Source organism: Allokutzneria multivorans, assembly GCF_039537405.1.
Taxonomy (GTDB): domain Bacteria; phylum Actinomycetota; class Actinomycetes; order Mycobacteriales; family Pseudonocardiaceae; genus Allokutzneria; species Allokutzneria multivorans.
This window is the reverse complement of sequence record NZ_BAABAL010000008.1, coordinates 286,812-341,559: the sequence shown is the minus strand read 5'-3', so window position 1 is coordinate 341,559 and position 54,748 is coordinate 286,812. Positions and strand designations below refer to the sequence as shown.

General features: G+C 70.5%; 49 protein-coding genes (1 of these 49 running past the window's edge). 24 read left to right on the top strand and 25 right to left on the bottom strand.

The annotated features are described in order from the left end of the window. Positions 1-109 precede the first annotated feature (109 nt). From ABD798_RS14890 to ABD798_RS14875, 4 genes are read right to left on the bottom strand one after another with little or no spacing between them, the layout of a single operon-like run. Complete coding sequence (locus tag ABD798_RS14890; RefSeq protein ID WP_344874970.1) at positions 110-496, bottom strand: VOC family protein; 387 nt, start codon at positions 494-496, stop codon at positions 110-112. 10 nt (positions 497-506) lie between these two features. After that, entirely contained in the window at positions 507-1,082 is a 576-nt protein-coding gene (locus tag ABD798_RS14885; protein ID WP_344874968.1) for a maleylpyruvate isomerase family mycothiol-dependent enzyme, read from the bottom strand. After that, positions 1,079-2,338 (bottom strand): RNA polymerase sigma factor, encoded by a 1,260-nt coding sequence (locus ABD798_RS14880; RefSeq protein ID WP_344874966.1) that lies wholly within the window; start codon positions 2,336-2,338, stop codon positions 1,079-1,081. Before ABD798_RS14880 ends, ABD798_RS14885 begins: the two co-directional genes overlap by 4 nt. Next, a complete protein-coding gene (locus tag ABD798_RS14875; RefSeq protein ID WP_344874964.1) occupies positions 2,335-2,661 on the bottom strand; it encodes a YciI family protein in 327 nt (108 codons plus the stop codon). The genes ABD798_RS14880 and ABD798_RS14875 overlap by 4 nt, the downstream gene beginning before the upstream one ends. Before the next feature lie 231 nt (positions 2,662-2,892). Between ABD798_RS14875 and ABD798_RS14870 the strand changes: the two genes are divergently transcribed. From ABD798_RS14870 to ABD798_RS14855, 4 genes are all read left to right on the top strand, one after another. Then, the gene (locus ABD798_RS14870; RefSeq protein ID WP_344874962.1) at positions 2,893-3,024 is read left to right on the top strand and encodes a hypothetical protein; all 132 of its coding nucleotides are present in this window, start codon (positions 2,893-2,895) and stop codon (positions 3,022-3,024) included. After that, a complete protein-coding gene (locus ABD798_RS14865) occupies positions 3,021-4,247 on the top strand; it encodes a YcaO-like family protein (protein ID WP_344874960.1) in 1,227 nt (408 codons plus the stop codon). The genes ABD798_RS14870 and ABD798_RS14865 overlap by 4 nt, the downstream gene beginning before the upstream one ends. A 25-nt stretch (positions 4,248-4,272) precedes the next feature. Further along, complete coding sequence (locus tag ABD798_RS14860) at positions 4,273-5,667, top strand: TfuA-like protein (RefSeq protein ID WP_344874958.1); 1,395 nt, start codon at positions 4,273-4,275, stop codon at positions 5,665-5,667. 73 nt (positions 5,668-5,740) lie between these two features. Further along, positions 5,741-8,704 (top strand): BTAD domain-containing putative transcriptional regulator, encoded by a 2,964-nt coding sequence (locus ABD798_RS14855; RefSeq protein WP_344874956.1) that lies wholly within the window; start codon positions 5,741-5,743, stop codon positions 8,702-8,704. On the opposite strand, the gene ABD798_RS14850 is transcribed toward ABD798_RS14855, so the two are convergent. The 3 genes from ABD798_RS14850 to ABD798_RS14840 are packed head-to-tail and all read right to left on the bottom strand — an operon-like array spanning position 8,675 to position 11,862. Beyond that, on the bottom strand, positions 8,675-9,175 hold the full coding sequence (locus ABD798_RS14850; protein WP_344874955.1) for a DUF6314 family protein: 501 nt from the start codon (positions 9,173-9,175) through the stop codon (positions 8,675-8,677). The genes ABD798_RS14855 and ABD798_RS14850 overlap by 30 nt on opposite strands. Beyond that, positions 9,172-10,485, bottom strand: a complete 1,314-nt coding sequence (locus tag ABD798_RS14845) for a flavin-containing monooxygenase (RefSeq protein ID WP_344874954.1) — start codon at positions 10,483-10,485, stop codon at positions 9,172-9,174. Before ABD798_RS14845 ends, ABD798_RS14850 begins: the two co-directional genes overlap by 4 nt. Further along, on the bottom strand, positions 10,486-11,862 hold the full coding sequence (locus ABD798_RS14840) for a serine/threonine-protein kinase (RefSeq protein ID WP_344874953.1): 1,377 nt from the start codon (positions 11,860-11,862) through the stop codon (positions 10,486-10,488). A 10-nt stretch (positions 11,863-11,872) separates the two neighbouring features. Here ABD798_RS14840 and ABD798_RS14835 point away from each other — a divergent pair, with 10 nt between their 5' ends. Then, positions 11,873-12,496, top strand: a complete 624-nt coding sequence (locus ABD798_RS14835) for a hypothetical protein (protein ID WP_344874951.1) — start codon at positions 11,873-11,875, stop codon at positions 12,494-12,496. A 224-nt stretch (positions 12,497-12,720) separates the two neighbouring features. Here ABD798_RS14835 and ABD798_RS14830 read toward each other — a convergent pair whose 3' ends face one another. Both ABD798_RS14830 and ABD798_RS14825 read right to left on the bottom strand, forming a co-directional pair. Beyond that, the gene (locus ABD798_RS14830) at positions 12,721-13,953 is read right to left on the bottom strand and encodes an HNH endonuclease signature motif containing protein (RefSeq protein ID WP_344874948.1); all 1,233 of its coding nucleotides are present in this window, start codon (positions 13,951-13,953) and stop codon (positions 12,721-12,723) included. Positions 13,954-14,444: 491 nt separating this feature from the next. After that, a complete protein-coding gene (locus ABD798_RS14825) occupies positions 14,445-17,465 on the bottom strand; it encodes a S8 family peptidase (protein WP_344874946.1) in 3,021 nt (1,006 codons plus the stop codon). A 63-nt stretch (positions 17,466-17,528) separates the two neighbouring features. Between ABD798_RS14825 and ABD798_RS14820 the strand changes: the two genes are divergently transcribed. The 3 genes from ABD798_RS14820 to ABD798_RS14810 are packed head-to-tail and all read left to right on the top strand — an operon-like array spanning position 17,529 to position 19,356. Next, the gene (locus ABD798_RS14820; RefSeq protein WP_344874944.1) at positions 17,529-18,074 is read left to right on the top strand and encodes a biotin transporter BioY; all 546 of its coding nucleotides are present in this window, start codon (positions 17,529-17,531) and stop codon (positions 18,072-18,074) included. Beyond that, the gene (locus ABD798_RS14815; RefSeq protein ID WP_344874942.1) at positions 18,074-18,754 is read left to right on the top strand and encodes an energy-coupling factor ABC transporter ATP-binding protein; all 681 of its coding nucleotides are present in this window, start codon (positions 18,074-18,076) and stop codon (positions 18,752-18,754) included. Before ABD798_RS14820 ends, ABD798_RS14815 begins: the two co-directional genes overlap by 1 nt. Then, positions 18,748-19,356, top strand: coding sequence for an energy-coupling factor transporter transmembrane component T family protein (locus ABD798_RS14810; protein ID WP_344874940.1), 609 nt, complete (start codon positions 18,748-18,750; stop codon positions 19,354-19,356). Before ABD798_RS14815 ends, ABD798_RS14810 begins: the two co-directional genes overlap by 7 nt. Here the strand turns inward: ABD798_RS14810 and ABD798_RS14805 are convergent. Then, positions 19,343-19,741 carry a hypothetical protein gene (locus ABD798_RS14805; protein ID WP_344874938.1) on the bottom strand — a complete coding sequence of 133 codons (399 nt, stop codon included), beginning with the start codon at positions 19,739-19,741 and terminating at the stop codon, positions 19,343-19,345. The two genes, ABD798_RS14810 and ABD798_RS14805, sit on opposite strands and share 14 nt — an antisense overlap. 100 nt (positions 19,742-19,841) lie before the next feature. Here ABD798_RS14805 and ABD798_RS14800 point away from each other — a divergent pair, with 100 nt between their 5' ends. Further along, on the top strand, positions 19,842-21,437 hold the full coding sequence (locus ABD798_RS14800; RefSeq protein ID WP_344874936.1) for a CocE/NonD family hydrolase: 1,596 nt from the start codon (positions 19,842-19,844) through the stop codon (positions 21,435-21,437). Here ABD798_RS14800 and ABD798_RS14795 read toward each other — a convergent pair. The 5 genes from ABD798_RS14795 to ABD798_RS14775 all read right to left on the bottom strand — a co-directional run bounded on the left by ABD798_RS14795 (position 21,409) and on the right by ABD798_RS14775 (position 25,734). Then, on the bottom strand, positions 21,409-22,008 hold the full coding sequence (locus ABD798_RS14795; RefSeq protein ID WP_344874934.1) for a TetR/AcrR family transcriptional regulator: 600 nt from the start codon (positions 22,006-22,008) through the stop codon (positions 21,409-21,411). The two genes, ABD798_RS14800 and ABD798_RS14795, sit on opposite strands and share 29 nt — an antisense overlap. Before the next feature lie 232 nt (positions 22,009-22,240). Continuing rightward, on the bottom strand, positions 22,241-23,113 hold the full coding sequence (locus ABD798_RS14790; RefSeq protein WP_344874932.1) for an ABC transporter ATP-binding protein: 873 nt from the start codon (positions 23,111-23,113) through the stop codon (positions 22,241-22,243). 1 nt (position 23,114) lies between these two features. After that, positions 23,115-23,924, bottom strand: coding sequence for an ABC transporter permease (locus ABD798_RS14785; RefSeq protein WP_344874931.1), 810 nt, complete (start codon positions 23,922-23,924; stop codon positions 23,115-23,117). Beyond that, entirely contained in the window at positions 23,921-24,688 is a 768-nt protein-coding gene (locus ABD798_RS14780; protein ID WP_344874930.1) for an ABC transporter permease, read from the bottom strand. The genes ABD798_RS14785 and ABD798_RS14780 overlap by 4 nt, the downstream gene beginning before the upstream one ends. Positions 24,689-24,702: 14 nt before the next feature. Beyond that, the gene (locus tag ABD798_RS14775; RefSeq protein ID WP_344874928.1) at positions 24,703-25,734 is read right to left on the bottom strand and encodes an ABC transporter substrate-binding protein; all 1,032 of its coding nucleotides are present in this window, start codon (positions 25,732-25,734) and stop codon (positions 24,703-24,705) included. Between the two features lie 764 nt (positions 25,735-26,498). On the opposite strand from ABD798_RS14775, the gene ABD798_RS14770 reads away from it, so the two are divergent. From ABD798_RS14770 to ABD798_RS14750, 5 genes are all read left to right on the top strand, one after another. Beyond that, positions 26,499-29,822 (top strand): sensor histidine kinase, encoded by a 3,324-nt coding sequence (locus tag ABD798_RS14770; protein WP_344874926.1) that lies wholly within the window; start codon positions 26,499-26,501, stop codon positions 29,820-29,822. Beyond that, entirely contained in the window at positions 29,819-30,244 is a 426-nt protein-coding gene (locus ABD798_RS14765; protein ID WP_344874924.1) for a roadblock/LC7 domain-containing protein, read from the top strand. Before ABD798_RS14770 ends, ABD798_RS14765 begins: the two co-directional genes overlap by 4 nt. A 36-nt stretch (positions 30,245-30,280) precedes the next feature. Further along, positions 30,281-30,799, top strand: a complete 519-nt coding sequence (locus tag ABD798_RS14760) for a DUF742 domain-containing protein (protein WP_425549221.1) — start codon at positions 30,281-30,283, stop codon at positions 30,797-30,799. Continuing rightward, the gene (locus ABD798_RS14755) at positions 30,780-31,385 is read left to right on the top strand and encodes a GTP-binding protein (RefSeq protein WP_344874922.1); all 606 of its coding nucleotides are present in this window, start codon (positions 30,780-30,782) and stop codon (positions 31,383-31,385) included. The genes ABD798_RS14760 and ABD798_RS14755 overlap by 20 nt, the downstream gene beginning before the upstream one ends. A gap of 256 nt (positions 31,386-31,641) precedes the next feature. Next, positions 31,642-32,271 (top strand): nucleoside/nucleotide kinase family protein, encoded by a 630-nt coding sequence (locus tag ABD798_RS14750; RefSeq protein WP_344874920.1) that lies wholly within the window; start codon positions 31,642-31,644, stop codon positions 32,269-32,271. Positions 32,272-32,296: 25 nt separating this feature from the next. On the opposite strand, the gene ABD798_RS14745 is transcribed toward ABD798_RS14750, so the two are convergent. After that, positions 32,297-35,803, bottom strand: a complete 3,507-nt coding sequence (locus ABD798_RS14745) for a S8 family peptidase (RefSeq protein WP_344874918.1) — start codon at positions 35,801-35,803, stop codon at positions 32,297-32,299. A gap of 178 nt (positions 35,804-35,981) precedes the next feature. On the opposite strand from ABD798_RS14745, the gene ABD798_RS14740 reads away from it, so the two are divergent. Beyond that, positions 35,982-36,689: a DddA-like double-stranded DNA deaminase toxin gene (locus ABD798_RS14740; RefSeq protein WP_344874916.1), complete on the top strand. Its 708-nt coding sequence runs from the start codon at positions 35,982-35,984 to the stop codon at positions 36,687-36,689. Then, positions 36,677-37,093 carry an Imm1 family immunity protein gene (locus tag ABD798_RS14735; protein ID WP_344874914.1) on the top strand — a complete coding sequence of 139 codons (417 nt, stop codon included), beginning with the start codon at positions 36,677-36,679 and terminating at the stop codon, positions 37,091-37,093. The genes ABD798_RS14740 and ABD798_RS14735 overlap by 13 nt, the downstream gene beginning before the upstream one ends. Before the next feature lie 9 nt (positions 37,094-37,102). Here ABD798_RS14735 and ABD798_RS14730 read toward each other — a convergent pair whose 3' ends face one another. Both ABD798_RS14730 and ABD798_RS14725 read right to left on the bottom strand, forming a co-directional pair. Further along, the gene (locus ABD798_RS14730; RefSeq protein WP_344874912.1) at positions 37,103-39,271 is read right to left on the bottom strand and encodes a serine/threonine-protein kinase; all 2,169 of its coding nucleotides are present in this window, start codon (positions 39,269-39,271) and stop codon (positions 37,103-37,105) included. A gap of 155 nt (positions 39,272-39,426) precedes the next feature. Then, positions 39,427-40,467, bottom strand: a complete 1,041-nt coding sequence (locus ABD798_RS14725; protein ID WP_344874910.1) for a terpene synthase family protein — start codon at positions 40,465-40,467, stop codon at positions 39,427-39,429. A 281-nt stretch (positions 40,468-40,748) separates the two neighbouring features. Here ABD798_RS14725 and ABD798_RS14720 point away from each other — a divergent pair, with 281 nt between their 5' ends. The 7 genes from ABD798_RS14720 (at position 40,749) to ABD798_RS14690 (ending at position 47,910) form a co-directional block, all read left to right on the top strand. Beyond that, positions 40,749-41,852 carry an ABC transporter substrate-binding protein gene (locus ABD798_RS14720; RefSeq protein WP_344874908.1) on the top strand — a complete coding sequence of 368 codons (1,104 nt, stop codon included), beginning with the start codon at positions 40,749-40,751 and terminating at the stop codon, positions 41,850-41,852. Positions 41,853-41,881: 29 nt separating this feature from the next. After that, the gene (locus ABD798_RS14715; protein ID WP_344874906.1) at positions 41,882-43,426 is read left to right on the top strand and encodes a sugar ABC transporter ATP-binding protein; all 1,545 of its coding nucleotides are present in this window, start codon (positions 41,882-41,884) and stop codon (positions 43,424-43,426) included. Then, positions 43,419-44,387 (top strand): ABC transporter permease, encoded by a 969-nt coding sequence (locus ABD798_RS14710; RefSeq protein WP_344874904.1) that lies wholly within the window; start codon positions 43,419-43,421, stop codon positions 44,385-44,387. The genes ABD798_RS14715 and ABD798_RS14710 overlap by 8 nt, the downstream gene beginning before the upstream one ends. Next, a complete protein-coding gene (locus ABD798_RS14705) occupies positions 44,384-45,352 on the top strand; it encodes an ABC transporter permease (protein ID WP_425549220.1) in 969 nt (322 codons plus the stop codon). The genes ABD798_RS14710 and ABD798_RS14705 overlap by 4 nt, the downstream gene beginning before the upstream one ends. Before the next feature lie 263 nt (positions 45,353-45,615). Next, the gene (locus tag ABD798_RS14700) at positions 45,616-46,269 is read left to right on the top strand and encodes a peptidoglycan recognition protein family protein (protein ID WP_344874902.1); all 654 of its coding nucleotides are present in this window, start codon (positions 45,616-45,618) and stop codon (positions 46,267-46,269) included. A gap of 104 nt (positions 46,270-46,373) precedes the next feature. Beyond that, complete coding sequence (locus ABD798_RS14695) at positions 46,374-46,976, top strand: TetR/AcrR family transcriptional regulator (RefSeq protein WP_344874900.1); 603 nt, start codon at positions 46,374-46,376, stop codon at positions 46,974-46,976. A gap of 58 nt (positions 46,977-47,034) precedes the next feature. Then, the gene (locus tag ABD798_RS14690) at positions 47,035-47,910 is read left to right on the top strand and encodes a TIGR03620 family F420-dependent LLM class oxidoreductase (protein ID WP_344874898.1); all 876 of its coding nucleotides are present in this window, start codon (positions 47,035-47,037) and stop codon (positions 47,908-47,910) included. Here ABD798_RS14690 and ABD798_RS14685 read toward each other — a convergent pair. From ABD798_RS14685 to ABD798_RS14660, 6 genes are all read right to left on the bottom strand, one after another. Continuing rightward, on the bottom strand, positions 47,855-49,123 hold the full coding sequence (locus ABD798_RS14685) for a glycosyltransferase 87 family protein (RefSeq protein WP_344874896.1): 1,269 nt from the start codon (positions 49,121-49,123) through the stop codon (positions 47,855-47,857). The two genes, ABD798_RS14690 and ABD798_RS14685, sit on opposite strands and share 56 nt — an antisense overlap. Positions 49,124-49,219: 96 nt before the next feature. Next, on the bottom strand, positions 49,220-50,038 hold the full coding sequence (locus ABD798_RS14680) for a spermidine synthase (protein ID WP_344875001.1): 819 nt from the start codon (positions 50,036-50,038) through the stop codon (positions 49,220-49,222). A 50-nt stretch (positions 50,039-50,088) separates the two neighbouring features. Next, the gene (gene speD / locus ABD798_RS14675; protein WP_344874999.1) at positions 50,089-50,466 is read right to left on the bottom strand and encodes an adenosylmethionine decarboxylase; all 378 of its coding nucleotides are present in this window, start codon (positions 50,464-50,466) and stop codon (positions 50,089-50,091) included. A 64-nt stretch (positions 50,467-50,530) separates the two neighbouring features. Further along, the gene (locus ABD798_RS14670) at positions 50,531-51,712 is read right to left on the bottom strand and encodes a type III PLP-dependent enzyme (protein WP_344874894.1); all 1,182 of its coding nucleotides are present in this window, start codon (positions 51,710-51,712) and stop codon (positions 50,531-50,533) included. Positions 51,713-51,770: 58 nt separating this feature from the next. Beyond that, entirely contained in the window at positions 51,771-52,598 is an 828-nt protein-coding gene (locus ABD798_RS14665; protein ID WP_344874892.1) for a helix-turn-helix domain-containing protein, read from the bottom strand. Positions 52,599-52,639: 41 nt separating this feature from the next. Further along, positions 52,640-52,984 carry a peptidase inhibitor family I36 protein gene (locus tag ABD798_RS14660; RefSeq protein WP_344874890.1) on the bottom strand — a complete coding sequence of 115 codons (345 nt, stop codon included), beginning with the start codon at positions 52,982-52,984 and terminating at the stop codon, positions 52,640-52,642. Positions 52,985-53,262: 278 nt separating this feature from the next. Between ABD798_RS14660 and ABD798_RS14655 the strand changes: the two genes are divergently transcribed. Next, entirely contained in the window at positions 53,263-54,225 is a 963-nt protein-coding gene (locus ABD798_RS14655) for an aldo/keto reductase (protein WP_344874888.1), read from the top strand. On the opposite strand, the gene ABD798_RS14650 is transcribed toward ABD798_RS14655, so the two are convergent. Beyond that, positions 54,222-54,748: the end of an eCIS core domain-containing protein gene (locus ABD798_RS14650; RefSeq protein ID WP_344874886.1), read on the bottom strand. 928 nt of this gene lie beyond the right edge of the window; only the last 527 of its 1,455 coding nucleotides appear in the window; the start codon falls outside the window, past its right edge — the gene reads right to left on this strand; its stop codon occupies positions 54,222-54,224. The two genes, ABD798_RS14655 and ABD798_RS14650, sit on opposite strands and share 4 nt — an antisense overlap.

Here is a 54,748-nt window from a genome sequence, read left to right as displayed (position 1 = left end):
ACTCGAACTGGCGGTGCGAGAACCTCGACGACGGCACCCATCGGTGGACGACCCCGGCGCAGCGCAGCTATGACACCGAACTCGAACCCATCGCCGAGCCCGCGCCGTTCTAGGGAGTGGCGGTGACCATCCAAGCGTGGCCGTCCGGGTCGGTGAAGACGGCGGAATAGCCCCACGGTTGCTGAGCGGGCTCGACGATGACGGTGGCGCCTGCTTCTCGGGCACGGCGGATCAGGTCGTCCAGGGCCTCGGTGGAGATGGCACTGAGGTTCAAGAGGCACTCCGTGCTGCCCTCGGGGGCGAGGGGGCGGCCGCCGAGGACCCAGCGGAAACCGTCCTGCGGGACGAGCATCAGGCGGGCAGCCTCGGCGAGGTCGAACTGGAGGGGCTCGGGGAGACCGTCCTCGGCCAAGGGGCCGACAGCGGTGAGGCCCAAGGCACGGTAGAAGCGGTGGGAACGAGCGCGGTCCTGGATGGGGAGGCTGACGATGAACATGCGGGGGTCCTCAGATCTCTCGGCCGCAGACGAACAGCAGCAGGTCCTGGGCGGGGGCCGACCTCGGGGTGCCGGAACCGAGGGTCCAGTCCAGGTCGGTGGCGCGGAGCTGGACGCCGTCGAGATCGACGCCGAAGTACTTCACCTTCTCCTCCGTCACCCCCTCCACCACCAAGCGGAGCCGGTCGAGCGGCACCTTGCGGCCGACGCCGAGCGCGACGGTGATGTCCAGGCCGTGGATGACGTCGTGGGACAGGGCACCCGCGTAGCCGTCACCCGGGGGCTTCCAAGGGTGATTCACGTTGTCCCGCAACGAAGCCAGCAAGTCCTTTATGGACAGAGAGGCGGCGTCGGCCTTGGCGCGGCGATCGGACATGCGGTTGAAGTTGCCACCGGAACCGGCCAGGTGGAACAGGAAGCGCGGCAACGAGTAGCGGTAGGCCATGGTGATGTGGGCGACCACCTCGCGGACGCGCCAGCCCGCGCAGAGCGACGGCGAATCCCAGTCGTGCTCGGGCAGATCCGCGAGCAGCTCGACGAGATCGATGCGCTCGGCGGCGATGGCGGCGCGGATGTCGGGTGTCACGAGGGGTCTCCTGGGTTCTCCGAGACCTCGTCCAGGCGCCTCGCGAGGTAGCGGCGTTCAGCGTCGGTGGTGGTCAGCGCCATGGCCTCGCGGTAGGCGGACGCGGCCTCGGCATTGCGGCGCAGGCGACGGAGCAGATCGGCGCGGGTGGCGTGGAGCAGGTGGTAGCCAGCGAGTTCCCCCTTGTCCCGCAACGCTTCCACCAGGCGAAGCCCCACGGCGGGACCGTCGGCCATGCTGATGGCGACGGCACGGTTGAGCTCGACGACCGCCGACGGGGCGACCCGGGCGAGCTGTCCGTACAGGGCGGCGATCTGCGGCCAGTCGGTGTCCCCGGCGGAGTCAGCCGTCGCATGACAGGCGGCGATCGCGGCCTGGACCTGGTACGGGCCTGCCCTTCGGCGGCGCAGCGCGGAATCCAGCAGCTGCACGCCCTCCGCGATGGCCACGCGGTCCCAGCGCGCGCGGTCCTGCTCCTCCAAGGTGATCAGCTCACCGTCCTGGCCGGTGCGGGCCTCGCGGCGGGCGTGGTGCAGCAGCATCAGGGCGAGCAGGCCGACCGCCTCGGGCTCGTCCGGCATCAGCTCGGCGAGCACCCTGGCCAGCCGGATCGCCTCCCCCGCGAGGTCCGTCCGCAGCAGGTCCGCGCCGGAGGTGGCCGCGTAGCCCTCGTTGAACAGCAGGTAGAGCACCGCGAGCACGGCGGGCGTGCGCTCGGGGAGCAGGTGCGCCGGTGGCACCCGGTACGGGATACCGGCGTTCTTGATCTTCTGCTTCGCCCGGGTCAGCCGCTTGGACATGGTCTGCTCGCCGACCAGGAACGCCCTGGCGATCTCGGTGGTACTCAGTCCCGCGAGGGTCCGCAGTGTCAGCGCGACCCTGGCCTCCGGAGCCAGGGCCGGGTGGCAGCAGGTGAACATCAACCGCAGCCGGTCGTCGGGGATCTCGTCGGGGATCTCGCTGTCGAGGAACTCTGTTTCACGGGCCATCGCGGCGGCCTCTCGCAGTTTGGCGGCGCCGACCGCAGCGCGGCGGAGCCGGTCGGTCGCCCTGTTGCGCGCGGCCGTGGTGAGCCAGGCGCCGGGACTGCGCGGTACTCCGTCCCTCGGCCAGCTCTTGAGCGCGAGGGCGAACGCGTCCTGCGCGCACTCCTCGGCCAGGTCCCAGTCCCCCGTCACGCGGATCAGGGTCGCCACGACCTGGCCCCACTCGTCGCGGAAGGCGCGCGCGAGGACCTCGGGGATCTCTTCGGTCACGGGAACTGGATCAGGGGCCGGATCTCGATGGTGCCGTAGCTCGCCGCGGGGTGCTTCGAGGCGATCTCGATGGCCTCGTCCAGGTCGGCGCACTCGATCAGGCAGAAGCCGCCGATCTGCTCCTTGGTCTCGGCGAAGGGCCCGTCGGAGAGCACGAGCCGGTCCTCGCGCACGCGCACGGTGGTCGCGTCGGTCGGTGGGTGCAACCCTCCACCGCCCCTGATGACGCCCCTGGCCTCCATCTCCTCCGACCAGCCGCCGCAGCCGTCCTGGGCGTGCTCGGCCGCCGACTCGTCCCCGCAGATCAACAGCATGTAGTGCACCGCGTTCTCCTCATCCCTTGACTCTCACCCCACCGACGAAGGGGACCACCCGGAACGGACACCCGCAGGGAGAAAGAACCGTAGTTCGGCCGTAGCACCCCGCGCCACCGCAACGATCATTGCCCTGACCTACGAAAACAGTAACCCGAAAGAACCTTGCGTTGTCAGCGGCGTGCCAGGGGCCGCTGAGATCCTGATCGGGCAAGACAGCGCGAAACCCCAGGAGTGAAGATGGACAGGATCGTCGTCCCGAGTGCGCAGGACCTGACCGGCGAGCTCGCCCAGTGGGATCAGCTCCACGAGTGCCTCGCGGCGAGCTGGATCTTCCGCAACGACACTCCCCACGAGCACCTGGGTTGGTGAACAGTCCCGAGGGGCGGGCCGGTGGCGTCACCGGCCCGCTTCGGACCACCACCGCGACAGGCACCACCGCCACGACCACAGTGACCACAGGTCCGGCTCCCCACAGTCCCCAGCGAACGCGCACCCCAGAGCAGACGCTGGACTGGCTCTCCCCCAAGCTGCGCACGGTCGGCATCACCCGTCTCGCCGACCTCACCTGGCTCGACGAGATCGGCATTCCCGTCTACCAGGCCGTTCGCCCGAACGCCTGGCTGTTGTCGGTCTCCCAGGGCAAGGGTCTGACCAAGGCGGCGGCCAAGGTCGGCGCAGCGGTGGAGGCCATCGAGCTGTGGCACGCCGAGCACGTCGAGCCGGACCTCCCCGAAGCCGAGGCCGGGGCCGCCGCCCCCGGTCTCGGCTACCGCATGCGGGACCTGGACAGCTCCCCGCGCAGCTGCCTCAACCCTGCGCTGCGGCTGAGCTGGAACCGCGCGCGGTGGCTGGACGGCTCCGGCGAGACGCAGGTGCCCACCGCCTGCCTCCGCCTGGACGGGCGGGTCCGCCCCGAGTGGGCGCCACCGGCGTTCGCGGGCAGCACCACCGGTCTGGCCGGTGGCAACACCCTGGACGAGGCGATCAGCCACGGCCTGACCGAGGTCATCGAGCGCGACGCCGTGGCACGGCACCAACGCGGCAACGCCCGCCCTCCTCGCCTTCGGCTGGACACAGTGGACGGTGCGGCGGCCGGGTTGCTCGCGCGCTTCGCCGACGCCGAGGTCGAGGTCCTCGTCGAGGTGCTGGACGGCCCGTGCGGCGTCCCGTGCTTCGGAGCGCGGATCTTCAGCGAGACCTTTCCCGTCTACAGCCGAGGTTACGGCTGCCACCTCGACCCGCGGATCGCGCTGTGCCGCGCGCTCACCGAGGCCGCGCAGTCGCGGGTCACCTCCATCGCGGGCACGCGCGACGACGTCGGCAAACCCGCCTACCAGCAGAGCAGCCCCTTCGCGGTCCTGCGCGACCGAGAGTCCTCCACAGGGACCTCCGCCTCCGGCGACGAGCGTGATTTCGGCGCTGTGGCAGCACTTCCGGCTCGTTCCCCGGCGGAGGACGTAGCGCTGCTGGTGGAGCGGATCACGGCCGCCACCGGTGTGTGCCCGCTGGTGGTCGACCTCACCAGGCCCGACATCGCGGTCCCAGTCGCCAGGGTGATCGCGCCAAGACTGCTTTTCCCCCACCACTTCTGACGACATCCGAGCCAGGGAGGCGAGCGTGGCAGAACGCGTGCTCTTCGTCGGGCCCACCCTGCCCGACGCCGAAAAGCTGCTGGCGGGCACGGGAATCCGCGTTCTTCCCCCGATCGCCGCCTGCGACCTGTTCCGGCTCGACCCCGGCCCCGGGGACGTCGTCGGGATCGTGGACGGCTACTTCCACCACTCGCGGTCGATCACGCACGAGGAGATCCTCGGGGTGATCGACCGGGGCGTGCGGGTACTGGGCGCGGCCAGCACGGGCGCGTTGCGCGCGGCGGAACTGAGTACCTTCGGCATGATCGGGATCGGCGAGATCTACGACGACTACGCCTCCGGGCTGCTCGAAGCCGACGACGAGGTCGCGCTGCTGCACAGCCTGCCCGAGCACGACTACCGGTCGCTGTCGGAGCCGCTGGTGAACATGCGCGCCACCCTCGCCGCAGCTGAGCGCAAGGGTTTCTGCTCCGCCGCCACGCGCAGGCTCCTGCTCGAGGCGATGGCCGACCGGCCCTATCCCGCGCGCTGCTACCGCGCGATGTGGGCGGTGGGCCGCGATCTCGGCGTCGACGAGGAGGAGCTGCTGCAGCTCGCCAGTTTCGTCGACAGCGGCGCGGTCGACCAGAAACGAGCGGACGCGTTGCTGCTGCTGGAAAATTTGCGCGAGCCTGACTTGCCACCTCGACAAGCGATGGGCGTCGAGCTGAGCCGGACGCTGTTCGTGCACTGGTGGGAGCTGGAGAACCGGGGAGAGGTGGAGGCGAGCACGTCGACGTGGGTCAGCGATCTGGCCGCACTGCGCGTCTGCCAACTGCTGGCGGGCGACTACCCGGCGCTGCACCGCGAACTGGTGCTGGACCGGCTGGCCGAGGACTGCCGCCGCGAGTGCCGGTTGCCGCAGGCAGGGCGCTCCTCAGAAGCGGTCGCCGTCGACCACGGCGAGCACCGGGGCGTCTACCGGATCGACTCCGCGACGCAGGAGGTCTTCCTCGACGACTGGCTCACCGAGGCCGAGCGCGGGCTGGCTCCGCGCGAGCAGCTGGCGCTGTTCCTGGTGCGCGGCTTCCGCGTCGCGCCGTCGCTGCCGTGGGACGAGCTCGCGCTGAAGGCGTTGCGGGGAACGCCGGCGTTCGCGCGGGCGCGGCAGCTGGCCGCCTACGCGAGCGGGGTCAACGCGAAGCTGGCCCAGCGCGACCACTCCTTCCACGTGGACCGGATCGCGGAGAAGCGGATCAGCGAGGACACCGCGCGGCGGTGGGGCGTCCCCCTGTCGAACCTGGAGCTTGCGGCGCTGGAGCGGGGCTTCGGTTCCATCGGGGACGCACTCGCGTCGGCTCGCCACGTGCACCTGCTCGCCAAGTACAACCCGAACGAGGTGCGTTTCGAGATGAGACCGGAACCCGCTCGCACGCGCTGATGCCTTTAGTCTGTCCGTCACCACGGTCGCGGGACGGCGGCCTGGACAGCGAGAGTGCGGGGTGTTGGACGCGGTGGATCGGGCTGCGCGGAGTTCGCTCGGTCCGAGGGTCAGGCTCTGGAGAACACGAGCGGGATTCACCCAGACCGAGGCCGCCACCGCCGCCGGGATCAGCGTCGCCGGGCTGCGGGACCTGGAGCAGGGCCGCATCGCCCGCCCCCGCCCCGCCACCCTGCGCAGGCTCGCCGACGCCTTCGGCCTCTCCCCCGCCGAGACCGTGGAGCTGTTGCGGGACAACGCACCCGCCAGTTCCGGGATCGGTGTCGGCATCCTCGGGCCGCTCGTGCTGCGGGTCGGCGAGGAGGCGGTGGACCTCGGTTCCGCGCCGCAGCGGACCCTGCTCGGCGTGCTCGCGCTGAGCCCCGGCACACCGGTCTCGCGCGACGCGCTGGTCGAGGCCGTGTGGGGGCACCGCCCGCCGCCGAATGTGGTGGAGATCCTGCAGACCCACATCTCGCGGCTGCGGCGGAGGCTGACCCAGGACGGCCCGCAGCTCGCCGCGACGCCCGGTGGCTACCAGCTCAACGCGGGTCCCGACCAGCTCGACCTGCTCGCCTTCCGCGCCCTGGCCGCAGAGGCGCGCGCGGCGCGGGAGCGCGGGGACGTGCCGGGCGCTGCCGAGGCGTGCCAGCGGGCGCTGGCGCTGTGGCGGGACGCGCCGCTGGCGGATCTTCCCGCGCTGCACAGCCATCCCGGTGTCGCCGAGGTCGTGCTGGCCCGGCAGGCGCTGGTGCTGGAGTTCGCCGAGCTGGCCGCGGAACTGGGCGAGGACGAGCGGGCGCTGCCCCCGCTGCGCGGGCTGGCGACGGCCGAGCCGCTGGACGAGGCGGTGCAGGCGCGGTTCATGCTCACCCTCGCGGCGAGCGGGCGCCAGGCCGCCGCGTTGACGACCTTCGACGAGGTGCGTCGCCGGTTCGCCGAGGAACTCGGTGTCGATCCAGGGCCGAAGCTGGCCGAGGCGCACCAGCGGGTGCTGCACAACCGCGCGAGCACGCCGAGCTCGGCCTCCGCCAGCGCGCACCGGCAGCTGCCCCCGGACATCGGCGACTTCACCGGGCGCGCTGCCGAGCTGCGGTGGCTCGCGGAACTCGGTCCCACCGGGAACGCGCTCCCGCTCGTGGCGATCGAGGGGATGGCCGGGGTGGGCAAGACGCGGCTGGCCGTGCACTTCGCGCACCGGCTGGTCGCGGCGGGTCGCTACGCCGACGTCCAGCTCTACGTCGACCTGCGGGCGCACTCCGATCAACCGCCCGCCGACCCCGCGGTGGTGCTGGCCTCGTTCCTGAACCTGCTCGGGGTTCCCGGCGCGCAGGTGCCGAGGGACCTGGACTCGCGTGCCGCGCTGTACCGGGACCGGCTGCACGGCAAACGGGTGCTGGTGATCCTGGACAACGCCGCCGACGAGCGCCAGGTGCAGCCGCTGCTGCCGGCCAGCCCGGACAACCTCGTGCTGGTGACCAGCAGGCGGCACCTCGCGCTGGACGGCGCCGCGACGCTCGCGCTGGACCTGTTCGCCTCCCAGGACGTCATGGCGTTGCTGGCCACGATCGCCGGAGCCGGGCGGGTGGAAGCTGACCGCGCGGGCGCCGAGCGGGTCGCCGAACTGTGCGGGCGGTTGCCGATCGCCGTGGCGCTGGCCGCGCGCAGGCTGCAGAACCGTCCTTTGTGGACGCTGAGCGACCTGGCGGAGCGACTGCGCGCCTCCAGCGGCAGGCTGGGGGAACTGAGTTCCGGTTCAAGGGGACTGCGTGCCGTCTTCGACCTGTCCTACCGGGCGCTGGCGCCGGAGCCGCAACGGTTCTTCCGCCTGCTGGGCGTGCATCCCGGCGAGGACGCGACCGCCGAGTCCGCGGCGGCGCTCACCGGGACCGACCCGGCGACCGCCCGGCAGCGGCTGGAGGAGCTCGTCGACGAGCACCTGCTGACGATGGTGACCGCGCGGCGCTACCGGCTGCACGACCTGTTGCGCGAGTACGCCGCGGAGCACGTGGGTGAGCAGGAGCGGCGCGAGGCTGTCGAGCGGGTGCTGACCTGGTACCTCTACGCGGCGGACGCCGCGCGGGAGCAGCTCTTCCCGCTCTTCGTCGACATCGAGCTGGACCCGGCGTCGCGACCGGGGCACGTGCCGGTGCACGACAGCGACGAGGACGCCTTCCAGTGGCTGGCCGACGAGCACGCCACGCTCGTCGCGGCCGTCGGGGTCGCGCTGACCGAGGGCATGCACCGCGTCGCATGGCAACTCCCGTTGGTGCTCAAGCACTATTTCGAGCGGCTGAGCAACTACAAGGACTGGATCACCACCGGCCGCGACGCGTTGAAGGCCGCGCAGCGCATCGGTGACCGGCAGGCCGAGGCGATGGTCCGCAGCCTGCTCGGCGTCGCGCACGGCCAACTCGGCGAGATCGACGCGTGCGTGGAGTACTTCACCGACTCGCTCTCGCTGCGCCGCGAGGTCGGCGACGTGCACGGGGAAGCCCGCACGCTCGGCAACCTCGGTGTCGCGCACACCCATCGCGGCGACTACGAGGACGCGACCAGCTACCTGAAGCAGGCGTTGGAGCTGAGCAGGCGGACGGGCAACCAGCACCTGGAGATCCGCATGCTGAGCAACCTCGGCCGCGCGCAGATGATGAGCGGTGCCGTGGGCGATGCGATCCTCTCGCTGGAGACGGCGCTGCGCCCGGCGCGCGCGGCCGGTGACGTGATCGGCCTGATCGCGGTGTTGCACAATCTGGGCGAATCGTTGCTGCGCGCCGGGCGGCACGGTGAGGCGCTGGCAGTGCTGGCGGAGTGCCTGGAGGGCTACCGCGACAAGCACTTCCGGCTCTACGAGGCCGAGGTGCTCGAACTGCTCGCGGAGGTCCACGGCGCCTCCGGCGAGGCCGAGCGCGCCCAGGAGCACTGGCGCGAGGCTGTGGCGATCCTGGAGGAGCTGGGCCATCCCCGGCTAGACGAGGTCCGCGCGCACCTGCGGTAGCCGGTCGTAGGTGGTGTGCATCGAGTAGTCCTTCTTCGGGCCGCGCACGCGCATGTCGACGGTGAAGCGGTCAGGCCCGTCGAAGCGGTAGTGGCCGGTGTAGAGGTCCTGGTCGCACAGGTGCTCGTCGGAGGCTTCGGCGCCGTCCAGCCGGAGCGTGTGCATGGTGCGGCCGAACTCCGGCGGCTCGACGAAGCAGACCCTGATCCGGTCGTGCTCCAGCAGGTAGTGGTACTCGCGACTCACGTCGTGGTGCTGTCCGGTACCGAGTTCCAGTCGGCCTTCCTCGCGGTAGAGCAGCAGGTCCGGCCGCAGCGGGCGGAACTCGGCGGTCCCGGTCACCGAGCCGGTTCCGGGGATCGCCCGCGCCAGCGCCCACTTGCCTCGCAGGGAACGGAACAGCCGCCCCTCGGGCGTGCCGGTCGGGTCTTCGGTACCGATGCTCGACCGCGTGAGCGGGTCTTCGGTCATGGCTGGCTCCCGGCGGTTCGTCGCGCCACCGATGCTATCTCGGTCGCCGCGACGTCCGGGGCGGCGCCGGGGCCGCGCAGCCGGTAGTGCGCGGGGATCAGCGGCCCATCCGGTACCGGGTTCGGCAGGACACCGAGTTCCATGGCGAGGCGGTCGGCCATGCCCACGTAGTCGCCGTGCGGGAACTGCGGGCGCGGGCGCCGTTCCCGGATCTCGCGCTGACGCAGCAGTCCGGCGTCCATCCCCGGCGGTGCGGGCAGCGCACCGGTCAGCACCGCCGCCGCCCAGCGCGCTTGCAGTTCCATCACGCCGAAGTACGGCCCCCGGTAGAGGCCGACGAACGCCGTGTCCGGGAACTCCGGGTGGAAGGTGCATTCGTGCAGCAGCAGCGGTTGCAGCAGGTCCGCCGGGTCGTGGCCGAGCGCGGCGCGCCGCCGGCGGTCGAGGTAGGGCAGTTCGAGGCGGTGGCCGGTGCACTCGATCACCTCGTCGCAGGGCAGGCGGACGCCGGTGTCCAGCACGACCGCGCCGGGCTCGCGCCGCACGGCCCTGCCGGGCTCCATCCGGAGTGCGCCCGTGCGCAGCACCTGGGGCACGAGATCGGATACCACCAGGTACGGAGGCCCATCGGAGTCCGGGTCCAGGCGCAGGCGCTCGTCGAAGTCGCCCGGGTTCACCGCGATGCGCGAGAAGCGGCGGTTGGCCTCGGGCCAGGACAGCTTCGGCCGGCCGCGCCGGTAGCTGACGAGGTCCCACGGCACGCCGTCGAGGTGGCGCGGAAGCAACCAGGTCGGCCGACTCGCGACGGCGGTGACCTCGACCCCGGCGGCGGCGAGTTCGGCGGCGATCTCGGCTCCGGAGAAGGCGGCGCCGACCACCACGACGCGTTTGCCCCGGTACCGCTCCGGGCCGTGGTACTCGGTGCCGTTCGGGCCGAAGGCTCCGGAGGCGAGGACCACGCCGTCGAACCGCTCGCCGTTGACGACCGAGCCCGCCACCGTCGTGACCGCTTCGCCGAGCCTGAGGTGCGCGGTCAGTCCGAACCGCTCCGCGTACCGGTGCAGGTAGAGGCGCACGTCGTCGCGGCAGGGGAAGTCCGGCGTGTGCTCCGGCCACGGGAAGTCCGAGAAGCAGCAGTTGTGCTTGGACAGGTTCGTCGACATCCCCGGCCACGCCAGCCCGCCCGCGCGCCAGACGCCGCCGATCTCGTGGGCGCGGTCGAAGACCACCGGCTCCGCGCCCGCGGCGAGCAGTTCCTTGGCCGCGACGAGGCCGCCGGGACCGGCTCCGACGACGGCGACGCGCGGCACTCAGCGCCGCCCGAGCCCGACGGAGCTCAGTACCTCCTGGAACGCTGTCACGTTGTCGGCGGACTGTTTGACCTGGACCCAGACCTGCTGGCCCGACAGCTCCAGCAGCGCGTCCGCGACGAAGGCGACACCGCAGCGCCGGAGGTGGATCGTGCGCAGGCCGACTACCTCGGGTTGCTTCGCCGCGACGGCGACACAGCCCGGTTTCGCGGTCTTGGCCTCGAAGTCCTTCGGCGCGAGCACGGCCATCGGCGGCAGCACGCCCGCGAAGACCCCCGCGCGCGGGTCGGCGGGGGCGGGGAACGCGGCCACCGATTCGGCGACGACGAGGCCGGGCCACCGGCCGGGCGCGAGCCCGAGCAGTACCGGGTCCCATCCGGCACCGGCCAGCTCTCCCGCCCACGCCCTCGGCACGCGCACGCTGACCGTCTTCGTGCCGTCACCGACTTCGACGACCTCTGATCGGGTGAAGTACCAGCTGCTCGCCGCGATGCCCGCGAGCACGAGCAGGGCGACCGGGATGGGCCACCTGCGTCGTTGGGGGGCCAGCAGCTTCCGCAGGTCCGCCACGAACTCGCCGACGTCGCTGTACCTGTCCGAGGGCTTGGGTGCCATGGCGCGCAGCACCGCCGCGTCCAGCCCTGCCGGGAGGCCCCGGACGACGAGGCCGGGCCGCGACGGCTCTGGGCGGTCCGCGATGTCGACGATCGCGTTGTTCTCGTAGGGGTTGCGGCCGGTGACCGTCCGGTAGAGCAGCGCTCCGAGCCCGTAGACGTCCGTGCGCACGCTGAGCGGCTCGTCGGCGCCCGCCTGCTCCGGTGCCATGTAGGCCGGAGTACCGCCGATCATGGTCAGCGTGGAGGCTTCGCTGAGCAGCTTGCCGAGTCCGAGGTCACCGAGCAGGACTCGGTCCCTGCCGTCCGGTCCCGAGCGGAAGAGCACGTTCGAGGGTTTGACGTCCCGGTGCAGCACGCCGTCCGCGTGCAGGGAACGCAGTGCCAGTCCGATCTCCACCGCGACCTCGACAGCTTCGCGCCACGGCAGCGGGCCCGTCGCGATCCGGTCTTCGAGCGTGCCCCGGTCCCCGTAGGTCATCACCAGGTAGGGCCGCCCGTCCGGCAGTTCGCCGATGTCGTGCACGCGGACCACGCGATCGGATTCCGCTCTGCGCAGCAGCCGCGCTTCGGCGAGGAACCGATCGTGCACGTCCGCCGAGTCGAGCCATTCCGACGAGAGCACCTTGATCGCCACGGTGGAGTCGAGCGCGTCGTCCCGCGCTCGCCACACCGAGGCGAACGCGCCGCCCCCGATGCGCTCGCCCACCTCGAATCGGCCTATCCGCCCCGGCACCGGCATGCCCGTATCATGCCGGTTCATGGGTGGGGGCGTGTCACGTGGAGCGGTGTTCGGCGTGCTCGTGCTGCTGTTGTCCGGCTGCGGCGGCCCCACGGACGTCGGTCGTCCCGCTGTCCCGATGCTGCCCGCGTCTTCCGGCGCCTCGTCTTCACCTGCTCCCACGACGTCCTCCCCTGCGATCGCGCCCGGCTACGCCCAGCGCAACTGGGTCGCCGAGGCCACCCCGTCTACCCTCGTGATGGCTGTGCCCGCCGGGTGGGCCGAGCGTGTCGGCGGTGCGTACTGGTCCGATTTCACCGACCCCGCCAAGCGCGTCCGGCTCCGTGTCGACATCACCGGTGTTTTCGGCCGCGCCCCGATCCTCAGTGCTCGGGCCATGGCCAACCGCCACATCTCCCGGGTCGACGGCACCCCCGGCTACCGGATGGTTTCCGAGCGTCCGCTGCCGAAGAGCTCTTTCGGCGACGCCAACCTGGAACTCGTCTACCGCTATCTGCGCGACGGCGTGGAGGTCGAGGCGACCTACCACTTCACCGGTACGGCCTCGGTCACCAATCTGGAGTTGAGCGTCCACTATCCGATGGCCGACCGCGACGCCGCGCTGCGCGTGCTCGACACGGCCGAGAAGTCCGCCGCCTGGCTCGGAAGCAACTAGCCGCTGGCGCTTTCTTGAGCCGGTGGGCTCTTTTCTGTGTGGGGTCGGCTTGACCTGGGGACCCCTTGCGCGCGCCGACATAGGCCGGACGGGCACGGGATGGATCCCGGCCCTCGCGGGGAAGCGTATGGCACGCGCACCCCAGGTAAAGCCTCGGTTCCGTTGTGCCCCTTGCGTTCCAGCCTTTCGCCTTGTGCGCATGTCGAATACACCTCCCTCCCCGGTTATGCGGTGAGTCGTGGGTCGACTCTGATGTTGCGCATCGGTTTCTGCTCCGCGTCCACCCACGTCGGTGGGATGAAGTCCGGCCGCCCGTCGTCAGCGAAGACGATCTTCCAGTCTTCTTGGTGGATCACGTGATGGTGGTGCGAGCACAACAGAGTCATGTTGTTGAGGTCGGTCGGGCCGCGATGTTCTACCCAGTGCAACACGTGGTGGGCTTCCGTCCACGCGGGTGGCCGGTCGCATCCGGGGAAGGCGCATCCCTTGTCCCGCAAGGCGAGTGCCCGTCGCAGGGGTGGTGGTGCGGTGCGGGCGGAGCGCCCGTAGTCCAGGGGGATGCTCTCCCCGTTCAACACCACCGGGATCAGTTCAGCGTCGCAGGAGAGTTGGCGCATGAGGGAAGCGGTGGCTTCGCCGTCCCAGTCGGTGTACCCGGTCCGGAGTTTCTCTTCCAGGTAGTCCAAGCGCATCGTGACGACCATCTGCGGCCGCACTCCACCGCTGGCCGGGAGGTCGTGGGTGGCCATCGCGACCGTGACCAACTCGCAGAGTCCGTCGGCGTAGCGCTGTTCGACTGTGCGGGGGTCTTGCTCGCCGTTGGTGGGGCGAGGTTTGGATACGGCGTGCAGGGCTTCCTCGAAGATCGCGCCCTCGATCGGCGGCAGGCATCCGTTGAAGAACAGTGATCCGTGTTGGTCTTTGCCCATTCGGAACGACCGTGCTTCCACGGCTTTCTGCTCGTCTTTGAACGCGCCTTCTTGGTCGAAGTGGGAGCGGACCCGCTTACCTGCTTGCGCCAACTCGCGCGAGGTCAACTCGGGTGCGTAGGTGAGGAGGATGTCTTCGGCTTCGTCGGCCGCATCAGCAGGAATGTTTTTGATGACATCGGCGATGACCGCAGCGTGATCCCCACTGATGACACCCGCGTACAGGGCGTCCTTCGTGGAAGGTACGCCGGGCAGGTCTTCTACGAGCAGCGAGCGTCGCTTCGCTTCCGCCGGAGAAATCTTCAGATGTGACCGCAACAGTGTCGCGAGGTTCCTGCACCCTTGCGCGGTGTGCAGACCACGATCCTCCGCATACTCAGCAGCATCCACCTTCACTGCCGTCACCAGATTCGTGAGCGTCTCCAACTCGACCAGGAACGCCAGATGCTCCTTCTCAGAGAGCTTGTAGACGTCGTGTGATTCGAGATGATCTACCAAAAGCGTCTTCACTGCCGTGATATCCAACATGATTCACCCCCTCGCCCGTTGGCTACCCCTAATTTTAGCAACTCCTCCAACGGCGTCAAATCCGTTGCAGGCTAAGGAGAAACGGAACTGTCAGCCGTCAGCGAAACTGGGGTCGGCTTTACCTGGGGTGCGCGTGCCATACGCTTGTCAGCGTGGCCGGGATTCATCCCGTGCCCGTCCGGCCCACTACGGCACGCGCAAGGGGCCCCAGGTCAAGCCGACCCCCACGCTGGAACCACCACGCCCCACACGCACCCCACCGCTACTGACATCCGGTGCCACCTGAAACCCCCAGCCGTCCCCGACCTGGAAGCGCAGCCGTACCCCGCTGGAAAGAGCTAAAAGCTCCAGCCTTTCCCCAGCTGGAAGCCAGCCGTACCCGACCTGGAAGCCCAGCCGGTGCAAACCGGAAGCCCAGCCGTACCCGACCGGATACCCACCGGCTGGTACCGACGCGGGCTGGAAGCCACACGCCGGTACCAGCCACAGCACTACGCCACCGTGTAAGCCCCGATCACCGTCTGCTCCAAAGTGTTCCCATTCCCATCAACTGCCTTGACCCGCAACGAAACCGGCCCCACTCGGTTCACCACGGACACCGCGCCGTCGACCACCTTCACAGCTTCCCACTTGCGCCCCTCATCGAAGGACACCTCAACAGCCAACGAAGCATCCACGCGACCGGCCCCATTCCTGTGCACGGAAACAGGAATCGAGAAAGCACCAGGCCGCGCGCGGTTGTGCGCATCAACATTCGGCGCGAACCGCACGCCCAACAGTGGCAAGTCGGAAACGCCGTGCGCCGAGCGGAAGGTCCACTGCGCGTTCACTCGGGTGGACGTGACTTCCAGGCGGTACTGGGAAGCCTCGGGTGCCACGGAGAACTCGGCCCAGCCGGGGAGCGGGCTGGAGGCGACGAGCACTCCGTCCCGGTACAGCTTGGTGGTGCCGGTCTCGTCATCGACGAAGCCGAACTGGTGCTCATTTTGCCCACTGGCCAAGGGAATCTTCATCTCGATCACGTTGCCGTCGCGCCCGGCGAACTGGCCGGGCTGGTCCTTGGGGAATGCGGGGCCGAAGACGGCGGTGTTCCACCGCTCCTCGGTCGGCTTGGTGAAGACGCGGGGCACGGCCGCGATCCTGGTGGTCCCGGCCTCGAAGGTGTTCGTCCACGGCACTCCGGGCGTGTAGAACTCGTTGAGGACGAAGGGAAGCGGAGCTTTGATCACGTCCTCGCGAACACCGATCTGGTTGGAGCCGGTAGCAGCGTGGGAACCACGGACGGCGACGAGCGAGCGGTCCGGGACGTGTTGCGTCAGTTCCTTGGGCACGACGCCGTCGCGAACGATCCTGACGTTGTACAGGTACGGGCTGCGTTCGAAGCCGCCCTTGCCGTCGGGCTCGGCGAGCAGCTGTTCGACGGTGAAGGTGAACTGGCCGGGCGGGGCCGACGTGGTGGAAGGGCGGACGAAGGTCTTGGCGAGGGTCTCCCCGATCACGCCGCCGACAACGGGGTCCGAGGCGGACGTGCGCTGGAAGTGGACCCGGGCCTTGAACTCCTTCGCCGAGCGCTTGTCCACCGTGGACCCGACCGGCTTGGCCTCGCGCGCGTCCAGCACGAGTTCGGTGTTCTTGTCGAGCACCAGGGTGGGCTCGGCGAAGAGCGAGATCTCCTGCTCGGCCCACGTGGAAGCCTGGAGGAAGTACCGGCCCTTGGGCAGCCGGACCACACCCTGCTCCGGTTGGTACTTCGTGCCGCGATCGAGTTCGTCCAGGTAGATGGACGCCTTCTCGGTGCGCTTTCCCTGCCGGTCGAGGACGGTGATCTTGAGGTCGTAGCTCTCGATCTCACGGGTCACGCCGACGGGCGTGCGCAGCGAAACCTCACCGCCGGTCGCGACGAGGGCTCCGCCATAACGGCCGTCCTGCGCGGAAACGCGCGTGTCGACCGTCAGGACGGCGTTCGCCGAGCCGCGTGCGGGCACGATGATCCGCCTGGGCTGGACGGTGAACATCCCTTGCGGCGCCTTGACATCCGGGGCCAGGTCGAGAACCAGCGGCGCCGAACCCGAATTGTGGTAGGTCACGGTGGTCTTGCTGGGCACGTCATCGCCGTGCGGCCACTTCGCGATGCCGCTGTGGATGCTCGCGGGCGTGGCGTGCACGGTCTGCGTGCTGGCGCGGCCGACGTCGAGCCGTCCGGCACCCTGCTCGTGGACGGCGAGCTTGGCGTTCGGGCGCGCGGTGCTCATGAGCGCGGCCTTGATCCGGTCGGCGCGCCAGTCGGGGTGCTGCGCAGCGACGACGGCCGCCGCGCCAGCCACGTGCGGCGCGGCCATGGAGGTGCCGGAGAGGCGTGCGTAGCGGTCACCGACGGGCTCTTCGGGCGTGCTGTTGCGAGCCCGCGCGGCGACGATCCCGACACCGGGTGCCGTGATGTCGGGCTTCAGTCCGTCGTCGCCGGAACGCGGTCCCGTGTTGGAGAACGGCGCGAGCGCTTCGTTGGCGTCGACGGCGCCCACGGCGAGCGCGGCATCGGCGACGGCCGGGCTCATGACGGCTTCGGCCTGGCCCGCGTTGCCGGTCGCGGCGACGAACAGCGCGCCGGTGCGCTCGGTCAGCTGGTTGACGGCGAGCGACATGGGGTCCTTGCCGTTGGTGGGCGGGCCACCGAGGCTCATGTTGACCACGCGGGCGCCCTGCGCGACGGCCCACTCCATCCCGGCGATGATCGCGGACTCGCTGCCGCCGCCGTCGTCACCGAGGACCTTCGCGTTGAGCAGCACGGAGTCCGGTGCGACGCGCGCCGCGGTGGACGCGACATGGGTACCGTGACCCTCGCGGTCGTCAGTACCACTCGCCGAGCTGGTGAAGTCCTTGGCTCCGGCGATCCGCCGGGCGAGGTCAGGGTGTTCGGCGTCCATGCCGGTATCGAGTACCGCGACGGTGACGCCCTTGCCGGTGTGCCCGGCCTTCCACGCGACGGGAGCGCCGATCTGCACGGTGCTGCGGTCCAGCGCGGCGCGCACGGGTGCGTCCAGCCACACCCGCGACTGCGCCAGCCCGGACCACGTCCTCGCGGAGTCGGCCTTCCGGGTGCGCACGGCGAGCCCGCCGATGCTGGGCAGCTCGCGCTCGGCCCTCGGCAGCGCGCGGGCGGCCGTGGGTTCGACGATGAGCGGCAGGTCGGGGCGGGCGCGGTCGTCGAAGCCCATCGCGACGAGGCGGCTCACGTTGAACAGCCGCCGGTCGAGCCGCCCGGAGCGGACCGACTCGGCCACGTCCACGGGCACGACCACGCGGTCGCCGCGCCCCTCGGTGCTCTGCAGGAAGCGGATGTGGCCGCGCCCGGGAGCTGGGCGGACGGTCACCCGTCCGTGCTCCAGCTGGACCTGGTCGCCCGTGACCAGTGTCACCGAGGAGGTGGACTGCGGCGCTGGTGAGGCGTTGGCGGGCACTACTCCGGTGGCGAGCGCCGCGACCACCAGGAACACCGCATGCTGTGCTTTCACATGCTGCTGTGACGCCGCTTTCGCCGAGTTGGTTGGGCGCCTCCCACGAAGCAAGATGTCCCCATGCGGACCAAGGATCTGGTGCACGTGGCGCTGTTCGCCGCGATCGTGGTGGTGCTCGCCCTGTTCCCGGCGGTCCCGTTGCCCTTCGTGCCGGTGCCGATCACCGCGCAGTCCCTGGGCGTGATGCTCGCGGGCTCGCTGCTCGGCGCGCGCAAGGGCGGGCTCGCGCTGCTGGTCTTCGTGGCGCTGGTGGCGGTGGGTCTGCCGGTGCTCTCCAGCGGCTCGGGCGGGTTGGCGGCGCTGCTGCGCCCCTCCGGCGGCTTCGTGCTGAGCTGGCCGATCGCGGCGTTCGTGATCGGTTGGCTGACCGAGCGGGTGTGGAACCGCTACAACCTCGCGTGGGCGCTGCTGTGCAACGCGACGGGCGGGATCGTGGTGTCCTACCTGATCGGTGTGCCGTTCCTGGCGGTCGCGGGCGGGCTGGACCTGGGGACCGCGCTCACCGGCTCGCTGGCCTTCGTCCCGGGCGACGCGGTCAAGGTGGTGCTCGCCTCGATCGCGGGCGTGACCATGCGCCGCGCGTACCCGCTGGTCAAGGCGCCCTGATGTTCCTGTTCGAGGACGTCGAGCACGGCTACGACGAGCGGCGGGTGCTGCACGGGATCTCGGTGGAGCTGACCGAGCGGCGGATCGCGGTGATCGGCGCGAACGGCTCCGGCAAGAGCACCTTCGCGCGGCTGCTCAACGGGCTCCAGGTGCCGACGTCGGGGCGGGTGCTGGTGGACGGCCTGGACACGCGCTCCGAAGGACGAGCCGTGCGGCGCAAGGTCGGCTTCGTCTTCCAGGACCCGGACGTGCAGATCGTCATGCCGACGGTGGCCGAGGACGTGGCGTTCGGCCTCAAACACCGTGGTCTGTCCAAAAAGGACACTGCGGCGCGGGTGGTCGAGGTGCTGGCAGAGCACGGGCTCTCCGAGCTGGCCGAGCGCCCGGCGCACCTGCTCAGCGGCGGGGAGAAGCAGCGGCTGGCGATCGCTTCGGTGCTCGCGCTCGAACCGGAGTGCGTGGTCTTCGACGAGCCGACCACGATGCTGGACCTGAGGAACAAACGGCGCACCACCAGGGTGATCGCGGAGCTGCCGCACCAGGTCGTCGTGGTCTCGCACGACCTGGACCTGTTGTCGGACTTCGACCGCGTGCTGGTCTTCGACGAGGGCCGGATCGTGGAGGACGCGCCGCCCGCGCGCGCGATCCCGGCCTATCTCGACCTGATGGCGCCATGCTGAGCCTGTACCGACCGGGAACTTCCGCCCTGCACCGGCTTCCGGTCGGCGTGAAGCTCGTTGTCCTGCTGCTGAGCGGAATCGGACTGTTCTTCGTCACGAATCCGTTCGTGCTCGGCGGTTTCCTGCTCGTCGTGGTCGGATTGTGGAGTCTCGCGCGCGTTCCGCTCGTCGAGCTGCTCCGCCAGTTGCGCCCGCTGGCGCTCGTACTGGCCCTGCTCGGCGTCGCGCAGGTGTTGTTGCTGGGCTGGGTTTCAGCGCTCGTGGTGCTGCTGCGGCTGATCGCGCTGATCTTGCTGGCAACGCTGGTGACGATGACCAGTCGCACCGACGACATGATCAGCGCCTTGGAACGCGCCGCGAGCCCGCTGCGGGTGTTCGGGTTGCGGCCGCACCGCATCGCGTTCGTGCTGTCGCTGACGCTGCGCTTCATCCCGCTGATCAAGGAGAAGGCCGACGAGATCCGCACGGCGCAGCGCGCACGGGGCGTGGAGCGCTCTTCGCTCGCGCTGCTGTTGCCGTTGCTGGTGAAGGTGTTGCGGATGGCCGACCACATCGCGGAGGCGCTGGACGCGCGCGGACTCGACGACGCTAGGGATCGATGACGGAGCGCAGCACCTCGTCCCCGCTGACGTGGCCGACCTCGGCGGGAACGCTCTCCTCCATGCGCTGGAAGGCCGCGTAGTAGTTGCGGTCGAACTCCTCGATCAACCGCGTCACCCACCGCTCAGCGGCGAAGTTCTCCTCGATGACCTCCAGCTGCACGCACGCCGCGAGATCGCGTCTGCCGTCCGCGGCGAGCAGGCCGACGAGGTCCTCCAGCGCGTCGTCGGCGTGCTCGATCAACCGCCGCACGGCCAACAGATAGGCGCGCGCCTCGCGAACGGTCTGCAGGACCTCGGCCAGCTTGAGGGCGATCTCCGCGCGCAGCGCCGTGCGGTCCACCCCGGCAGGGCAGATCGGCGGCTCGTACACCGGATCGCACGACATGGGACTGGGTACCTCAGGGGCCCCGTTCCCAACCAAGGGCAACCCAAAACGCCTAATCGCCCAGTGGTCGAATACCGAACGGAACCGTACCGTTCACGGCATGAACCTGGTGAGCCACCTGGCGCAGCGACTGCTTCGACTGCCTTCCCCGATCACGCGGGAGGTCGAGATCACCAGGGACATACCGATCACCATGCCGGACGGCGGGGTGCTGCTCGCCGACCACTGGCGCCCCTCTGGCGGCACCTCGCCGACGCTGCTCGTCCGAACGCCCTACGGCCGCAAGGGTTTCGGCGCGGTCTTCGCCAGGGTCTGCGCCGAGCGCGGCTTCCAGGTCGTGATCACCAGCGTGCGCGGCACCTTCGGCTCGACCGGGGACTTCAGGGCGATGCGCCACGAGCGCGGCGACGGGCTGGCCACCATCGAGTGGATCACCGCGCAGCCGTGGTTCGACGGCACGCTGGCGCTGGCCGGGACGAGCTACCTCGGCTACACGCAGTGGGCCGTCGCCGCCGACGCACCGCCGCAGGTGAAGTCGATGGTGCCGCACGTGACCTCGTCGCGGCTCGCGCTGACTTTCCTGCCGCGTGGCGGTTTCGGGCTCGACACGTCGCTGCGCTGGTCGGCGATGACCGCGCGGCAGGAGCGCCGCTTCAAGGGCTACCGCGAGAAGACCGTGCGCGAAGCGATGAACAGCCTGCCGATGGGGGAGGCCGATGTGCGCGTGCTCGGCGAGCAGTGGCCGTTCTACCAGGACTGCGTGCACCACGACAACGAGGACAGCTTCTGGAAGGACTGGGACCACAGCACTTCCGTCGGCAAGGTCACCGTGCCGACGAGCCTCGTCGCGGGGTGGGAGGACATCTTCCTGGCCGACCAGATCGCCGACTTCGTCGCGCTGCGCGAGCAAGGAAGGGACGCACGTCTGATCGTCGGCCCGTGGCAGCACGGGTCGATCACCGGATTCGGTGTCGCGGCAAGGGAAACCGTCGAGTGGTCCGGCGCGCACTGCCGTGGCGAGGAGCCGCCGCGCCGGGCTCGGGTGCGGCTTTTCGTTGTGGGAGCGCAGGAGTGGCGCCATTACGACACCTGGCCGCCGGAGGGCTACGCCGCGCGGGACTGGCACCTGCACGGCGACGGCGCGCTCAGCACCGCTGCCCCGGCGGCCGCCGAGCCGTCGCGCTACCGCTACGACCCCGCCGACCCGACTCCGTCCGTCGGCGGGCCGATGCTGACGCGGCGCGGCGCCGGCCGCAAGGACAACCGTGCCCTCGAAGCGCGCTCGGACGTGTTGACCTTCACGACCGAGCCGCTCGCGGAGGACCTGGAGATCATCGGCGAGGTCGGCGCGCGGATCTGGCTCAGGTCCAGCAGGCCCGACACCGACGTGTTCGTGCGCCTGTGCGACGTGTCCCCGCGCGGGCGCTCTGTGAACGTCTGCGACGGCTACGTCAACGTGCGGCCGGACGGAGTGACCCGCGTCGAGGTCGCGCTGTCGCCCATCGCCTACCGCTTCCCGCGCGGGCACCGGCTGCGCGTGCAGGTGTCCAGCGGCGCGCACCCGCGCTTCGCCCGCAACACCGGCAGCGGCGAGCACCACGCCGTCGCGCGCGAGCTGTTCGCCGCCGACCAGGAGGTGTTCCACGATCCCGAACACCCCTCGGTGATCACGCTCCCTTGCCCAGCAGGGGGATGACCAGCCCGTCGACGACGCGGTCCACCAGCGCGTCGTCGACCTCGTCGTTGGTGGTCATCAGGCGGAGGAGGAAGATCGCCGCGGGGAGGTCGGCGAGCAGGCCGACGTCGACCCCCTCCGGCACCTCCCCGCGCCGCACCCCGCGCGCCAGGATCGTGTGCAGCAACGGCTCCTGCTGCTGGGCGATGCGCTCGGCGTACATCCGGGCCATCTCCTCGTCCCGGCGACCGCCCTCCATCAGCCCGAGCAGGATGCCGCGCGTGTGCGGTGTCTGCGCGCGCACCCAGGACCTCAGCAGCAGCCGGATGTCCTGCGCCACCGAGCCCGTGTCCGGGTCGGCGTGCGGCACCTCGTTGATCTTGAGCGCGTCCAGGATCAGCGCGGCCTTGACCGGCCAGTACTGGTACAGCGTCGCCTTGCTGGCGCGGACCCGTTTCGCGATCAGGTCCATGTTGAACCGCTCGTAGCCCACCTCGGCGAGCACCGCCAGCGTCGCGGCGAAGATCTCCCGCTGCCGTTCGGGATCGCTCAGCGGGACCTTCCTCGGCCGTGGCACAACGGGTTCCGGCACGCGCGCTCCTCCCCGTGGGCCTGCGATGATCGCAGCAGGGTACCCGCAGCCCCTGTGCTCGGCCTTGTCCGGCCCGGCGGGCTCGCGCGCCGCGGTCGGCACCGCCCGGCGAACCCGACGACTCGCGGGCCGGCGCCTCCGAGCGCCCTCAATGACTCATTCAGGGCGCTCAAGTACCTCAATGAGTCATTCAGCGCGTTGAGGTACCTGAATGACTCATTCAGTCCACGCTTCAGGTGGGTTGGCGGTGGGAGGACTGCGCTTCGCGTTCGGCGCGCTCGGCGGCGAGGAAGCGGGCGGCGGCGCCTTCGGGGTCGGCCTGGACGCGGGGGCGCGCGGTGCCGCCGCCGTGCAGCAGGCGGGCGGTCTCGGCGCGCAGGGCGACGAAGGCGTCGGACTCGCGGGTGGTGATCTGGTCGCGCTCGGCGGGCAGGTCGACCTTGAGGTCGGCGACGACGGTGGCGGGCGACTTGGAGAGCACGAGCACGCGGTCGCCGAGGTAGACGCTCTCGTCGATGTCGTGGGTGACGAGCAGGATGGTGGTGTCGTGCTCGCGGCGCACGCGCAGCAGCAGGTCCTCCAGCTCGAAGCGGGTCTGCGCGTCGACGGAGGCGAAGGGCTCGTCCATCAGCAGCAGCGCGGGGCGGTAGGCCAGGGCGCGGGCGATGGCGACGCGCTGCTGCATGCCGCCGGAGAGCTGCCACGGGTACTTCGCGCCCGCGCCGGAGAGGCCGACCCAGTCGAGGGCCTGTTCGGCGCGGGAGCGGCGCTCGGCGCGGGAAGCCTTGCGCTTCAAGGGGAACTCGACGTTGCGCTGCACGGTGAGCCACGGGAACAGCGAGCGGCTGTAGTCCTGGAAGACCACGGCGAGGTCGTCGGGGACGCCGCGCACCTCGTCGCCGTGCAGTGCGACGCGGCCGGTGCTCGGGGTGATCAGCCCGGACAGCGACCGCAGCAGGGTGGACTTGCCGCAGCCGGACGGGCCGACGATGCAGACCAGCTCGCCCGCGGCCACCGTGAAGGACAGGTGGTCGATCGCGGTGTGCTCGCCGCCCTTGGCGTGGTAGCGGTGGCCGAGGTCGCTGACCTCCAGCATCGTGCTCACGTCATGCTCCCGTTCCGGCCGCGACGGCCTGGCGGTGGGCCGGCTGCCAGGCCAGCACCCTGCGTTCGACGGCCGACAGGCCCGTGTTGAAGAGGAATCCCAGCACGCCGAGCAGGATGATCCCCGCCCACATCGCCGGGAAGTCGTACTGGCGCTGGGAGTACAGCAGCCGGTAGCCGATGCCCTCGGTGGAGCCGACCAGCTCCGAGATGACCATCAGCACCAGCGACAGCGAGAGGCTGATCCGCAGGCCGGCGAAGATCTTGGGCGATGCCGCTGGCAGCACCACGCCGAAGATCCAGTCCACTTTGGACAGCCGGAAGGCGCGGGCGGTCTCGGTCTTGGTGGCATCGACCGACCTGGCCCCGTCGACGGAGTTGAGCAGGATCGGCCAGATCGTGCCGAAGACGATGGTGGCCAGCTGCATCGGCGTGCCGAGGGTGAACAGCGCGAGGAACACCGGTACCAGGGTGGGCGGCGGGATCGCGCGCAGGAAGGAGATGATCGGGCCGCAGTAGTCCATCGCGGTGGCCGACCGTCCCAGCAGGACGCCGAGGCTCACGCCGAGCACGCCCGCGATGGCCCAGCCGCCGAGCATCCGCGCCACGCTGGCGAGGACGTCCTCGAAGACCACGTCGGTCAGGAACAGGCTGGCGGCGGGGCCGCTGAACCACATCTGCCGAGCGGTCTCGGCGATCTGGGTCGGCGGCGGGAAGTACAGGCTGCCCGCGAGCCGCGTGGCGGTCTCCCACAGCAGCACCAGCACGACGAGGACGATCCAGCCGGGCGCCGAACTCCGAAGCCGCTTCACACCGTCTCCCCCGTCCGCGCGCCCCAGGCGAAGAACCGCCGCTGCACCCACTCCAGCCCGGCGTTGACCAGGTAGCCGATCAGCCCGGCGACCACGGTGCCCGCGAAGACCAGGTCCATCCGGCTGCCGCCGCTGCTGGCGTTGAGGATGAACTGGCCGAGCCCGAGCGTGGCGCCCGCCAGCAGTTCCGTGCTCACCACGACGATCAGCGCGATCGCCGCGGAGGTCCTGATCCCGGTCATCACGAACGGCGCGGCGCTGGGCAGCGCCACGGTCGCCATGATCCTCGGTTTGCTCACGCCGAAGGCGCGGGCGGTGTCCACCAGCTGCTCGTCCAGCTCGTCGAGCGCGTAGATGGTGTTGAACAGGATCGGCCACACCGAGGCGTAGACCGCGAGCACGATCTTGGCCTCGGGCCCGCCGCCGAAGAGCAGGATGGCCAGCGGGATCATCGCCACCGACGGGACGGGGCGCAGCAGCTCCACCACCGTCCTGGTGGCCCGCCGCACCGCCGGGACGCTGCCGAGCACCAGCCCGAGCGGCACCGCGATGACGACGGCGATGCCGAGGGCGATGGCCCACGCCAGCAGGCTGGCGATCACGTCGTAGACGAACACGCCGTCGCCGAGCAGGCGCACGAGGGTGCTCGCGACCAGCGTCGGGGGCGGGATGTACCCGGGCGGGACCAGGTCGGAGACGCTGAGCAGCTCCCAGAGCAGGAGCAGCACGGCGACTCCGACCAGTCCGCGGAAGGCGGTGCGCACGAACCCCTCGACCCCTACTTGGCCGGGACCGGGGCCTGCGGCAGCACCATCGTGCTGACGTCGATGCGCTCGCTGAGGATGCCGAAGTCCTTCATCAGGTCCGGGACGCGCTGGAGCCTGGCGGCCTCCAGCGAGCTGGGGTAGGCACCGATGTTCATGATCGAGGCGGTCTGCGCGTCGATGCCCGCGTAGCCCTGCACCGCGGTCTCGACCCGGCCCCGGTCGGCGTTGGCGATCTCCACGCCCTTGGCGAGCCCGCGCTGGAAGGCCGCGAGCGCCTTCGGGTTCTCCTTGGCGAACTTGGCGTTGGTGGAGTAGCCGGCCATCGGGATCGACTCGGTCGGCCCGGAGGCGGCGTCGAAGACCCGGACGGCGCCCATGCTCTTGGCGGCCTGGGTGATGAACGGCTCGGCCATCACCGCGGCGTCGACGTTGCCGTTCTTCAGCGCGGCGGCCATCTCACCGAAGGGCATCTGCACGTACTTGATCTGCTTGGCGTCGATGTTGTTGGCGCTGAGCACCGACCACACCGTCATGTCGGCGAGGTTGCTGGTCGTGGTGACCGCGACCTTCTTGCCGGGCAGGTCGCTCATGGACTTCACCGAGGAGGTCGGCGAGGTCATGGTCATCCACACGTTCGGCTTGGCCGCGTAGCAGTCGGAGACCCACTTGAGGTCGACGACCTTCTTGGCGTGCGCGGTGAACATGGAGACGTAGTTGCCGTGGACCATGTCCATGTCGCCCGCGGCCATCTTGTCGATGCCGACGGCGGAGGTGGTCAGCGGGATGAGCTCCAGGTCCAGGCCCTCGGCCTTGAAGAAGCCCGCCTGCTGCGCGATGTAGACGGGCGCGACGTCGACGACCTTGACCAGACCGAGGCGGATCTTCATGTTCTCGCCGCCGCCGGAGGGCTTGTCCTCGTTCGAGGAGCCGCCGAGCAGGCCGCAGCCGCCGAGGCTGGCCATCAGGGTCGCGGCGGTGAGGACCGCGCCCAGGATGCGGGAGGGTCGGGACGACGGCCCGCCGGGGATGCCGCGTCGGTTCATGCTTGCGCTCCAGTGCTTCGAGGTGCTGATGGGGGCGGGGTGCTGCCGAGGGAGTGCCGGCGGGCCTACCTAACGTTCGAGCGCCACGACCGGTCAAGCCCGTACACGAAGAAACAACACGCTTTAGTTCGCCGAACTTCGCGGGCTTTGCATTTCCTTAGGGTAGGAGGAAACGCGCTGTAATCACATCGGCGTGATTGTGGACGGAGAGCGACCACCTGCGACCGAGCGGAGGACACGGCGGATGAATTTCGCCGAGGCGCCCCGTTCGGAGTAGTCCCGCTCAAGAGCACTCGATGCGAAAACCGCCGAAGGTCGGCTTCCGAGATGATTCCGAGACACGCCCAGCCCGGGCTCCGGGCGGGGACGGCACCGCTTCGGGCGAGAACCGGGCCGCGAAGGGGCGGGGCCGGGCTCAGCGGGACGCGCTGGGGCCACCGCGCACGTGAAGGGCATCGGCCCTGTTCACGGCGACCGCTGGGGCGGGTCATACTGGCTCCTCGACCACGGGGCTGCGTTGCCCGGTTCGGGAGTGGTGCCTTCACCAAGGGTGACCGCACAATCACTCGTCCGAGCCATAAGGGTGTAGACAACGCCATGGTTGAGCGTCAAATCAAGTTCACGAATGTCATGACCTTCCTAAGTGAAGCGCCCAAGGCTGACAAGGCGGTTCTTCTTCGCTACCTTGCGCTGAAAGTTGTCCGTACGAGCTGGGTCCCGTACGGGGGGAGCCGCTTAGCTCTGATCCGGGGAGTGTTCACGTAGTGCCCGATCAGCCCGGCAGGATCGCGTCCCGCAAGGGTGCCCCGAACCGGTCCACCGCACCCGCCGACGACGGCGACGGCGGTGGCACCTCCTCGCGCGCGCAGCGGCGAACACAGCAGGTGTCCGAGTCGACACCGACCCCAGCCCACCCCGATCGGCGGGACGACGCGCGCTGGCGCCTGCGGAACTGGCGCCTGCGCAACCGGCTGGCCGTGGTGCTGCTCGTGCCCACGCTCACCGCGCTCGTCCTGGGCACCCTGCGCGTGCAGGACGAGCTCGCCCGCGCCGACGACTTCCAGCGCACCGTCGCCCAGGTCGACGTCGCCCGCAAGGTCACCACGGTCATCCACGAGATCCAGAAGGAACGGACGCTCGTGGTCGGCCGGGTCGCGGCGGGCCGCAGCACCGACCGCAAGCCCATGGTGGACCAGTTCGAGACCGTGAACGTCGCGGTCAACGAGCTGAACCGCGCGATGGAGTCCCTCGAGTACGACGACGCCGCCAGCGAGGAGCGCTACAAGCGCGGTATCCAGCGGCTCAGTGCACTGAACCCCCTGCGCCTGGTCGCCGACACGACCTCCTACGCCGACATCGCGGTGCACGCGGTCTACTCCTCCATCCTCGACGCGCTGGTGCAGCTCGGCCGCGAGGTCAGCGCCTCGGTGTCCGAGCACGCGCTGTCCAGGGCCGCCACCGCGATCCAGGCGCTGACCCAGGCCAAGGAGCGGGTCGCGCAGCAGAACGCGCTCATGCAGATGGCCGCCACGCACAACGAGTTCCGCGCCGGCCAGCTCGACGAGCTGCGCTCGGCCAACTCCGGTTACGACGCCGCGGTCTCGGACTTCCAGGCCGTGGCCACCCCCGGCGAGCGGCAGCTGTTCCTGGGCACCGTCAGCGGCAGCGACGTGGACACCCGGCAGCGGATCAAGCAGATCTCGGTGATCAAGGGCGCCAACGGCGACTCGCTGAACATCGACAACACCGAGTACACCCGGGTCGCCGGGATCACCAGCGACCTGCTCAGCCGGGTGGAGAACTCGCTGCTGGAATCGCTGCGCAAGGAGGCCGACGACCTGGCCGCCACCGCGGTCGCCTCGGCGACCAGGGACGCCGCGCTGGTGCTGGTCGCCCTGCTGGCCGCGCTGCTGCTGATGGCCGTCGTGGTCCGCTCGCTGCTGACCCCGCTGCGGGTGCTGCGCACCGAGGCGCTGGACGTGGCCAACGAGCGCCTGCCGGTGACGGTCCGGCGCATCCTCGACGACCCGAACCCGGCCGAGGCCGCCAAGACCGCGGTCCAGCCGGTGAAGGTGTTCACCCGCGAGGAGATCGGCCAGGTCGCGCGCGCCTTCGACGCCGTCCACGAGCAGGCCGTGCACATGGCCACCGAACAGGCCCTGTTGCGCGACAACGTGAACGCGATGTTCGTCAACCTCTCCCGGCGCAGCCAGACGCTGGTGGAGCGGCAGCTGTCCGTGCTGGACCAGCTGGAGCAGGACGAGCAGGACCCGGACGCGCTGTCCAGCCTGTTCGTGCTCGACCACCTCGCCACCCGCATGCGCCGCAACAGCGAGAACCTGCTGATCCTCTCCGGCAGCGGGCTCGGCAAGCGGCTGTCGGCCCCGGTCCCGGTCGCCGAGCTGATCGGGGCCGCGGTCTCCGAGGTCGAGCACTACGCCAGGATCAACCTGACCTCCGCGCCGGACGTGCTGGTGCAGGGCCGCGTGGTCAACGACCTCATCCACCTGACCGCGGAGCTGCTGGACAACGCCACGGTGTTCTCCGACCCGCAGAGCCCGGTCGACGTCAGCGTCGCGCAGCTGCGCTCCAAGGACCTCGCCATCCAGATCACCGACCGCGGTGTCGGGATGAGCGAGGAGGAGCTGGCCGAGGCCAACAAGAACCTCGCCGAGCCGCCGGAGATCGACGTCGCGGTGTCCCGCCGGATGGGTCTGTACGTGGTCGCCCGGCTGGCCGCGCGGCACGAGATCAAGGTGCGGCTGCACAACGGCGAGTACATCGACGGCGGCACCAGGGCGATCATCACCGTGCCCGCCGCGCTGGTCGTGCTGCCCTCGGCGCTGGACACCGGGCTGTACCCGACCTCGCAGCAGCAGTTCCCGCCGCCGATGCCGCAGCGCCAGCCGCAGACGCACCTCCCGGAACAGCAGGAGTGGTTCACCTCCACCAATCCCGCCGTCGACCCGGTCGAGCCCGAGCCGGCTCCGGCTCCCGCTCCGGCTCCGGTCGAGCAGCCGGTGGCGGAGGCCGCGACCCAGCCGGACGCCGGGGAGCAGCCACGCCTGGGCGGGCCGAGGGCGCTGGCCCGCCGTCTGGCCCCGTCCCTGGTCGAGCAGACCGAGGGCAGGGGCCTGGCCGATGACGACCTCACCGCATCCAGCGCGTCCACTGTGGACGGTGCTGGCGGTGCGGACGCCTCGGACCTGTTCGCCCCGCACCAGGACGAGCGCGCGTACCAGGAAACCCCTGCGCCGCAAGAGAACCCTGTGCAGCAGACCGGGGTGTACGAGAACCCCTTCCCGCCGGTCGACCGGGTCGAGGTGGACGCGCCGACCGAGCGGCTGCCGATCTACGAGGAAATCCTCTCGCAGTGGTTCCAGACGGTGGAGAACCCGGACGGGGAGTTCCCCCACCCCTCGCCGCCGCGCCCGGTTCCCGGCACCGAGCCCGCTCCGGTGGCCAAGGCGCCCGTGGAACGCCCCGCTCCCCAGCCCACGGCTGAACCCACTGCCGAACCCGCTGCCGAGCCCGTGGCCGAACGCACCGCTGAGCCCGTCGCGGAGCCCGTTGTCAGGGCTGAGCCGGTCGCCCCGCCCGCTGCGGTTCCGGCCGCTCCGGTTCCCGTTGCCGCGGTGGAGCAGGTGACGCGCAGGGAGACCATCCCGGCGCCGCCGCGCCCCTCCACCTGGCGCTCCGCCGGGGACGAGGGCTGGCGCGCGGTGGAGACGATGCTCAACGCCCCGGCCGAGGAGACGGTGACCCCCGCGGGCCTGCCCAAGCGGGTGCCGAAGGCGAAGCTGATGCCCGGCTCGATCAAGCCGGCCGCGCCGCGCCGCTCGGCCCCGCCGACGAGGGGTGCGGGCAGCACCGGGCAGCAGCCCGTGATCGCGGCGCCGCCCGCTCAGCCCGCTCGCTCCGCCGAGGTGGTGCGCGGCCGGATGTCCAGCTTCCAGCAGGGGCTGCGGCGCGGACGTCATGCCAGGATCGACGAACTCGCTGGCGAGCGCGCCGGCTCCAACGGAACTCACGCGCCCAACGGCGCCGCGTCGCCCGACGGCGCCGCGCGGCAGGAGGAGGACAAGTGACCATCCCGCAACAGCCGGGCGGCTTCGGCTGGTTGATCACCGAGTTCGTGCAGCGGGTGCCCGGCGTGGCGCACGCCGTCGTGGTCTCGGCGGACGGCCTGCTGCTCGCCGGCTCCGAGGGCCTGCCGCGCGACCGCGCCGAGCAGCTGTCCGCGGTCGCCTCCGGGCTGGTCAGCCTCACCCAGGGAGCGGCTCGCTGCTTCGAGGCGGGCAACGTGGCCCAGACCGTGGTGGAGATGGAGCGGGGCTACCTGTTCCTGATGTCGGTCTCCGACGGCTCCTGCCTGTCCCTGCTCGCCGCGCCCAACTGCGACATCGGCCTGGTCGCCTACGAGATGACCATGCTCGTCGAGCGGGTCGGCCAACAGCTGACGCCTGAGCTGCGCGCCCAGCTCCAGGGCGGCGGACGAGGGCTGGGCTGAGCCGATGAGGGCTGACGTGACGCGGGAGGTGGCGAGATGAGCTCGGGCTCCTACTACGACCCGGAGAACACCGGCGACAACTGGTCGCAGCTCTACACCCACGGTGGGCAGCACAACACCGGGTACGGCGCGGCGGAGGACCACCGGGCCGAGCTCGGTGGTTTCGCCGAGCAGCCGGAGGGCAGGCACGAGCTGCGCTCCCCGCTGACCGAGACCGGTATGCTCGCTCGCCCCTACGCCCGGACACGCGGCCGGACGCGACCCGACTACGATCTTCCGATCGAGGCTCTGGTCCGCACCAGCGACCACGCCGCGGGCGACCGGGAAGCCATCGGGCTTGCCGAGCACCGATCCATCAGCCGGTTGTGCATCGAGACCCGGTCGGTGGCTGAGGTCGCGGCCCGGATGCGGCTTCCGCTGGGCGTGGTCAGGGTACTGATCGGCGACATGGCGACGATGGGGTTGGTCCAGGTGCACCAGAACGGTCTGGTGTCCGGCGACCAGCCCTCGATCGCGTTCCTGGAAAGGGTGCTCAGTGGGCTCCGCAGGCTTTGATCCGCACACACCGGACACCAGCCGGGCGACGACCTCGGCCAAGATCGTGGTGGCCGGCGGCTTCGGCGTCGGCAAGACGACCTTCGTGGGGTCGGTGTCGGAGATCGTGCCGTTGACCACCGAGGCGGTGATGACCGAGGCCAGCGCGGGGGTGGACGACCTCTCCGCGACGCCGAACAAGGTCACCACCACGGTGGCGATGGACTTCGGCCGCGTCTCGCTGGACCGCGACCTGATCCTGTACCTGTTCGGCACGCCCGGCCAGCACCGGTTCTGGTTCATGTGGGACGACCTCGTGCGCGGGGCCATCGGCGCGATCGTGCTCGTCGACACCCGCAGGCTCGCCGACGCCTTCGCCTCCATCGACTTCTTCGACGACCGCCAGCTGCCCTACATCGTCGCGCTCAACTGCTTCGACGGCATGCTGCACCACCGCATCGAAGACGTCCGCGAGGCGTTGACCATCGACGACTCGGTCCCGATGGTGGTCTGCGACGCGCGCACCAAGGAGTCGACCAAGCTCGCGCTGATCACCCTGGTCGAGTACGCCATCCAGCAGTCCATGACCGTGCGCCCCATGGCCTGACCCACCCGTCGTGCTGTCGCCCTGAATGACTCATTGAGGTGCTTGAGCGCCCTGAATGAGTCATTCAGGTCCCAACCCCGGCGGTTGGGCGGGCGGATGCCTGGCTGCGGCGCGAGGGGTGTGGCGGTGAGCGAGAAGTCACCCGTGCCTGCCCAGGGTTTGGCACGTGAGCCCGCTTCGCGTCATCGTGGCATCGGGGGGGCCACGGAGCGGGCGAAAGCCACCCTCGTACGCCGGAGGCCCGCGAGGAGGAGATGTGCGCGTCAGGGCGGTGACGCCGGAGCGGCTGGTCACCGAGATCGCGGCGCGGGTGGTGGAGCTGCCGCGCGACGCGTGGGTCAGGCTCGCGGTGGACGGCGCGGAGGCCGCCGGGACGGCTCGGCTGGCGGATGCGTTGGTGGAACCGTTGCGGCTCGGCGGGCGTGCGGTGCTGCGCGCGTCGGCGGGCGGGTTCCTGCGCCCGGCCTCGTTGCGCTTCGAGCACGGCCGCGAGGATCCGGACGCGTTCTACCAGGACTGGCTGGACGTCAAGGGGATCACCAGGGAGCTGCTGGAGCCGCTCTCCCCCGGCGGGTCCGGGCGGGTGCTGCCGAGCCTGTGGGACGCCACCACCGACCGCGCCAGCCGCGCGTCCTATGTGGACCTCGCCGTGGGCGGGGTCCTCGTGCTGGACGGGCCGCTGCTGCTCGGCCAAGGGTTGCCGCTGGACCTGGTGGTGCACCTGTGGCTCTCGCGGTCGGCACTGGCCAGGCGAACTCCGCCGGAGCGGCACTGGACGCTGGGCGCCTTCGAGCGCTACGAGAACGAGGTCGATCCCGCGCTGCTGGCCGACGTCGTGGTCCGCGCCGACGACCCCCGCCACCCCGCCGTGGTGGAACAGGGCTGAGCGGACTCCGCCCAGCCCTGCCACCTCAGAGGACTCGGTAGGCGCGGATCAGCGTCTCCGTCACCGAAGCCCCGCTCGCGTCGACCGCAGTGGTGCGCAGCGACACGAACCCCTGTGCGGGGTTGACGACCTTGACCGCACCGGAGGACAGCACGGGCACCGGGGCCCACGTTCTCCCGTCGTCGGTGGAGATCTCCATCGTGATCGCCTTGCCGCCGCTGACGCGGAACCCGAACTCCCCGGGCTTCGCGCGCTTCGGGTCGAGGTCGTAGCGCACGTCCGGCAGCGCGAGCGGGACCAGCTCGCTCGTCTGTCCACTGTGGAACTTCCACACCGCGCTGGAGCCCGTTCCCACGTCGACGCCGGGCATCGTGCGCGTGGCGTCGACCTTCAGCTCAACCGGAAGGCGCTGCGCGGGAACGTCCACGGTGGCGATCCCGGGGACGTCGCTGCCGCCGGCCTTCTTGCCCGCCACGGTGATCGTGGTCGAGCCCTTGTCGTGCGCCGGGCTGTACGCGCCGCTCGGGGACTGAGTTCCAGACTGCGTGAACATCGGCAGTTCCACGCGGAGCTTGTTCCCCTCACGCGTCACACCGTCACGGGTCAGCTCGGGGTTGAACGGCGCCTTGAACACGTCCAAGCGGGAGGACTGCCCCTTCTTGAAGACGGTTGGCGCAGTTTCCTGGACCCCGTAAGGCATTCCTTGCGCGTCGACACCGATCGCGCTGACAGTCACCCACGGCCGGTCCGGCGTGTAGAACACGTCCAGCTCCGCGGGCGCCCGCAGCGGAATCCGCGAGCCGAACCACATGCCGTCGACATTGACCAAACCCTCGGCTGCGGTGCGCAGCTGGCCCGGGCCCGTCCTGTGCAGCTCGGTCCTGACCTTGGCGAGGTCGCGCGCGGAGTGGTGCCACGTGACACCGTTGGGCAGCCCGCCAACGGCGCGGTCGTGCAGGACGTACGCGGCGGGCGGGTTGGCGATGCCACGCACGCGCACCGTCACCGGCCCGGCCTGCATCGCCTCGCGGAGGATCGCGGCCTTGGGCTCCGGCAACGCCAGCGTCGGCCCGGTCCATGCCGGGTCGTGCACCGGGAAGGCGTCCTCCCCCAGCACTCCAGCTGCTCCGGCTGCGAACATGGCGGCCGCGCGCTTGGTGATCTCGGCCGAGGGCAGGTATCCCGGCGCGAAGAGCGCGAACGCGCCGCGCACGTCGACCTTGGCCAGCTCCTCGGGCGTGCCCTTGCCGACGTCGACGACCTTCGCCGACACCTCACCCCGGAAACCGAGCGGACTGACATCCGCCGGCTCAAGCTCCACATCGCCGAACGCGGCGGAAATGACCCTGCGGTTCCAGGAAGTGTTGCTGTACAGGGAAAGTCCGGCCATCGGCTTGCTCGGGACGACGAACTCCTTGCCCGGCTTGGACACCATCGACACGCCGGAGAGCCCCTTGCCGGGCAGCTGCGACAGGACGCCGACCTCGTGCCCCATCTGGAGCGGGGTCTGCACGGCCTCGGGGTCGTCCACCCGCACGTCGACCGGCTTGGCGTCGCGACCGTCGAGCACCAGTTCGGTGTCCTTGGTGACGGTGATCTCCTGCGCGAACTTCACGCGATCGGTGAACACGCCGTAGGGGTAGCCGGGCGGGTGCTCCACGTCGATCACCTGAGCGAGCACGCGGTAGCGCCCCTCAGGGACACCCTCGCTCTCCGAGCGCACCATGCGGGCCTTGCCGGAGTCGATGTCCTGCAACAGAACCGAGACGCTGGGTTCCGGAGTTCCCTTGTGACTGAAGGCTTTCACGGTGAGGACATGCGTCTTCGGGCCGGTCTCGGCCACCACCGAAGTGCGCAGTGAGACACCAGGAGCCGTTGCGGTCAAACGAACCCCGAACAGCCCGGTGGCCTTGCGGAAGTCGGCGGTGACGGTCGCCTCGGCCGAGCCCTTGGCGGGGACGACGAGGTCCTTCTTGTCCACCGCGAGCAGTCCGCCCTGCGCGGGCAGGTCCAGCTTCAGCGTCACCGGCTTGTCGGAATCGTTGGTGTAGCGGACTTTCTTGCTCACCGGCTCGGTGGTGCCCGCCGGTACGCTGCCCATGGACAGCGAGGCGGGTTCGACGCGGACCTGCTGGTGGAAGGCGCGCGCGAGGTCCAGCCGCCCGGCACCCTGGCCGAACACCGACGCCCCGTTCAGCGGGGTCGCCGCGCCCATGACCGCGGCCTTGAGCTGCTCGCCCTTCCAGTCCGGGTGCCGCTGCGCCAGCACCGCGACCGCGCCCGCGACGTGCGGCGTGGCCATCGAGGTGCCGGACAGGCGTGCGTGGGACTCGCTCACCGCGAACTGCGACAGCGTTCCTGCGGCGCGCGCGGCCACGATGTCCACGCCCGGCGCGGCGATGTCCGGTTTCGCGGCGTGGTCGCCCAGTCGCGGGCCCCTGCTGGAGAACGGGGCGAGCGCGTCGGACTTGCTGCTCGCTGCGACCGTCAACGCCGCGTCGGCGGAGCCGGGTGACTCGACGGCCTCGTCAAGGCCGGAGTTGCCGGATGCGATCACGAACAGCGTCCCCGTCTTGGCGGACAACGTGTTCACCGCCTGCGACACCGGGTCCGTGCCGTCGGTGGGTGCTCCGCCGAGGCTCATGTTGACCACGCGGGCACCCCGGTCGGCGGCCCACTGCATGCCTGCGAGGATCGCGTCCTCCGGGCAGCCGAAGGTCCCGCACACCTTGCCGATCAGCAGCTTCGCCTCCGGCGCGATGCCGCGGAACTTCGGCCCGGCACCGGCGATCGTCGACGCCACGTGCGTGCCGTGACCGTGCGTGTCATCGACCGGCTCGTCAACCAGGAAGCTCTTCGACTCGCTCACCCGTCCCGCCAGGTCCGGATGCTTCTGGTCCCAGCCGGTATCGAGTACCGCGACCGGGACCCCGGCTCCGGTCCCGCCCGCGCGCCACACCTCGGGCGCCCCGATCAGCGCGGCGCTCTGGTCCAGGCTCGGCTGCAGCCTGCGGTTGAGCCACACCTTCACCTGCGGCGCCCGCAACGACGGCCCGTTCAGCGAGGCCCAGAACTCGCCCGCCCGAGCCCTCGGCTGCGCCACCGCGGTGATACCCAGTCCCGGAAGGTCCCGTGTCACCGTCCCCGCCCGCGGCACCGCACGCGCGCGCTGCGGCTGCCTCGTCATCAGCACCGGCAGCACCGGCGATGACGCGTCGTCGAAGCCCTGGCTGATCAGCTCCGTGACGTTGAACAGCGTGTCGTCGAGCCGGTTCTCCCGCACCAGCGGCACCGCGTCCGCCGGGTAGACGTGCCGCTTCCCGTTCAGGATCACGCTGTGGAAGGCCATGCCGTCCCGGCCCGGCCCCGGCCGAACTCCGACCACATCGGTACCGCGTACCGCAACCTTGTCGCCCGTGAGCAGCGTGACCGTCCGCTCCTTCGGCGCCCTCGCACCATCGCCGCGGTCCTGGGCAACCGCGCTCGGCGCCACCACCACCGACGCCGCTAGGACGAGTGCCGATAAGGGCACCCAACGACTGGAATACGCCCGCATGCACGCTCCCTCGTCCCCGGGAGCACCGCGCTCCCGATACGGGAAGACCTACGCGTGCGTGGCGCTTTTCCGTTGTCCCGGACCAAGAACTTCGATCCCCGCACCCCGGCATTCGCCCTCATCCGAAACGGTGACCGCTTCTACGCTCGTCTCCGTGAGCACGCTCGGGGACGTCATCTCCCGCCTGCGCGGCGTGGTGAGCTCCTGCGGCCAAGCCCAGGCAGGCCTCGGCCAGGCCGCTGACCTCCTCGACGAGGCCGGCGCCCAGTACAGCGACGCCACGGCCGGCACTCGCGATCCCTCGGCCCACGACGCACTCAGCCTGCTGGGTCGGAGTGCCGCCGAGCTGAACACCGCCCTTCGCTCCGTGATGGCACTCGGGGAACGAGTGCGGGACTTCATCACCGCTCTCGCGGGCGACGGGACGGTTCAGCCAACGACGTACGTCGTCCCGCAACGCGATCTGATCGACCGGCTGCGCGCCGAGCTGCCTCCGCCCGTCGTGCCGCGCTCCGGCCAGAAGACCCACGGCCGCTGGATCGGCCCGGACGGCAGTACGCACACCGAGATCAGCGGGAGAGACGCGAAGTACGAGCGAGCGATTCAGTTCTTCAAGGACATGCGCGTCAGCCGAATCCCCTCGAAGGCGTCCGATGTGGAGATGAAGCTGGCCGTCCACATGCGGGTGAACGGCATTCGCTCCGCCACCTTGCTGGTGAACCACGTGCCGTGCCCAGGGCCCCTAGGATGCGACGCGCTGATCGGCGTGATCTTGCCCAAGGGGTACACGCTGACCGTGTACGGCGCAGACGGCTTCTATCGCCGATATCAAGGAGGGAAGACCTCATCGTGGCTGCCCTAGATGTGTACTACGCCCGTGAACACGGCGACGAGCCGGTCACGGTCGGCACCGTGGAGGAGATCGACGCGCTGATCGACCACGTGCGAGCCGAGTCTCCCGCCATCGCGCCGATCCTCATGGAAGTGCACCTCTCCGGCGACCCGTACACCCAAGGACTGGACGTGGGCGTCAACGGAGATGTCGGCGTTCTCCGCTACAGCGGGCGCGAGTGGTTCGAAGGCGTCTACAGCACGGGTGCCGGGCCTGCCGACGGTGAACCGCTGCAGTACTTCTACATGGACACCGACACCGAGTTCCCGCCGAACTCCGAGATCCCCCTGGACGACGTGCGGCAAGCGGTGCGGGAGTTCCTGGTCACCGACGGCGACCGGCCCGCGAACATCACCTGGCAGGCGGACCGTTGAGCCCCCGGGTCAGAACTTGCGGGTGGGGGTCGGGCCGTTGCGGCGGCCGGGGTGCGGAGGGCGCCGGTGCTCGTCGACGCGCTTGGTCTCCTCGCCCAGGGGGTTGCGGCCGGGGGTGATCTGCGTCGGGGCGCCCTGGGGAGGGGTCGGCCGCTTCGCGGGCGGGGGCGGCGGGGTGACGCGCGTCTTCTCCAGCTGCGACTTGTGGATCATCGTGGTGACCGGGCCGTCCTGCTTGAAACCGCCGCGGTTGAGCCAGGTGCCGACCTCGCGCTCGATGGTGCCGAGCGTCGGCCTGCGCGAGGGGTCGGGCTGCAACGCGGCGGCGAGCATGGCGCGGTGGGCGCTCTTCTCGGGCAGGTGCAGTTCGCCGCCACCGCGCGCGGCGGCCAGCAGGGCGGAGGCGGGGTCGCCCTGGTCGCCGCGCGGGGGCTGGCCGCTGAGCGCGTAGTTGATCGTGGCGGCCAGCTGCCAGGCGTCGGAGGCGGGGCTGGCGCTCTTGCCCGCGGCCACCTCGGGGGCGATGAAGTCGGGGGTGCCGAGCATGAAGCCCGCCGCGGTCAGGGTGGAGTCGCCGCGCTTGCGGGCGATGCCGAAGTCGATCAGGTGCGCGATGGCGTCGTCGTCGACGATCACGTTGGAGGGCTTCATGTCGCGGTGCAGCACGCCCTTGCTGTGCGCGGCGTTGAGCGCCCCTGCCATGGTCACCCAGAGCCGGGCGGCCATCACGTCGTCGAGCAGGCCGTCGTCGGAGACGACGTCGCTGAGCGAGCGGCCCTCGATGTACTCCATCACGATGGCCAGCCCCTCCCCCTCGTTGACCAGGTCGTAGACCCGGACGCAGTTGGGGTGGCGGATCGAGGCGAGCGCGCGGGCCTCGCGCAGCATCCGTTCCTCGGCCTCGGCGTCGGGGGCGTGCGCGAGCTTGATCGCCACGGTGCGGCCGAGGTTGGTGTCCATGGCCAGCCACACCTTGCCGAAACCGCCCTCGCCGAGCTGGCGGATGCGCCGGAAGCGACCGCTGGCCTGGGGCATCTCGGCCTTGCCCGAGCCCGCGACGCCCGCGGCGGCGGCCATCGCGGCGGCACCGGCGGCCATGCCCATCGAGGACGGGCCGGGAGCGGGCGGTGGGCCGCCGAGCGCGAAGGGCAGCGGGCCGGGCGTGTTGGCCAGGCCCGGCCGCTCCTGCGCGGGCGGCGGGGTCTGCGGCTGGGGCTGGGGAACCGGCGGGCGCGGCGCGCTCTGGTAGGGCTGCTGCTGGTTCTGCGCCGCCTGCATGTCCACCCTGGTCGGCGGGTGCTGCTGGTTGCGCTGCTGCTGGTTGTGCTGTTGCTGCTGGTTGTGCTGGGGCTGCTCGACCCTGGTCGGCGCTGGCGCCTGCTGCGGTCGTGCTGGCTGAATGGCCCGGCGGTCCACCTGGTCGGCTCCGTGTTCTCCGTGTGCTGACTGCGCTGCCAGTGCCGGCTTCGCCTCGTGCGCGGACTCCCTGCGGGCGCGGGCGGCGTCCGAGGCGCGGTCGATGGCCCGCTGACCGGGACCGCCGATCAGCCAGACCAGGATCGGTCCCACGATCGCGGCGAGCAGGAAGCCCGCCCAGAGGAAGCCCATCACACCCGCTTTCTTGTCCAGGGTCAGGAAGAACAGCGCCGCGAAGGACCCGGTGAAGAACCACACGGGGAAGCGCGCGCCCTTGCGGAAGGCCAGCATGCCCTGGAAGAACACCGACACCAGGACCAGCACGGGGATGCCGGTCAGGACGGGCCAGCCGACCCAGCCGTGCCAGGTGCCGTTGGTCAGCACGGACTGGACGCTGTTGGTGGTCAGCAGCTGCCCCTGGCTGACCGCGCCGAAACAGACGCCGGAGTTGAGCGAGGAACCGCCGACGACTCCGGAGTAGCCCTGGCGCATCGAGACGAGCAGGTTCGAGCTGCCGCCCATGGCCAGCAGCGGCAGCGCGAGGGTGCTGAAGACGGCGATGAAGGCGAACGGGAGCAGCGTCACCAGCGAGGTCCGGTTGCCCGTGACCTTGCGGATCAGCGCGATGGTCACGGCGCCCGCCGTGGGCAGGAAACCGAAGAGCACGCCGGCGGCGATGAGCGTCCACGCCCAGTCACCAGGGCAGACGTTGAACCCGAACAAGCGGTGCAGGCCTTCCAGCACCGTTTCGAGCGGCTCCACTGATCCCTCCTCGACCGTGGCGGGGCGCGGGTCCCCGCCCGCGCGGCCACGCTCCGCGACCACCCCACCCTATTCGTTCCCCCGCCGTTCCTGTCGCACCGTCGCGTGAACGAGAGGCCGAAAGTCACGAAGAGCACAAGATCGTCGGTGAACTCCTAACCAAACGGGCCGCGTGGCCCAGGCACGCGCGCGCCCGCGTCGAGCTGGTCCCACCACCACGAGACGGTTGGCGCGGCGAGAGGTTGCGGCGAGACGGCGGGGATGTCCTGGATCGAGGGACCCTCCGGTGCCGGACCGAAGCGCCACTCGGTGGTGCCGGCGACCGCGCGGCCCACTCCGGTGAGGTAGCGGCGCATCGCCGGACCGGACAGCGGCGAGAGTTGCGCGCGCAGGCGCAGGAACAGCGCGAGCGCCCGGTCCCGCACGTCCACGGCGGCGTCGAAGGCCTCGGCCACGGACAGCGACGGGGCGTCCACCCGCAGCGCGGAGACCAGGTTGAGCGCCGAGGGCTCGCCCTCGCGGTGACAGGAGTGCAGGTGGCAGGAGTGCAGGTCGAGGTCGGCCAGCGCGACCGTCCACGCCGCCTCGGTCGCGGCGCGGGCGACCGGGCCGTTCAGCTCCCACTCCGGCACTTCGGGCCCGAGCGCGAGCTCGACCTTCACGCCCATCACGGCCGCCCCGCCGCTCTGCGGGCGCAGCACCGCCCAGTCGGCGAAGCCGGGACGCTGTCCGCGTTCGACGAGGGCGCGCTCGGCGACGAGGCCGAGCCACCACGAGCGCACGGCCTCGGTGAAGCGGCGCAGCTGCAACGGGGACACCATGCGGCGGCCCCGGCGCAGCAGGTCGCACAGCGCCAGCGCGAAGGGATCGCCGCCGGGCACCGGGGTCTCGGGCGCGTCGAGCACGTGACCGAATCGGACCACCCGGTCGAGGACCTCCCCCGAGCCGGACCGCGTCGCGTCCAGCTCGGCCCGCAGCAGCGCGGCCCAGCAGGTGTAGCGCGCGAGCAGCTCGGCCCGCTCGGGCAGCGCGTCCGGGAGGGTGCGCGCGCTGAACTCGACCAGCGCGCCGTCGGCGCTGGGAAGACCGTGGGCGTCGAGCCAGCTCAGCGTGCTCTCGGCCAGCTCGGCGGCTCTGGGGTGCACGGCGGGGGTGATGGGTCGGTAGAGGCGTGAGAGCGCGAGCGACATGGTCATGCGGAACTCCTCCGGCGGCCGGACTCCCCATCAAACTGCGCTCGCCGGGCGGGTCAATCCCACGACTGCCGGTTCACCCGAAGCGACGCAGCGTGACCGCTGGTTGTCTACTTTTGTCCAAAAATGAGCGATCGTTGCCATCAATCTCATTACTTCCGCCCGCTTCGGTGGCATGTTTGTCGGTGCGGGCTGGTATTGAGAGCTAGGCCACAACACCGAACACCCCGGTAAGACCTCCGACAGACCTCCGAAGCACGCCGTTGTACGAAGGAGCCGATCGCATGAACGCCGATCGTTCGACCCCCGCAGCGGGCCGCGCCCGCGGCCTCCGGATGGGCACCGCGCTGACGGCGGCGACCCTGCTCGCGCTGACCGGCTGCGCCAACCCGGAGGGCGGCGGGGCCAACCCCGGCGGGACCTCCGGCGGCGGGCAGCAGGTGACCAAGACCCAGGACGCGGGCGGCGCGGGCTGCACCCTGCAGCAGTACGGCGTGGAGAAGCTGGACCTGACCAAGGCCACGGTGGGCTTCTCCCAGTCGGAGAAGGAGGCCAACCCGTTCCGCATCGCCGAGACCGCCTCGATCACCGCGGAGGCGAAGCGGGTCGGGGCACGGCTGATCACCACCAACGCCAACTCCGACCTGGGCAAGCAGATCTCCGACATCCAGAGCATGCTCGCCCAGGGCGCGCAGCTGCTGATCGTGGCGCCGCTGAACTCCGAGGGCCTCGAACCCGCGCTGCGCGCCGCGCGGGAGAAGAAGGTCCCGGTGATCACCGTGGACCGCAAGCTGTCCTCGGCGGCGCCGTGCAAGGACTACCTGACCTTCATCGGCTCCGACTTCGTCGACCAGGGCAAGCGGGCCGGTGAGGCGATGGCCAAGGCCACCGGCGGCACCGGCAAGGTCGCGATCCTGCTGGGCTCCTCCGGCAACAACGTGACCACCGACCGCACCAGCGGCTTCAAGGACTACCTGAAGGCCAGCGCGCCCGGCCTGCAGATCGTCGCCGAGCAGACCGGGGACTTCGCCCGCGAGAAGGGCCAGCAGGTCACCGAGCAGCTGTTGCAGGCCAACCCCGGGATCACCGCGATCTACGCGCAGAACGACGAGATGGCGCTCGGCGCGGTGACCGCGGTCCGCTCGGCGGGCAAGAAGCCCGGCCAGGACATCAAGATCGTCTCCGTCGACGGCACGCGCAACGCGGTGGAGAGCATCGTCGCCGGCGACCTCAACGCGGTGATCGAGTCCAACCCGCGCTTCGGCCCGCTGGCCTTCTCCACCGCGCAGAAGTTCTACGCGGGCGAGACGATCACGCCCACGGTGATCATCCAGGACAAGTCCTACGACACCGCCAACGCCAAGGCCGAGGTCGCGAACGCCTACTGAGCCCCACAGACACGTCCAGGGAGGCCCTGATGTCGGAGGACATGCCCGAGACCACGGCACAGGTGGTGCTGGAGGCCTCGGGGATACGCAAGTCCTTCGCGGGCGTGCACGCCCTGCGCGGGGTCGATTTCCGGCTCCGCGCGGGTGAGGTGCACGCGCTCGTCGGCGAGAACGGGGCTGGCAAGTCCACCCTGATCAAGGTGTTGACCGGGGTGTACCAACCGGATGACGGCGAGCTGCGCTACCTCGGCGAGCCGGTGTCCTTCGCCCGCCCCGCCGCCGCGCAGGACGCGGGCATCAGCACGGTCTACCAGGAGGTCAACCTGGTGCCGTCGATGTCCGTTGCGCACAACCTGTACCTCGGGCGGGAACCGCGCTCGGGCTTCGGGCTGGTGGACTTCAGGGGGATGCGTCGCAACGCGGCGAACCTGTTGGAGGACCTCGGGATCGACGTCGACCCGAGGCGGCAGCTCGGTTCGCTCGGGCTCGGCGTGCAGCAGATGGTCGCGGTCGCGCGCGCGGTGAGCACCGACGCGCGGGTCGTGATCATGGACGAGCCGACGTCGTCGTTGGAGCCGCGTGAAGTGGAGACGCTGTTCGAGCTGATCCGCAGGCTGCACCAGCGCGATGTCGCGGTGGTGTACGTGAGCCATCGCATGGAGGAGCTGTTCCAGATCTGCGACGCCGTCACGGTTCTGCGCGACGGACGCCTTGTCCACAGTGGACCGATGTATGAGATGACGCGCCTCGAACTGGTCTCGACGATGCTCGGCAGGCCGCTGAACGAGGTGCGCCGCGAGGGCACGACGGCCTTCGGCGGGGATCACGAGACGGGGTCGACGGCGTTGCTGCGGGCGACCGGGCTGTCCCGGCGCGGAGTGCTCGGCGCGGTCGACCTGTCGGTGAAGCCGGGCGAGGTGCTCGGGCTGGGCGGACTGCTCGGTTCCGGGCGCAGCGAGACGGTGAAGGCGTTGGTGGGACTGCAACCCCTGGACGCCGGGGTGATCGAGGTCGACGGCAGGACGGTCCGCAAGGGCTCTGCGGCCTCGGCGATCAGGGCGGGCGTCGTGCTGGTGCCCGAGGACCGCAAGGCGGAGGGCATCATCCCGCACCTGTCGGTCAGGGAGAACATCGTGCTCGCGGCGCTGCCCCGGCTCTCCAGGGCCGGGATCGTGTCGCGGGCGCGGCAGGACCAGGTGGTCGCGACGTTCATGGAACGCTTGCGCATCAAGGCTTCCAGTCCGGAGCAGAAGGTCAACGAGCTCTCCGGCGGCAACCAGCAGAAGGTGATGCTGGCGCGCTGGCTGGCGATGAGCCCGAAGGTGCTGCTGCTGGACGAGCCGACGCGCGGCATCGACGTCGGCGCGAAGGCGGAGGTCCAGTCCCTCGTGGACGATCTCGCCGAGCAGGGCCTCGGCATCGTGCTGGTCTCCTCGGACCTGGAGGAGCTGGTCGAGGGGGCCGACCGGATCGTGGTGCTCAAGGACGGGTCGTCGGTGGCCGTGCTGACCGACTCCGACGTCTCCGTGGACGGCGTGATGTCCGCGATCGCCGAAGGAGGGACCGATGAGTGAGCTGGTGACGGCGGGTGTGCGGCCCGGCTCGCGCGCCCACCTCGTCGGGCTGGCGCGGGACTACGGCGTGTACGTGGCGCTGGGCCTGCTGGTGCTGGTGAACCTGGTGATCACGCCGAACTTCCTGTCCGTGGACAACCTGCGAACGCAGGCCGTCCAGGTCGTCCCGGTGCTCGTGGTCGCGCTCGGCATGGCGCTGGTCATCGGCACCAAGGGCGTCGACCTTTCGGTGGGGTCGGTGATGGCGCTGGCCACCGCGATGCTGCCGATGTACCTGGGCTACGGGCCCGTGGTGGCCGTGGTGATCTGCCTCGCGGTGGGCGCGGCGGCCGGGCTGCTCAACGGCTCGCTGGTGGCCTTCATCGGGGTGCAGCCGATCGTGGCGACGCTCGCGCTTCTGGTCGGCGGGCGCGGTCTGGCGCTGGTGATCTCCGGCGGTCAGCTGCGCGAGGTGCGCAACCCGGAGATCCGGGAGCTGGGCGCGGGTTCGGTGTTCGGCGTGCCGTACACGGTGCTCGTCGCGGTCGTGCTGGTGGTGCTCGTGGCGCTGCTGGTCGGGCGGACCACGGGCGGTCGCCAGCTCGTCGCGGTCGGCGGCAACCCCCGCGCAGCGGAGTTCGCCGGTCTGCCGGTGAAACGCGTGCTGCTCGGCGTGTACGTGATCGCCGGGGTGCTCGCCGCGGTGGCCGGGGTGCTGGCGACGGCGCGGCTCACCGCGAGCGACCCGTCCCGGCTCGGCGAGCTGATCGAGCTGTCCGCGATCACCGCCGTGGTGGTCGGCGGGACCCCGCTCACCGGCGGGCGGGTGCGGGTGCTCGGCACGGTGGCGGGCGCGGTGCTGATGCAGCTGATCACCGCGACCCTGATCAAGAACGACGTGCCCGCCTCGGTGGCGCAGATGGCTCAGGCGCTGATCATCGTGGCCGCGGTGCTGGTGCAGCGGGAGAGGAACTCGTCGTGAGCACTTCGCAGGAGAGTCGCTCGGGCACCGTGGCGGGGATGGTGCAGCGGCACGGCGCGCTCGGCGTGCTGGTGCTGCTGCTCGTGGTCGGCGGTCTGGCCTTCGACACCTTCCTCACCGCGTACAACCTCGGCAACCTCGCGGTGCAGGCGTCCTTCCTCGCCGTGATCGCGCTCGGCATGACGATGGTGATCGTCTCCGGCGGCATCGACCTGTCCGTGGGGTCGGTGTACGCGCTGTCCGGAGTGCTCGCCGCGTACTCGGCGCGGTGGGGCCCGCTCGCCGCGCTGCTCGTGCCGCTGGCGGTCGCGGCGGCGATCGGGCTCGTGCAGGGCTTGTTGGTGGGCAAGGCGAAACTCGCCCCGTTCATCGTCACGCTCGGCGGCTTGCTGTTCGCGCGCGGCCTGTTGCAGTTCCTGACCGATGAGGGCGGCGAGACCTACCTCGTGCCGCGCGATTCGGCTTTCCTCCAGCTCGGGCAGGGCAGCGTGCTCGGCATCGGCGTGCCCGTGCTGATCGTGGTGCTGCTGTACGTGGTCGGCGGGATCGTGTTGCAGCGCACCAGGTTCGGCATGCGGTTGTTCGCCATCGGCGGCGGTGAGGACGCGGCGAACCTGATGGGGCTCTCCGTCACCTCGACCAAGGTCGGCGTGTACGTGCTGTCCGCGACGCTGGCCGGGCTCGCGGGCGCGATGAACGCCGCGCAGCTCGGATCGGGCGTCACGGTGATCGGCGTCGGCCTGGAGCTCAACGCGATCGCCGCCGTGGTGATCGGCGGGACACTGCTCACCGGCGGCATGGGCAGCGTCAGCGGCACGCTCGCCGGAGTGGCGCTGCTCTTCGTGATCCAAGACCTGATCAACCAGGTCGGCGGCTTCAACTCCAACCTCCAGGCGGTCGTCAGCGGCGCCGTCCTGGTGACCGTCGTCGTCCTCCAGACCCTCCTCTCCCGAGCCCGCCGCTAGCACTCCGCCCACCGCGAACGCCTCCTTCGTGCGTTGTAAGCCCTGAACGACCCGTTCAGTGCGTTCAACGCACCAAACGACCCGTTCAGTGCGTTCAACGCGTCAAAAGAGCCGTTCGCGGGGCGGAGTTGAGGGTGAGACGGAGTGCGGCTGTGCGTCGGGCGGTGACGGCGAGGGCGGGGGTGTGGGTGGAGGTGTGAACAAGTACCGGACAAGCGGTGTGGGAAAGGCTGGCTGCCCCTGCACATGTCCGGAGGTTCCCGATGGAAGGCACTCCCTCGCTCGACCGCCGTTCCCTTTTCCGCACCGCCGCCGGAGTCGGAGCGCTCGCCGTCGCCGGCCAGCTGATCACGCCGGGCTCGGCGTCGGCCGCGCCCGCTGCCCCGCGCATCTACAGCTGCGCGGAGTGGGGTGCGCGGGCGGTCAGCGGCATCACCACGCTGAACAACAAGCCGAACCGCATCCTGGTGCACCACATGGCGAACCCGAACAGCACGACCTACACGCAGGCGCACGCCTTCCAGGTGGCGCGCAACTGCCAGGCCGGGCACATGGGCCAGGGCTGGGCGGACACCGGCCAGCACTTCACGATCAGCAGGGGCGGCTTCGTGATGGAGGGCCGCAAGGGCAGCCTGTCCACGCTCAAGGGCCGCAAGCAGATGATCAAGGCAGCGCACTGCCCCGGCTTCAACGAGAACTCCATCGGCATCGAGAACGAGGGCACCTACACCAGCGCCGTCCCGACGACCGCGCAGTGGAACGCGCTGGTCAACCTGTGCGCGTACGTCTGCTACCAGTACGGGATCTCGCCGAGCAACATCAGCGGGCACCGCGACCACTTCGCGACGGCCTGCCCGGGCAACCAGTTCTACGCCAAGCTCGCACAGCTGCGCGCGGCGGTGAAGGCCAAACTCTGACCACGCAGGGGCGGCTCCATCCTGGAGGGCCACCGGAGGGCAGCTCGGTGGCCCTCCAGACCCCGCCTTGCAAATAATGACCGGGCAGTCATAAACTCCTCGGCATGACGGCGGTGCGAACGGGTCCCGGTCGTCCTCGCGAGTTCGACGAGGACGCGGTGCTCGACGCCGCCGGTGACGCGTTCCTGCTGCGCGGCTACCACGCGACCTCGCTGACCGACCTGACCACGGCGACCGGCCTGCACCGCGGGAGCCTCTACGGCGCGTTCGGCGACAAGCACCGACTGTTCCTCTCGGCGCTGCGCAGGCACGCCCGGCTCGCCGCTGAGACGCTCGAAGCGGACCTGTCGGGCGCGCCGACCCCCCTGGACGGCATCCACGCGGTCCTGCTCCGGCAGGCGGCGAAGGCCGCGGAGCGCATGGGCGAGTGCCGTGGTTGCCTGCTGGCCAACACGACACTGGAGATGCTCCCGGGCGACGAGCAGGTCGCGGGGATCATCGCCGGGCACCACCGTTGGCGCGAGGACCGGCTGACCGAGGTGCTGGAGCTGGCCCGCGCGCAGGGGCAGACCAGTGCGAGCCCGCCGAGGGCGTTCGCGCGCTTCGTGGGGACGGTGATCGAGGGGCTGTGGCAGCTCGGTCGCGTCGCTTCGGACCCGCGCCAGCTCACCGAGGCGGCCGAGGCCTCGATGCGCGCGCTGCGGTGACCGGCCGTCTTTTTTTTGCCACAATTCATGACCGATCAGTCATTATTTGGAGGACGCAGTGCTGGGACGAGTGGGGATCTGGTCGACGGTCTTCGTGTGGGGATCGGCGAAGGACGCCAGGACGTTGGCGACCGAGGCCGAGGAGCTGGGCTACGGCGCGCTCTGGTTCGGCGAGGCGGTCACGGGCAAGGAGTCGCTGAGCAACGCGTCGATGCTTCTCGGTGCCACGCAACGGATCGCGGTGGCCACGGGCATCTCCAACATCTGGGCGCGCGATGCCACGGCGATGCGCGCGGGCGGTGACACGCTCACGGAGGCGTTCCCCGGGCGCTTCCTGCACGGGCTCGGCATCAGCCACCTGGCCGAGGTCGCCGAGCGCGGCCACGGCTACGGCAAGCCAGTGGCCACGATGCGCGCCTACCTCGACGCGATGGAGGCCACCGAGATCACAGCCGCCGCACCCGAGAAGCCGACGACCCGTGTGCTGGCCGCCTTGCGCCCCAAGATGTTGGAGCTCTCACGCGACCGCACCGACGGCGCGCACTCGTACTTCATGCCGCCGTCGCACTCGGAGCGGGCGCGGGCGATCCTGGGTGCCACGCCGATCCTCGCGGCTGAGCAGGCGGTCGTGCTGGAGACCGACCCGGTGCGCGCCAGGGCGATCGCGCGCGAGCACACCGCGGTGTACCTGTCGATGCCGAACTACGTGAACGCGTTGCTGTGGCTCGGTTTCGACGAGTCCGATGTGGACGGTGCGGGCAGTGACCGGCTCGTGGACGCCGTCGTCGCATGGGGTGACGCCGACGCGATCCGCGCACGGGTCAACGAGCACCTGGACGCGGGTGCGAGCCACGTCGCGATCCAGGCGCTGGGCGGGTTCAGCTCGGTGCGGGAACAGCTCCGGGAGCTTGCCCCTGCCCTGCTCGACGGGTAGCAACGAAGGCCACCACGATCACGAAGGCCAGCAGATAAGCGTTGCGGGTCAACGGTTCCAACCACGCCGGAGCATCGAGGAGGAACAGCCCGGTGTCGGGCGGGCCGGCCTCGCCGGGCTTCAACGCCTTGCCGAACCACGAGAAACCGAGCAGGTACACGGCGGCGAGCACGCCCCACGCGAGCTTGTCCCGGTACCGCAGCCCGAGCACGCACAGGTACACCGACAGCGGCACGAACCACACCCAGTGGTGGCACCACGAGAACGGCGAGACCATCGTGCCGGTCAGCCCGCACAGCGTGGCGCCGAGGAGTTCGTTGCCGCGCTTGGCAACCAGCGCGGCGAGGCCGAGGCCGACGACGCCGCACACTCCGGCCACGAGCAGCCACGGCAGCGCGGGCGGCTCGTTGGTCCCGAAGAAGCGGGCGATCATGCCGCGCAGCGACTGGTTGCTCGGCCAGATCGTCGGCCCGACCCGGCCGGAGGTGAAGAACGTGCCGGTCCAGTACTTCAGCGCGTCGGAGGGGATGAGCAGGAAACCGAGGCCGATGGTGCCGAGGAAGGTCGCGGTGGCCACGCCTGCCGCGCGGAAGCGGCCGGTGATCAGGAGGTAGACGATGAAGATCGCGGGCGTGAGCTTGATGCCCGCCGCGATACCCACACCCACGCCCTGCCAACGGTTTCCGGCCCTGCTGGTCAGATCCACCAGCAGGATGACCATGAGCAGGAGGTTGATCTGACCGAGCCAGAAGGTGGTGCGCACCGCCTCCAGCCAGAACAGCGGGCCGGTCAGCAGCACGCCGAGGAACACCAGGTTCCGGTTGGCGGTGTAGCCGAGCCTGCGGAAGGCGATCCAGATCGCACTGAACAGCAGCGCCAGGTTCGCCAGCAGCGACAGGGCCTTGAGCAGCCACAGCGGCAGGAACGCCAGCGGGGTGAACACCAGCGCCGCGAACGGCGTGTAGGTGAACTCCAGCGCGTGCAGCACCGGCTTCTCGTACAGCGGGCGCCCGCTGAGCACGAAGTCGCCGCCCACCGCGTACACCTGCACGTCGATCATGATCAGGTGGCCGGGCCAGAGCGCGGCGGTGACCGCGTAGGCGGCGAGCGCCACCAGCAGCACCAGCGGTGCCACCGCACGGAGCCAGCCTGGAAGTCGCAGGTCACGGGTGTTGCCAGGCTGCGCCGACGAGGACGCGACCGCTGAGGACATGGCTCCTACAGTAAACGGCGCTACGCCGATCGGCGTACGCGGTGTGAGGTCCCCCCGCATCGAAGCTTTGAGTGTGCGGGGGGACCCGAAACCTGCCTAGGCGGTGCGGACCAGCAACGGCGGCACGGTGTTGCCGCGCAGTGCGTCCGCGTCGACGGTCTCCGGGCGGTAGCCGCAGGACGGCAGCGCGGAGATCATCTTCTCGGTCGGGTCCGCGACGGCGTCGGCGCGGCCGAACAGGTAGGCCCACTCGTGCTCGTCGGAGCCGTAGTAGGCGACGGTGTCGAAGACCTCGCCGAAGCGCTGCCAGGAGCGGATCAGCGTGGAGTTGCGCCACATCGTCTGGCAGCCCGCCTGGCAGATCACCACGCCGCCCGGGGCGAGCACGGAGCGCGCCATGCGCAGGAACTCCGACTCGTAGAGGCGGTTGTGCTGGGCGAACTCCTCGCGCTCGTCCGGGAGGTCGACCAAGACGATGTCGTACTTCTCGCCAGTCGCGACCGCGTCGACCAGGAACTGCCAGCCGTCGGTGAGGTGCAGCTTGATCGGCCCGTCACCGGCGACCGCCGCGTCGACCTGCTCCGGCGTGTAGCCGTAGGGCAGGTGGCGGGCACACGCGCGCACGCACTCCTCGTCGATGTCCACGTGGTCCACGCGGGTGGCGCCCGCCGCGACCGCCATGTGGCACACGACGCCCTCGCTGGAGCCGACGACGAGCACGCGCTCGATCTTGTCCGCCAGCAGCAGGCCGGGGACCATCAGCGCCTCGTGGTAGGTCAGCTGGCTGAACTCGGTGCTCTGCCGGTCGTTGTCGCAGAACAGCGACACGCCCTGGGAGGTCTTGCCGATGACGACGTGCTGGAAGGCGGTGTCGCCCTCCCAGATGACGTCGTCCATGCGCCACTGCCGGACCATGCCCTCGGCAAGCGGCTCGGTGATCCAACGGCCCTCGTCGGTGATGGTGCTCAACTCGTCTCCCAACCGCGGTGAATGGTCTTGGTCTGAACGGTCGCCGCGCCGAGGGCCTCGGCGAGCAGGCGGACGGCGAGCTCGGGCCGGGCCCGGTCGCCGCAGGTGAACACGTCCACGAACAGCGCCCCGATCTCGGGGTAGGTGTGGATGGAGGCGTGCGACTCCGACAGCAGCGCCAGCACGGTCACGCCCTGCGGCTCGAACTGCTTCGAGGAGACCTCGCACACGGTCGCGCCGGCCTGGTCCAGCACGTGCTCCAGGGTTCGGCGCAGGAAGAGCTCGTCGTCGAGCAGCGACGCGTCGATCCCCGCGAACTCTGCGAGGACGTGCTGCCCGGTGAACAGACCCACGACGGGGACCTGTGTCTGCACCGGTCCTGAGACAGTGGACACCTACTCAACCTCCCTGAAATCTCCCAGCGGACTCCGGCTGGAGCTAGCTCTGCTTCGCCCCGATGACATGCGTCGTCAGGGGCGGAAAACCGTTGAAGGACACCGAGGAATAGCTCGCCGTGTAGGCGCCGGTGCACGGGATGTCGACATGGTCGCCCGCGACGAGCGCGAGCGGCAAGCGATATGCGGTGCGCTGGTAGAGCACGTCGTCGCCGTCGCAGGTCGGCCCCGCGATGACCACGGGCCCATCAGGTCCGCCGTCCCGTTCGGTACGCAGTTCGTAGGCGATCGCCTCGCCCTCGCACTCCGCCATGCCGTTGTAGCGGCCGATGTCGAGGTAGACCCAGCGGTGGGTGTCCTCGACCGACTTCCTGGAGACCAGGACGACCTCGGAGCGGATCATCCCGGCGTCGCCGACGAGGGCGCGGCCCGGCTCGATGATCAGTTCGGGGCGGGCTCCCGGGAAGTGGCGGTCCAGCGCGCGTTCGATCACCGCCGCGTACTCGGCGAGCGCGGGCACCGCTTCGGTGTAGACCGACGGGAAACCGCCGCCGAGGTTCACCAGCCCAACTGGAACTCCGGCCCCGGCGATCTGCGCGGCGCGGGTGATGCCCAGCTCCCACGCGGCGGGGTCGACGTGCTGCGAGCCGACGTGGAAGGAGATCCCGCGCACGTCGAGCCCGCGCTCCCCCGCCTCGCGCAGCAGCTCGACCGCCATGTCCGGGGCGCAGCCGAACTTCTTGCCGAAGGGCGTGCGCGCGCCGTCGGCCTCCACCAGCACGCGGCAGAACACCGAGGCACCGGGCGCGTGCTCGGCGAGGTGCCGCACGTCCTGGGCGCTGTCCAGCACGAAGAGCCGGACACCGCGTTCGAACGCGTACGCGATGTCGGCTGCCTTCTTGATGGTGTTGCCGTAGGAGATCGCCTCCGGCGCCGCTCCCTGGGCCAGGCACAGGTCGATCTCGCCGGTGCTGGCGACGTCGAAGCACGCGCCGAGCTCGACGAGCAGGCGGACGACCTCGGGGTGCGGGTTCGCCTTGACGGCGTAGAAGATCCGCGCGTCCGGGAGCGCGTCTCGCAGCGTCCGGTAGTTGTGCTCGACCACGTCGAGATCGAGGACCAGGCAAGGGGTCGACGGGCGGTGGGTGTCCAGGAAACGCCTGATGCGGGCACTGGGGTCGTTCGTCTTCTCCGCAGCTACCGCGGTGGCAAGGCTCTCGGACATTCCGCTTGTTGATCTCCAGTCACTCGGGGGGCCTCGTAGGCCGCGCCGCCGGAGAACTTTAGGTCATGGTGGGCCTGGGTACCGAGTCGCGGTGCCCCGGCGGGGAAGTGATCTCGCCCACGGGGCGTTCGCCTAGGTTCACGTAGGCCACCAAGCGCTGGTCCTCGGTACCGGGCAGTACCAGGTTCTCGTAAGCCATGCGGAGTTCTCCGCGTTCCGGGTGGTACCACCGCTCGACACCCGTCAGCTCCGGGAGCGCGCCCGCGTCGGCGTGGCGGCGGCTGAACTCCGCGCCCGCCGTGATCGACAGCTCTTCGGCGAGGGCCGCGGCGTGGAGGTCCCCGAGATCCGCTGCCGCGCGCAGGGCGGCTGCCTGCCCGTCGGCGACGCGGTCCCAGTCCGGGAAGCACGCGCGCGCTCGGGGATCGGTGAAGACGAACCGCGCGAGGTTCTTCTCTCGGAGGAGGCCGACCGCGCTCGCCAGCTCACCGAAGCCGTCGCTCCACGCCAGCAGATCGCCGTGCGCCGCCGCGACGAAGGCCAGGTCCAGTTGGTCGAGCAGCGCGCGCACCGTCGGCCGCAACGGCTCGGGCTCGGCGGCTTGGCAACAGAACGAGCCGTCGGCGATCTTGGCGAGGCGGTGCAGGTGCACGCGCTCGTCCGGTCCGAGGCTCAACACGTCCGCGAGGGCTCCGAGGACCTGGGCGGAGGGCCTGCGGTCGCTGCCGCGCTCCAGGCGGGTCAGGTACTCCACGCTGATGTTGGCCGCCGCGGCCAGCTCCGAGCGGCGCAACCCCGGGGTGCGGCGCGGCCCTGGCTCGGGGTCCTCGGGCGCGGTCGCCTCCCGCCTGGCCCTCAGGAACGTTCCCAGCGCGTTGTCCGGCACGCGCCGAGTCTAGGTTCGCCGCGTTCCCCCGTGTGAGGGGATCAGCACTCGACGTGGACCTTGTCGGCGCGCTCGTTCTCCCAGGACGCGAGGTTGGTCGCGGTGTGCGCGCGGACCCTGCCGACGATCTCGCCGTTGGCGACGTCGAGCAGGCTCATGGCGTTGCCGTGCGTGCGCACGGACGACACCTCGTTCCTGATCCAGCTCGGCAGCTCCCACCACCCGCAGCCAGGAACGTCCCAGCGCGGTCCCGTTCCGTGCCAGCGCTCGTAGACGCAGACCTTGCCCGCCGGGCAGGTCTCGTAGCCCGCGACCGCCGCGTGCGCGGCCGCGTTCCCGCCGACGACGAACGCCAGCGCCAGGCCGATCGCCAGTGCTCTCCGCATCGGTGCTCCCCCATCGCATTCGCTGATCACTTGCTCGGCGACGCTATCCACGCGGACGCGGCCTGCGCGGTCCCCGCAGGCGATGACGAGCGAAAGTCCCGGCCTCGCGCTGGTTCGCCTCAACGTTTTCGTGGAGCGACGCGGCGGCCGGCTCATCCAATAACAGAGATCCCTGAATGACTCATTCAGGGAGTTGAGGTACCTGAAGGAGTCATTCGGGGAGTGGGGGTCCCTGAGAGGGCCTCCCTGGGCGGCGTGCGGGGACGCAGGCTGTCGGCATGCGTTACCGACTGTTCGGCCGGACCGGCCTGCGCGTGTCCGAACTCGTGCTCGGCACGATGACCTTCGACGACCTCGACCGGGCGCGGGAGACGATCGCCGCGTTCGCCGACGCGGGCGGCAACTTCCTCGACACGGCTTCGGCCTACGGGGAGAGCGAGAGCCTGCTCGGCGCGGCGATCGAGCGGCGCGACCGCTTCGTCATTGGCACGAAGTACACGTTGTCGCGCGACGCGGCCGACCCGAACGGCGCGGGCAACCACCGCAAGAACCTGCGGCTGTCCCTGGAGCGGAGCCTGCGACGCCTGCGCACGGACCACATCGACGTGTACTGGGTGCACATCTGGGATCGGCACACGCCGCTGGAAGAGACGATGCGCGCGCTGGACGACGAGGTCCGCGCGGGCAAGATCCTCTACGTCGGTATCTCCGACGCGCCCGCGTGGGTGGTGAGCCGCGCGAACACGCTCGCGGAGTGGCGGGACTGGACGCCGTTCTCCGGCCTGCAGATCCCCTACAACCTGGTGCGGCGCGACGCCGAACGGGAACTGCTGCCCATGGCCGAGGTACTCGGTCTCAGCGTGACGGCATGGAGTCCGCTCGCCTCGGGTCTGCTCTCCGGCGCGGCGGCCCGCCGAGTCGACCCCGCGAAGCTCTCCACCCGCGAGCACGCCGCGCTCGACGCGGTCCGCTCGGTCGCGGCGGAGATCAACGCGACACCGTCCCAAGTGGCACTCGCGTGGCTGAGGCGGAAGTCGCCGTCGGTGTTGCCGCTCGTCGGAGCCCGCAACGCCGAGCAGATCACCGAGACCGCCGTCAGCATCGCGCTGCCCGACGAGGCGATGCGACGGCTGGACTCGGCGGTGGAGTTCGAGCGCGGGTTCCCCGCCGACTTCATCGCGGAGTGCGAGAGGAGCCCGTTCGTCTTCGGCGACACCGCGACCGAGCTCGACGCGCGCTAGATCCAGTCGGCGGTGTCTCCGAACACCTTCAGCGCGCGTTCTAGGAAGGCGTCCTTCTGGACCTTCTCGGGCTGCACGGTGCCCATGAAGGAGTAGTCCTTGCCCGTGCGATCACCGTGCTTGGCCTTGAAGAAGGCGGCCGAGAACAGGAAGGCGTGCTCGGGCCTGGCCGCCTCCCTCGGGTCCGCCTTGATCGCGTCGACCGCGGCCTGGCAGCGGTCCGCCGCCGCGGTGTCGCCCTCGGCGCGGTACTGCTCGGCCGCGCGGTCGAGGACGGCGATCGTCTGGAGGTAGTTGCCCCGGCCGGTGACCTGGACGGCCCCGCGGCCTCGGAAGTCCCACCTGTTCTTCTTCGGGTCCGTCTCCTCGGTCGGATTGATCTCCTTCCGCACCGGCCTGCTCTTCGGGTACTGGAGCTCGAAGAACGCCCGGTCGGTGCCGAGCTTGGTGGGGTCGTCCGCGAAGGCCTGGGGCCGCGACTGGGCCTCGGTGAACCTGCTGAGCGCCCAGGACTCGACCAGCG

Bases quoted from the DNA above. Each gene is read 5' to 3' on its own strand.
- ABD798_RS14890 (WP_344874970.1), bottom strand. From the start codon at position 496: ATGTTCATCGTCAGCCTCCCCATCCAGGACCGCGCTCGTTCCCACCGC.
- ABD798_RS14870 (WP_344874962.1), top strand. From the start codon at position 2,893: ATGGACAGGATCGTCGTCCCGAGTGCGCAGGACCTGACCGGCGAGCTC.
- ABD798_RS14850 (WP_344874955.1), bottom strand. From the start codon at position 9,175: ATGACCGAAGACCCGCTCACGCGGTCGAGCATCGGTACCGAAGACCCG.
- ABD798_RS14840 (WP_344874953.1), bottom strand. From the start codon at position 11,862: ATGAACCGGCATGATACGGGCATGCCGGTGCCGGGGCGGATAGGCCGA.
- ABD798_RS14830 (WP_344874948.1), bottom strand. From the start codon at position 13,953: ATGTTGGATATCACGGCAGTGAAGACGCTTTTGGTAGATCATCTCGAA.
- ABD798_RS14820 (WP_344874944.1), top strand. From the start codon at position 17,529: ATGCGGACCAAGGATCTGGTGCACGTGGCGCTGTTCGCCGCGATCGTG.
- ABD798_RS14815 (WP_344874942.1), top strand. From the start codon at position 18,074: ATGTTCCTGTTCGAGGACGTCGAGCACGGCTACGACGAGCGGCGGGTG.
- ABD798_RS14810 (WP_344874940.1), top strand. From the start codon at position 18,748: ATGCTGAGCCTGTACCGACCGGGAACTTCCGCCCTGCACCGGCTTCCG.
- ABD798_RS14805 (WP_344874938.1), bottom strand. From the start codon at position 19,741: ATGTCGTGCGATCCGGTGTACGAGCCGCCGATCTGCCCTGCCGGGGTG.
- ABD798_RS14800 (WP_344874936.1), top strand. From the start codon at position 19,842: ATGAACCTGGTGAGCCACCTGGCGCAGCGACTGCTTCGACTGCCTTCC.
- ABD798_RS14775 (WP_344874928.1), bottom strand. From the start codon at position 25,734: ATGAACCGACGCGGCATCCCCGGCGGGCCGTCGTCCCGACCCTCCCGC.
- ABD798_RS14760 (WP_425549221.1), top strand. From the start codon at position 30,281: ATGAGCTCGGGCTCCTACTACGACCCGGAGAACACCGGCGACAACTGG.
- ABD798_RS14725 (WP_344874910.1), bottom strand. From the start codon at position 40,467: ATGACCATGTCGCTCGCGCTCTCACGCCTCTACCGACCCATCACCCCC.
- ABD798_RS14720 (WP_344874908.1), top strand. From the start codon at position 40,749: ATGAACGCCGATCGTTCGACCCCCGCAGCGGGCCGCGCCCGCGGCCTC.
- ABD798_RS14715 (WP_344874906.1), top strand. From the start codon at position 41,882: ATGTCGGAGGACATGCCCGAGACCACGGCACAGGTGGTGCTGGAGGCC.
- ABD798_RS14710 (WP_344874904.1), top strand. From the start codon at position 43,419: ATGAGTGAGCTGGTGACGGCGGGTGTGCGGCCCGGCTCGCGCGCCCAC.
- ABD798_RS14700 (WP_344874902.1), top strand. From the start codon at position 45,616: ATGGAAGGCACTCCCTCGCTCGACCGCCGTTCCCTTTTCCGCACCGCC.
- ABD798_RS14695 (WP_344874900.1), top strand. From the start codon at position 46,374: ATGACGGCGGTGCGAACGGGTCCCGGTCGTCCTCGCGAGTTCGACGAG.
- ABD798_RS14685 (WP_344874896.1), bottom strand. From the start codon at position 49,123: ATGTCCTCAGCGGTCGCGTCCTCGTCGGCGCAGCCTGGCAACACCCGT.
- ABD798_RS14680 (WP_344875001.1), bottom strand. From the start codon at position 50,038: ATGGTCCGGCAGTGGCGCATGGACGACGTCATCTGGGAGGGCGACACC.
- ABD798_RS14670 (WP_344874894.1), bottom strand. From the start codon at position 51,712: ATGTCCGAGAGCCTTGCCACCGCGGTAGCTGCGGAGAAGACGAACGAC.
- ABD798_RS14660 (WP_344874890.1), bottom strand. From the start codon at position 52,984: ATGCGGAGAGCACTGGCGATCGGCCTGGCGCTGGCGTTCGTCGTCGGC.
- ABD798_RS14655 (WP_344874888.1), top strand. From the start codon at position 53,263: ATGCGTTACCGACTGTTCGGCCGGACCGGCCTGCGCGTGTCCGAACTC.